This is a genomic window from Xenorhabdus littoralis (genome assembly GCF_033949345.1).
Taxonomy (GTDB): domain Bacteria; phylum Pseudomonadota; class Gammaproteobacteria; order Enterobacterales; family Enterobacteriaceae; genus Xenorhabdus; species Xenorhabdus littoralis.
Genome location: NZ_VCDP01000053.1, coordinates 1 through 57,671 on the forward strand (window position 1 = coordinate 1; position 57,671 = coordinate 57,671).

The following is a 57,671-nucleotide window of genomic DNA, read 5'->3' on the forward strand; positions in this document are numbered from 1 at the left end:
GCCAGAGCCAGAGCCAGAGCCAATAAAATCCTCTTTAAAGGAAAATACTGAGACTGTAGAAATGAAGAGTAAAGTTTGGGGGAGGCTAAAAAAGATAATCACTATCTTTAAAAAGTGATTTATGTTTTCTGTAAAAAAGCCCGTAGGTTTCAACTGCGGGCTAAATTTTCCCTTGATGCTGGTTTTATCTTTTATCTAAAAAATGCCAGTCTTCACGTTGCTTGCTCCAGCATTAAAGATGTATGTGCTGACTTTTTCGCCTTTGAAAGAAACTGTCAGAGATTTAGTTTGTGAGTCTGCGCCGCCTGCAAGCAGTCCCACAACGGGGATGAAAGAGGTTGCTTTGGACTGGCTGTTATACATAGTGTATGACCATTGCTCTTCACCATCGATCAAAGAACGGCTGTCAGGTTCACCGAACGATGCTAACACGTCCTGTTTTGTAGTTTTGCCTTTAAAAATTTTGGTTTTCACACTTTCCTGCGTCTCATTTTTCAATGACTGGTTGCCTACTGAAGAACAACCTGCCAAGGCCAGAAAAACGAATCCTACGATGATGATTTTTTTCATACAACACTTTCCTTTTTTATTTTTAAATTTTAGCGCCTTACTAACTCAATAAGATTTCTAAGTTCATTTTCAAATTTTTGGCTTCTTCTTTTCATCAAATTGATACAAATAAAACTTCCAACTCTTGAGAAAAGATATGTAAACCACATGTATTTGTGGTCGCTCCAAATGTAGCCGTCTTTAAATCCCCAGGGTAGTATGAAAAATGACATAAGTGCAGCAGCACAAAATAAAATAAAAATAACGGTGAGCATCTTTGGAACAGGCATTGCTCTGTAATACGATGCTGTGGAGGCAGTATGAAATAGCATTGTCAGAAAAGCGGGGATAATAATGGTTTTCCTTTTTAAGTTTACCTCGTGTTCACCCGTTTTCTTATTAACGATAAGCGCATCTTTATATGCATCATACGAACCATCCTCACTATATTGGCGAAGTTCGTATTTATGGATAGTATGCGAACTTCTGAAAGGGATACCATAGTCAGAAATCTGCTTCTCATCCCCTGTGTTGGTTTTTACCCAGATATGACCATTGCCTGGATCGGAGTCGATGACAGTGGCAGAGAAAGTCTCAATAAATGTGAAAGTTTCACCAAACAGCACAAAATTGGGTGTCGTGATTTCCGTTTGCCGAGGATCATCAGAAAGACCAGCTTCAGCTTCTTTCTTCCTGCTTTTCGTAGCGGAGATGCTCATACAAGTTCCTTAGTGTTCAAGATGAAGTCATATTCGGTGATGTATGAAACCGTCCAGGCTTACAGTTGAGATGGTAGTTGCCATTTCAAACCCTGCGTTTGAGCTAATGAATAAGTAAATAGACTAGTTAAATCATATCGTTAGATGATTTCATGTAAATTGACATTTTGACTTAGTTCGTAAGAAACGCAAATCACTTGTACCGATCGATCATGAATTAATGATAGGTGTTGGCTATCAACAACTGTTTATCGATCGGTATAAACGATCGATATATTGGGCTATATTTATCAAAATAGGCTTGCCAGCCTTACATTGAAAGCGATGCTCTTCTGGATTGAGGTGCTGATTCGATGAGATTTTTTTGGGGGAGAGGCATAATCTCTACCACTCTCACGCCAGTGATGGTTTTGTGTTTTCGAGGGCGTTTAAGGGTTGGGATTTTGAGGTTTTTCAACATACGATAAATTAAATCGAGGTAGGGGATGTATTCCAACCACCTGAACGCTGAAACTGCATAGCTTCGGTCGTGGGCTTCTTTTAACGCTTCATTAGCACCAGCTTCTAAGTGAAACTGCTTTACAGAAGCGTTAGTGTATTCGTCCTGACCAGCACGGTTATCATGGATAAGCGCTGCTATGGGGCTGTTAGCTTCTGTTGTTGTGATTTCAGGAGCATCTGTAGTTATGAACATACAAGGCGCTTCAATAACAGATTTTTTCAGTGAGAAAAGGAAACCATTATCTCGTTCCGGCTGGTAATCGAGTTTGCCCTGTAAAGCTGACCAAGAATATGCTTTGCCAAGCTGAGATGCCTTGAAAGAAATTCCGCTGTATTCGAATGAGAAGCCGTTCATTTTCCCTGTTGAAGCAATATTTGGGATGGCCTTGATCCTTTGAGCAAGAAGCTGTTGCACGAAGCCGATAATAGATTGCCTGCTGCCAAGCAGTCCATTAAGGGCGTTTTGGATGATTGCTTTTGGGCATAGCTCACCAGTTCTTTTTTCTATCATCATCTCATTACGGGATTTTTTGAGCTTTGGTTTAGGTGAGGGCGCTGCTGGAGATGCTTTCGGTCCTTTGGTTCTGGTTAACTGGTAGTCTTTTTCAAGTTCTTGGATGATACGTGTGCTGATAAGATTCTCATTCTTCCCAAGGTAGAGCTTTCCGGCATCAAGAGACGCTCTGCTAGCGATGATATGGATGTGCTGGCCATCTTCGTCGTCATGTAGGACGTAGCATCTGAGATGCGTTTCAGAGAACCCCATTCTTGCCATGTAGTCATCTGCGATGTAGGACCATTGCACAGGCGTTAGTGATTCACCTTTAGGTAAGCGAAGCGAGTTGTGCCAAACGGGTTTAGCCACATCAGGGCGAAGTGTTTTTGTAGCACCAAACTCATCTATTAGCTCTTTAGCGAGGCTCCCCATCATATTGCCACCTATGACAACTGGATCAACTTTGTGATGAGAAGCAGGTTGTAATGCATAAAGCACTACGCCAGCGAAGTTTTTACCTCGCTTTATCTTCTGCATTCCCTTCATTGGAGGCTCCCCACAGGTTAGCGGTAATTAAATGCAAGCGAAGCTCTGAGACCTGACGCTTCACTACGAAGAGTTCTGTCTTCGTGAGAGAGCTTCCTTGGCTTTTGCTATCCAGATGAGCGACGACCTTGTTCAGCTTCTGTGAAATCTCACCAAGGCTTTTCCAGGCTTCAATATTGATAGTTGGAACGACAGCAGGAAGTTTATTAATTAAAGATAAGCGAAGCCACTCGCCTTTACGATGACGGCCACGTCTCTCATTGAGAAGCGTTAGCTCTTCATCATTTAATCTGACACTGACGCAATGAGAACGAAGCTGGCTGTGTGAGAGCTTCGCTTCGTTAACGCTTCCATTACGGGAATGCTTACTTACAACGATCTTATTAAAAGTATTATTTTTGACCATATGTACTCCTTTTTATATATTTAAATAAAAGCATAGTCCTTATGCTTAATTTATTTATATGATAGAGGGGAATAATGTCAATGCAGTGTGTTGATTTTGCTTTTAATTTTTTTCAACCGAAGGGCGAAAAAACAAGGGAAACTCGAAGAAGCAGCGTAGCGCTTCGATGAGTTAGCCCTTGCTTATCTCTTTCTCTAATTGATGAAGTGTGTATAAATTACATATCTTATTTTCATCAGAGTAGAATGTAAACTTTGTATCTGGTGAGGCTTCTGTTTTTTTCAATAAATCAAGAGTTTTTTTAAATGGCACTGGATTTGAAAGAGGATCAAAATTGATATGAGCTTTCCTGGAAAGGAAAAACTTAATTTCCTTTTCATAAAGTAGTCTTAAGCAATTATGTGTGTTTTTGAACACTTGGAAAATTTCTATATTTGTTTTTTCGCTGGGTTTTAGGTGTGGTGAAAATATATCTGGTATCGTGTGAAACAACTCATGAGATAAAAAACAATGATTTTTGATATCAGTCAAATTTTTATTTATATCGAACTTCAACATCAACTCAACATTTTCAGGCTCATTAACATAAAACAAAAGGTTTTTCCCCTCGTTATCCACATGATTAATATTAGCCCCAAAAAGTATAAGCAATCTAAATTGAATTTTATTCTTACAATAGAAAATAGGAGTTTTACCAAAGTTATCAATGCTATTGATATTGAATCCGTTTTTTGTTAATGATTCTAAATCATTCATATTCCAAGTGTAATCTTTAAAAATAAGATTTTGTCCTTTTTCATTTTTATTACTTGGGTTGCTATATTGTCTAATCAACTCTGAGAAAACGGATTGTATTGAATCGTAATGTTCGGCCACTATTGAAATCTCCTTTTTTATAAATTAATAAAATAAAAAAAGGAGAAGTCAATAGTAATTATAAATAAAAATCATGAACCTGATTTAGGTGGTTTTATCGATTCTATTAATTCATTATCTATTTCATTTTTTTGAAATAAAAATGGGAAGTAATTAGCAAGGTCATTTTCTTCAAATTTATCAGAAAGAGCATTTTTCAAAGTCTCAACCATACTACCATTTGTATATTTTTCTTCAATCAATGTGGAAAGAAATCGCTTGTGCAAGGTATTGATATCTTCACTATTGAAGACCAGTTTAAAATTTTTTTCATTTAGTAAAGTAAGTATAGTAGAGAATAATTTATGCTTTTCAGTAAATAGGAATTCTTTTTCCTTATTTATTTCTATGTAGTGCAGAGAGGTGGTTATTCCCTCAATATATACTATTTCGTCAAGTTTTTTATTATTTCGCTTTTTAATTTCATCTGAAACTTGTGCTATCTGTCTTTTAAGTTTAAAATGTGAGCTGTTTTCATAGATTTCTTCTAAATACCTTAAATAGATATTTATCAAACCATATGCTAAATCGATATTATTGAAATAACCAAGGCAAGTATTAAATGAATCAAAAACTAAATAATGGTTATGATTTTTTTCATCTGTTTCTTCAAAAATGTTGAATGTATATTCCATTTTTTTCCTCAGCGTAATTATTAAAAAAATGATAAAGCTATGTGTTCATAATTTTAAATACACGGCATAACAAAACTTTAGATTTTTGAAAAAAAAGTGTTAGATGAGCCACCTAAATTTGTCATCTAACACACATTTAATTTCACTATAAAACAAGCAAATCTTTAGCTAGTTCTTTTGACGTCGGGTATGATTTAGCTCTGATCGATGAGTTCTTTTTATAAATTAAAGTACAACCATTTTTACTCTGAAGTTGGGGACGATTATTGATACCAAGTATATATTCGCCTTCTAATACAAATCCAACCTTTAATCTCAATCTTTTATCATGTATATCCGATACAGCCATGAGCTTTAGAAAAATCGCATCATTAATTAAATGTGAACCTTTTGGATCTAAAGCCCACACTTGGTTTTTAGCCCATAATAAAAAATCAGGAAAGAAATTAGAAGTCCCTTGACCAATTTCAGGGATAGGAATGTTATAACCTGTTTTTGATGGATTTCTGCACCAATCAACTCCTAATGAATCAATTGATTCTGCAATTTCTAACTCAAATTTATTTAGGCCATTATATTCAGAATGCAAGGCATTTTTAAAGGCATTAACTTTGTATCTGTTTCTTTTATTTAAGTCTTCATATTGATAGTCTGGTGAAACTAAATTAAATGACTTTACCGCATATATGTCATCGTATTCATATTCGAGATGGAACTCATTATTAAGCAGACGAGTAATATTTGATAGATTATTATTGATTTGCAACATTGCATCTGAGCCAAATTGCATCCGCTGCTTCATCTTAGGATCATTTTTTACAAAAGGAGTAAAACATGTTCCTGATTTCCGGGCTATACGGTTATCATAAGTTCCTAATCTTGAGACTAAATATTCCCATACAGAAATATCAGCATTGTCATCCTTAGTTTCTTCTTTATTAAGATCCAAATCTTCACAACTGTTAACTAAATCTAAAACTCGTGTATGCATTTTTCCTTTTGAACGAAGGCTCTCATCAGAAAAAAGAGGCACATTTGAAAGTAGTATTTGGTCTAATATTTCAAGGTCTTCACCGAAAGTTTCTGCGACTTTAGAAACAAAAACTTCCTTTTTAACAGGTACTTCTCTCGAAATTTGTGGTCTCGGACTGTTACTTTCGATTGAGACTATTTCATAACCTGAATCACTTAGGTCATTTTGTGTAGTTTTTACAAGTTCTGAAAAATCTTTATCTGGAACATTAAAATAAAAGTATGCTGAATTTAAGTCTCCATCATCAAAAGGAGTAGCATTAGGTTGTCTCAAAAAACGACCAATTTTTTGTGAGATATCAGTAGTAGATTTACCTAACCCATCAAGATAAGCCACATACGCCCATGGTTCATCCCAACCTTCTCTTAATGATAAATTCCAGATGATATGTGAATAACCTTCATCATGTAAATCTTCAGGGCTTTTCTTAGCTTTATGAGTATCGACTAATAAGCTCCATGGTGCATTAGGATTAACATTGGCTAAATTGGAATTTACATTTGCTAAATGAACGGCAATTCTTTTTGGATCAACTTTTAACTGACTGACTAACGATTCCCAAACTTCTAAGCCTGCTAATGTTGAATTTACGATGCAACAAATTACAGGCCAAGTATTAAAGCTACTTAGTTTAGTGCTAAGTTCTTGCCATTTAGTATTAGCTTCGGTTAATGCATCTAATCGAGAAGTGTTACAATCGACAAGATAAAGACGGGTCTTTAATAGCCCTTCTTTAACAACTAATGGTGTCGAAACTACTACTGTTTGATTTTTTAATGATAAAGATTTTTCATCCACATTGTTTCCAGGCAAAAGATCAATGAGATCGCCCGACATTTCAGAGGAAGATGCTAAAATAAATGCACGAGGATTGAGTTCTTTCAATCTTGAGAACTGAGCTTTTGTACCACCATGAGCCTCATCGTAGACTACATAAAGTTGGCGATTTCTACCTTCTGGCCCCTTTCCTGAAAGAACATCCCAATGACTAATGCCATCTCTGTCTTTATGAACATTTAAAGCATCTCCATCCCTATTAAATAAAGCAACAGTAGCAAGGATAATTGTTAAGCCTTTTTTGGCACGACAAATATCGACCCAATCAGTTTCCGTAATCTCATTTAAATTCAGGATATTTACATCGTCAGGAAGTAAATTAGAGTATTTTCCTCCAACACTAAGATTATTTTTTGTTTGTGATATGACTGCTCCTCTGTTAGTTGTCCAAAGGATAATACCATCACCGATTTTGTTACATGCGAGTGAAAGTATCGGCGTTTTACCACTCCCCGTAATAGCTTTTAGCCTGCAAAGGAAGGGAAGCGACATACCGGTTTCGGGATCAAACCTCCTTTTGTAAGGAGGGTTAGGGTAAGTTGCAATCATCTCAGCAATTTCACTTGCTGCTTTAATTTGAAATGGTTTGAGTGTGTCTATTGTTAGTTTCAAAATGATTACTCTTCTTCCAGTAAATTTAATCTCGCCAGAATTGAATCAGGAATCTGCTGGAAGCGGTAAAGCTGATCATTCAACGGAGATACATTGGCTACAGCATAAATATAAACAGGTCTGTTCACATTCGCTTTCTTAGCCTCATCCATAATTACTGAACGGATTTCTCTTGTTAAGGGCTGATGTCCATTGGCTTTGCCTGCTTCCCAAACCAACGCAATTCCAAAGCCAAGTTTTGTCTTTCCAATTAGATATTTATAGCCATCCATGCGACAATCTAAACGGTTAGAATCATCTTCAACAACCTGTAAAATAATATCAGCTAAATTTTCTCTATTAGATTCCATGATGACTGTTTTGCTGACAGTCTTTTTAGCTTCATAGAAATTGAATCCTTCATTGATTTTGGGATGCTGAGATTTGTCAGCCCAATTATCGGAAAGGACTCTTCTAATTCGTTCAGCCGTTATATTATTCACATAGTGATCGCGGTTGATTTTTTTATTTGAAGGATCACCATTTTCTACTAAAATAAATTTTCTCTGACCATTATCCTCAGAGTTCATAGTCAAAACAGCATGACCAGTAGTTCCACTTCCTGCATAAGGATCGAAAATAATTGCATTGGGATCTCTCCAGGTAACAAGGTTGAAGAGTTCTGCCAGCATTTCATGATCTTTGGGATTATCGAATGAATTTTTTCCAAGAATATTTGTTACGGTTTCTACCGCTCTTTGACCCATTCTTCTAATCACCGAAGTTGCGACTTCTGATTCCATTTCATGTAAATAGGTTTTCATTCTCGGAATACCATTATGATCGCTTTTGAAAGCAATCTTATCGGCATCAATTAAAGCTTGCATTACCTCAGGATTAGCAATCCTCCAGCCAGATGCTGGGACTTTACATGGTTTATGTGTAATTGGGTGTACTACATCATATCGAGGACCACCACCGCCTGGCCAGTTTAGATTACCGTCGTCATTATACACGCCATTTTTGTCTACTTTTCGATAACGAATTTTCTTTGCAGGATGATCTTCTGGCAGATTTTTGAAAAAATCATTCATATATTTTTGGATTTTAGGAATATCATCCAAAAATATTTTTTTAGCATCAGAGTATGCTGTCAGTATATCTTCTGCACCTTCTTTGGGCTTTCTCCATTTTCCTTTGTATCTCTCCCATTTCTTGTTTTTAGCAAGTTCTTTCATTTTTGAATCGAGAGCAGATTTGTCGCGGGCCCAAACTAATAGATACTCATGACCTTCAGAAATATAATTTGCATCATTTTTCCTTGACCTTTCCCAAATAAGTGTGGCAATACGGTTTTTTTCACCATACATTTCTTCTAGAAGCATCCACAGTCTTGGTAATTCATGTTCATCGATAGATATTATGAGTACACCAGTATGCTTTAGTAATTTTCTTGCTGCCCAAAGGCGAGGAGCAATATGATTTATCCACTTAGTATGTCGGGATGGGTCATCAAGTGAAACACCCTTTTCAACTCTTCCAATAGCATCTTTTAATTTATCTACTTCAGCCTTTGAAAATCTATAATTGTCATTATAGATAAATGCATCACTTCCTGTGTTATATGGCGGGTCCATATATACCACATCGAATCCAGTGTTCGGTCCGCCACGGAATTCATTAATTAATGAGCGCATCACAGCTAAATTATCACCATCAATAATTCGATGATTTCCACCGATTTTTTCAGGATAGCTCTTTTTCGCATCGCTCTTTATCGTGACTGGTGTTACTGTTTCAGCTAAGAATTTGTTCCGACCCTGCCACATTAGAGTTGCATCATTAGCATACAAATCTGCGTCCGTAGAGAAAATAGCATGCATTTTTTTATCTTCATGCATCTCTTTAACCAGCTTAAGAAGTTCTTCTTTTGTTAGTTTCTCAAGTAGTGATTCTTCTGGAAGATTCTTTTGCATTTTAGTTCCAAGTGTATATATTACCTAATTTTATTATATCATAAATTTTATAGATTTGGAATTATCTTCTTAATATAGGGAATGTATTGGTTAATAGTTAACAAATATTTTTATGTGGCGTTTTTGTGGCTATTCTCAATAAAACTATTATGTTGGCCGAAAAAATTATTCATCATAGTTGTTTTCAAAGTAATTGGTCGTAAATTAATATTGTACATTTTTGATTGTCATTTATAATTTCTCAATAGATGTAAAGCTAAGAATACTGGTCTAATGTTTCTACATTGATTGTTCGATTATCACCAATCGGGGCTGATGGTATCAATGATGGTATCTTGTCCAATGTGGTAAATTTTAATTTCTTAAGATCATAAGGATAATTGCGATGTTCGAGTCCGGCCTTCGCACCATTCGTTAGTTTACTAACGTCTACCCAAGTCTACAAATTCCCTAAAAACACCACCAAATCAAGATATTTCGTTATCTTGAGGTCTATTGTCGTCCATTACAATCAGCATGTAATAAAGGGCATAATTAGGGGTACCTACACTTCGATTTTAAATATGCCCCCAAAATGAAACTAAATGCCCGACAAATCGAGACCGCAAAGCCAAACCCTATAAATTAGCCGATGGCGGTGGTTTATATCTGGAGATCATTTCTTGCGGATCTAAATACTGGCGAATGAAGTATTACCGCCCAACAGATAAAAAAGAAGATCGATTGACTTTTGGTGTGTATCCGGCGGTGTCCTTAGCTGATGCGCGGGCCAAGCGAGACGAAGCTAAGAAATTACTGGTTATGTATTAAATAGTTAGATTGAGCGTCAAAAATAGTGCTCACGCTCAATAAAAGTCCCTATCACCTTATCGTGCATCTCTTCATATTTTGAATAACCGAGGGTTTTTCTGAATCAATGGCTGAAAAGCTGATGAACGAGATGGGAAATATGGCCGAAAAGGTAATAAATCAAGTGGCGAATGAACTGCCACCTGATTTTCCCAGTTATATCAGTGATGCAATTTTTACTGGTCTGACTAAACAAGCACGCAGACTCTGTGCGGGATGAACCTTATTTCTTATAATTACAGTGAAATCAATATATAAAAACAATATGCGTCAAACAAATCACTATCAAATCAAAAAAGTAGGTTTGTATTTACTGTGATTAAGACATCGGCTGATAATACAGGTAAAGCGCGTGACTGAAATACTCATGCGCTAAATGGACCTATGTTACGTGTTTTTTAATTGACTCTTTTTTATTTCTTTCATGCAATTCTGAGATTTTTTCACTTGTGACAGGTTATTAATTACATATATTTACGGATTAAAAATACTTTTTTTACTTGAATAATATATTTAATTAAGAAATAAATTAACAGAATATTTTACACTTATTATTAATTATCTATATTCTTTATAATCCATAATTCAGAGAATTATTTTATCTCTCAATAGAGTGATGCATTTTATGCATACTGCATCTCTCATTTGCATTTCATCAAAAGTTAAAAAAATGTAAATATTTGACCAAATAAAAATAAGGAAACAAAAAATAAGAGGTCGTTATGAACAGGCAAAGACTCATGCAGCAAATCATCATCGCCATTCTACTTGGAATTATTACCGGCTGGGGATTCAATCATTATCTTGATACCAGCCAGACAAAAGAAGTTGCCTCCTATATCAATATCATCACCGATGTATTCCTGCGCCTGATCAAAATGATCATCGCGCCACTGGTATTCGCCACCATTGTCTCTGGGCTTATATCAATCGGTGGATCGTCCTCGGTAGGGCGTATTACCATCAAAGCGATGGTGTGGTTCATTATCGCGGGATTAGTTTCAATTGGCATTGGTATGCTGATGGCAAACCTGTTCCAACCCGGTGTCGGGCTTAATGTCGCCATTACTCAGCAGGAAGACGTGAATACCGGCCTCAACACCAGCGGATTCTCGCTGAAAAATTTTATCAGCCATATCTTCCCAAGCAGTTTTGCCTCTGCGATGGCGAATAACGAGATTTTGCAGATCCTGATTTTCTCCATATTCTTCGGCGCAGCGCTTTCCTATATCTGCCATAACAGCCAGAAAAAAAGTCCTATCGTGACCTTGATTGACGATCTGGGACGCATCATGTTCCGTATCACAGACTACGTGATGTCATTTGCGCCGATTGCCGTGTTTGCTGCCATCGCTTCCGCCGTTACAGTACAAGGTCTGGGTCTGCTTTATGATTACGGCAAACTCATTGGTCTCTTTTACCTCGGTCTATTTTTACTCTGGGCGATTCTGTCAGCCGTCGGATTCTGTTTCCTCGGCAAGGGAATGTTCTCACTGATGAAACTGATTCGGGAACCCGTGACACTAGCTTTTGCTACCGCAAGCAGCGAGTCAGCTTATCCAAAAACCATGAATGCGCTGGATCGCTTTGGCGTACCGAAAAAAATCTCCAGCTTTGTCTTACCTCTGGGTTACTCCTTTAACCTTGATGGTTCAATGATGTACCAATCCTTTGCGGTACTTTTTATTGCACAGGCTTACAACATTGACCTGAGTGTCACCGAACAAATCATGATTATGCTGACACTGATGATCACAAGCAAAGGCATGGCTGGCGTCGCGCGTGCTTCGGTTGTGGTTGTTGCAGCGACATTGCCCATGTTCAGCCTGCCAGAAGCGGGGATTTTGCTCATTCTCGCCATCGACCAATTCCTCGATATGGGACGCACCGCAACTAACGTAGTGGTAACAGTATTTCCACAGCCGTGATTGCTAAATTAGAGGAAAAGCAGGAAAGCGCTGAACAGAAATCGCAACAAAGCGAAATAGTTCAGGAGGCTTGAGTGTACTTGCTGTAGTCAGCTCAGTGATTACAGCAAGTTATCCCCTTCGTCGTTCAAGCTACAGCTTTGTTGGCTACGTTCGCTCACCCCGGTCATATAGTTAGCTATGTGATCGGGAATTCGTTCACTTGCCGTCGCGCTGTAACTCGAAATCCGTTGGGTATATAGATTGATAGGGCAGTCTATGCTGTCCACCGATTTCGTACATACTGCCAAAAGCGCTCTGAGGAAGGATTAAGACGGGAGTGAGTCCGATAAATGAAAACACCCATTTTTATTGAAGACTGTTTTGGTTCCAGTAAACATAATTTCCGATTCTTGAGTTCCTCACGGATTGAATAATCCGGCAGCCAGCCGACTCCATGACCGTCCAGCACCATACGTTTCAGCAGCTCGCTCATGGATGAAAGACAAAAATAAGTGAAATTATCCCTGACATTTTTCTCCAATAACTGATTTACCTGACGCCCCATATAGCTTTCATCGGTATATTTCATCAACGGCAAAGGCGCATCATCCAAATGATATAATGGCTTTCCATCAGAATTACAGCCAGAAACGAGATATAACCGGGCATCCAGAACCTTATGATGAAGGAACGGTGAAGTCATCAGTTCTTCATTAAAGAAAGCCAGAATAAAATCATTCTTGCCATTTTTAAGGTTATTAACCGCTTCATCAACATTAATGGATTCAATATTAAAGACCTTATCTTTTCTCTCTGAAAAATCAGCAATTAACTCAGGAAATAGAGAAATAGAAAGTGAATGCGCGGCAGCGATATTAATGCGATGTTTAGATATTGCACCGCCTTTTATTTTTCCGATTTGGTGTTCTATATCACCAAGAAGATTTCTGGCATAGACAATAAACCCTCTTCCCTGTAACGAAAGCTTTAACGGATTCGAGTTACGGTCAAATATCTCAAAGCCGACAGCATTCTCAAGCGCCTGAATCCGACGGCTAAAAGAAGACTGGGATATATTCCTCCGTTCTGCGGCAAGCGTAAAACTACGTAACTCCTCCAACATTACAGCATCATATAACCACTTCAGCTCAATATTATTAAGCATAGATTCTACCTTTTTATTTATTGGATTGCATAAAATGGTTTATGCAAATAAAGCATGACACATAGAAATATTGCAATTAATAAACTGTAATCACTATGCCATCATAACGATTATTTACTGAGGTGGCATATGAAAAAAATAATTGGCGTTCTTGGTGGCATGGGACCCGCAGCAACAGTGGATATAATGGCAAAGATAATTAATAATACACCTGCTAATTGTGATCAGGAACATATTCCAGTGATCGCTGTTTCATTCCCTGATATTCCTGACAGAACAGCAAGCATACTCTCTGGTGGTGAATCACCGTTGAATAAGATGTTGGTTACATTGAGAATATTAGAAGAGGCAGGAGCGGGATGTATTATTATGCCGTGTAATACCGCACATTATTGGTATGATGAACTAAAAGCATCGACTAAAACTCACTTCATAAATATGATTGAAGCTACTTGCACTAAAATAGTGAGTGAAGAAATTAATAACGTTGCGATTCTTGCTACAACAGGAACGATAAAGTCAGGACTTTATCAAGAAAGGTTAAAAAAAGAGAAGGTGAATTTTATCATTCCTGATGATATTCAACAGGAAGTTATTATGGAAAGTATTTTTACTTATAAGGGTGGGGATGAAAAAAGGGCTTATCGGTTAATGGAAACTGTTATTACTCAGCTTAAAAATATTGGAGTGGAAAGGTTTATTATGGGATGTACGGAGATACCGATTATTCTTAGTGGTTGTAGTGATAAAGAGAGATATATTGATGCTACGGAGGAATTGGTTAGGAAAGTGGTGGCGTGGTATTATTTCGGCTATTGATCGTGTATTCATAAAAATAAATATTATATCTGAAGGAAAATGCATTGAATACATGGGCTTGCTATTTATATAGATATTCCTATGGTGTTATTTTTTATCAAATTTATATAGGATAATTAAATATGAAAACTACTAAAATATAGGAAGATCTTGGTCTAAGAGTGGAGAACGCTGAGGTATTTTTTTTAATAACATTAAGTATTGCTTTTGTAAATAAAGTAAAAGATTCATGTTATCTTCATTTGATAAAATTACAATTTTATATTGTATTATATCATCATGTTTAGTAATGGTACAAAGATTATGACCACCTATAATATTAAAATCATAATAGGAGAAACTAAATAATTTCATGATGGAAAATATTTTGTCATTATTAATGTTGTGGTCTTTTATTCTAAATAATAAGTTGTTTTCTGAAACATCATATTGATAAACTAAACGATTTTTTCTAATCAGGATGATTTTCAGTAGACGTATTATTTTTTCATGTTTAAGTGTATTTTCTTTTAGATGGTTTATATGTTTATTAATTCTATTATTAAGTGTTTTATATTGATAATTACGTTTTTTATTAAATATTTTTGGTTGATGTTGGATTCCTTTTTGAAGTTCTTCTGTTATTGAACCGGATTCAATGAAATAATTTATGTGTTTTAATGCTAGATCAAGAGAAGAGTAAGAAAATATTTCTGTGTATCCATCTTTTTTCTCTAATTTAATAGCATGTTTTGAAAGTAATAAGTGTAGTGATTTTTCCAATTTAGATACTACATCGGGTGTGGATAATAGTAGGTATGAAGCACCATAATCAACTTCTCCCCAGTGGCGTTTTAAGGTTTGTACTCTATTGTAAATGTTGTTGGTTTTTCCAATTTTTATTATATTTTTATTTTTATAAACAAGAATATAAAGATTGGTTCTGTTCATACGAAAAATACCAAATTTATCTGAGGTAACTTTATCATATTAGTATAATTTATTTAAAAGGAAATGCCAGCTATCCCAATTGGATAATACCAACTTTAATATACGAGATTGTAGATATCTTAGGAAAAATAAGTCACAACTGAATCTCTTACTCAAAAAGAGATGTTAGTGGCGACTTAACCAAAGTTAAGATATTGGTGGTAAGCCAAGCTCTTTTAAAAATTGGTTATGTGTTTCCGTTGCTTTAATAGCCTTTTCTTCCAATTTTCTCAACTCAGTATGCATTGAGAGTAAATCAATTTTCTCTTCTGGTTTGGCAGTACTTACATAACTTCATCGCTTAAGAAGTGGTATCCATGTAGTAAAAAGGCAAAATCTGCGGCGGATTTAGGTGCCAATCCCATATTGGGATAACGCTGACATCTAAGCTGATGTAGCTGTATTCGCCGCGTCGGATATTGATTGCGATACTCTCCAGCGGATAAGGCCCGGGGCTCGCGAGTGCATTTGCATAGATCCCTTTGGTGATGCGCACCAACAAATCGGCCTTGATAAGGCGATCAATGGACTTTTTCAATGTTCGTGGAGCTTCATCAGCAAAGATGATCGCCAAATCCTGCAAGAGGAAAATGTTTTTTCCCATCTTGCCGAATACAGCCTAATTTAACCATCGACAGATAGTTTTGTACTGTTTTTTCGTCACGTGTTGCAATACGCCGATTGCCTTGCCCTTGTCTGCCATAACCACCGTGCGAGTGAGCCAGCGCATGATCGTCTGCGATATTGCTAGCTCTGAATGGATGGAGGTACAATCTCACTTCCCAATCCCAACCGGATAAGACTCAAACAAATACCCATCAAAGTCAGGATCATCGACATCCGATAACTCCAGCAATCGCTGTTTCACGTTTTCCAGATGCTGCCACATGGCTTGTTTCGCGGCCACAGGGTCTTTTTTGACCATAGCAGCTAAAATCGTCTGATGGTCATTCAGCCATTCCCGGCGGTAATCGGTATGCGTGATCCGGCTGTGCAATTTCATCCACATCGGGTTATTTTCGCGCCATGTCCAAGATTGTTTTAGCAGTTCAACCAGCATGCTGTTATGCGTTGCTTGCGCGATGGCCAGATGAAATTCTCTGTCGCCAGACTCATCTTCACCCGATTCCAGATCGTTTTTTTCTTTTTCTAATGCCTGACGCATATTTGTAATATCGATTGGTGTCACTTGGGTTGCCGCGAATTCAGCAATATTGCTTTCCAGTAATTGGCGAGCTTGCAATAGTTCGAAAGGCCCTGCCGCATTTTCCGCATAAGTCTCAGCGGTTTTTGGCAGGTTGATGATGTAAATTCCCGAATTCCGGCCATAACCTTTGCGGACTTCAATCAGGTTCTCTAATTCCAGCATGATGATCGCTTCACGAATCAGGGCGCGGGAGACACCAAGCATATCTGCGATTTCACGCTCAGGAGGGAGGCGATCACCGATCTTATAGTGCTCAGTAGCAATGATTTGGCGTAATGAGTGGCCCACTTCCTGATAGGGCCGTTTGAGGTCTTCAATGTTCATCATTAATGTCGCTGTAGGTTAGTGTGCGTAAGGTGAACGACTAAAAATGATCTCATTTTAAGGTATTGCCGCCAGAAATATAACTACCCATTGTTTAGATAAATGGAGGTATTTATTCAATTGTACGGATGCGATCTACCATTTTAGATAGTTCAGGGTTGGTTTTAGCAATGTCGTCATACATAGGTTTAACCGCCTCTTGGAAAGTCACTTTGTCCACGGCAATAAACTTAACATTCTGTTTTTCTGCTTTGGCGCGTTCTTCATTCTCTGATGTTTCCCAAAGTTGAGTCATATATTTTGAGGAATTCAGCGCGGCTTTTTTCACTATCGCTTGTTGTTCATTCGTCAGTTTATTTAATGATTTTGTCGAGATTAGCAGCACGTCGGGGATCATCGTGTGTTCATCAAGCGAGAAGAATTTCGCGACTTCACTATGACGGCTTAAGGTAAAAGAGGGGATATTATTTTCCGCTGCATCAATAACACCCTGTTGTAATGCGGTATAAAGTTCACCATAAGCCAAGGGGGTCGGGTTGCCTCCCAGCGCTTTTACCATTGAAATTGCTGACGGGCTGGGTTGTACACGAATTTTCAGATCTTTTAGATCGTCAGGTGTACGGATCGGTTTTTTTGCATAGAAACCGCGTGACCCGGCATCATAGTAGGTCAGGCCGATAAAGCCGCTATTCTGGCTTGAACTGAGGATTTCTTTACCGATCTCGTGGCTGAGAATTTTTTGGTAGTGGGCTTTATCGCGGAACAAATAGGGCAGGTTAAAGGCGGAGTAGGCCGGAGAAAACGCTTCTAATTCTGCGGCATTGGATTTAACGATATCCAAAGCTCCGTTTTGCATCAATTCCATTGATTCACGCTGATTGCCCAGTTGCGCATCCGGATAGATACGGATGCGTATTTCGCCATCGGTTTTTTCTTTCACTTCATCAGCGAATTGGATCATGGCCTTATGAACTGCATGGTCGCGGTTTTGATTATGACTGAGTTTAAGTGTTGTTGCGGCAAAAGCCTGTGATGCGCTCAGCGCAAACAGCGCACCAATCACTGTATACAAAACGTGTTTGCTGTTTTTCATTTTATTCCCCAGAGGTAAGGATCAGGTTTTTGTTATTTTCTGCGTGTAAACAGTAGCCATCACCAATGGGTTAAGCAAAACATAAAAACCAATTGGTTGACCATGATCGCAAATTAAGCCAATTATTGGTTCACCAATTTAAACTGTGATCTGATTCGCTTCTTTTCATTTATCAGTTCTTCTATGCTTTAAAGACCGATATGGAGATTGGTTTTACCTTAGTTTTATTGGTTAACCAAAAATGTAAAGGCAAGGCGTATGAAAAATTTTGTAGTGATTGTTAATAAAAGTTTGGCCTTTTTTACTATCTGCCTGTCGGTCTTTCTGGTTTTCTGCGTGTTATGGCAAGTGATTTCTCGTTATGTCTTAAGCGTACCCAGCACGGTGACAGATGAACTGGCGCGTTATCTCTTTATGTGGGTTGCCATGATTGGCGCTGCTTATACGACGGGTCAGCATCGTCATCTTGCTATCGATCTGCTGATGCTGAAATTAACCGGAATAAAGAAGAGTGTTGTCGGCCTGATTATTCAGGTGGCCATCATTGCATTTGCGGCCATTGTGCTCATTTACGGTGGTTGTGTTCTTGCCTCATCAACGCTGGCAAGCGGTCAAATCACGCCTTCATTAGGATGGCAGATGGGTTACATCTATTTATGTCTGCCCGTCAGTGGTGCATTCATGATTTTCTATGCGCTGGTTGATGTTATCTCAATTATTCAACATTTTTCAGGTCAACCATAATGGGTTGCCGGTAAATAATAAGTTGTGGCGATGTGAGGTTATAAGATGGATTGGTATGTGATTTCCGCGCTTTTTGGCATATTTGCGGTGCTGTTGGCGCTCAGTGTGCCCGTTTCATTTGCGATAGGTTTGTCCTCGTTAGTTGCAATTATGCTCACGTTACCGTTGGAATCTGCTATTGCTGTTGTTTCACAGCGTATGGTGGCAGGCGTTGATAACTTTTCTCTATTGGCGATCCCATTTTTTATTCTTGCAGGAAATATCATGAACCAAGGCGGGATTGCTGCCCGTTTGATCAATCTGGCAAAAGTCATTGGCGGCCGTTTACCCGGCTCATTAATGCACGTCAACATTATGGCCAATATGCTGTTTGGAGCTATTTCCGGTTCGGCAGTGGCATCAGCGGCTGCGGTAGGCGGCACAATGGCGCCGATGGAGAAAAAAGAGGGTTATGATCCTGCGTTATCTGCTGCGGTGAATATTGCTTCTTGCCCTTCCGGACTGCTGATCCCTCCCAGCAATACGTTGATTGTCTATTCGTTGGTTTCTGGTGGAACATCTATTGCAGCCCTGTTTTTGGCGGGATATATCCCCGGCATTATCATGGGAATTTCACTTATGATCGTATCCGCCATCATCGCAAAGCGACGATCTTATCCTGTTGCTTCCCGAGCAACTTGGAACGAATTTTTTAATGTTGCGTGGAAAGCCACACCGTCATTAATGCTGATTGCGGTCATTATGGGCGGAATTATTGGTGGAATTTTTACGGCGACGGAAGCGTCTGCGATTGCGGTTCTCTATAGTTTTGTGCTGGCGGTGATCATCTATCGCGAAGTGAGTTTCAGGCAATTACCTAAAATCATCCTTGATTCAGCGGTCACTACCTCGATTGTTCTGCTGTTAATTGGCGCTTCAATGGGCATGTCCTGGGCGATGGCAAACGCGGATCTGCCGTACCTGATAGCGGATATGTTAATGGCCGTTTCTGATAATCCGCTGACGATCTTGCTGGTGATTAATATCATCCTCCTGATTGTCGGGATATTTATGGACATGACGCCCGCAGTCCTGATCTTCACGCCGATCTTTTTACCCGTTGCGCTGGATATGGGAATCGATCCGGTTCATTTCGGCATCATCATGACATTTAACTTGGCGATTGGGATTTGTACGCCACCCGTCGGCAGTGCGTTGTTTGTCGGTTGTTCAGTGGGTGATGTCAGTATTGATAAAGTCTTAAAGCCGCTGATCCCGATGTATATTGCGCTGATCGCGGCGCTGGCTCTGGTCACTTATCTGCCTCAGTTGAGTTTATGGCTACCCGAATTGATTCTGAACTATACCCCTGCTTAACGTATCTTCCTTTTTATTGGTCAACCGAATGAAAAAGGCGAAGGGTGTAGAAGCGAAAACTGTTTATAACGGAATGTTTGTAAAGGAATGTTTATAAGGGAATGTTTATGAAGGAAAGAAGAGGTCAATCATGAAACAAACTTGGCGTTGGTATGGCCCGATAGATCCCGTTTCGTTGGCTGATATCCGTCAGGCGGGAGCAACAGGGGTAGTGACGGCGTTGCATCATATTCCCAATGGCGAAGTCTGGCCTGTCGAGGAGATAGAAAAGCGTAAGACTCTGATTGAATCTAATCAGCTTGAGTGGTCGGTGGTGGAAAGTGTGCCCATCCATGAAGATATCAAAACGCATACGGGAGCATATGATCAATGGATAACAAATTATCAGCAGACTTTGCGTAATCTCGCTGCCTGTGGGATCAAAACGGTGTGTTATAACTTCATGCCTGTTCTGGATTGGACACGTACTGATTTGGAATATCAATTGCCTGATGGTTCAAAAGCACTTCGTTTTGATCAAATAGAGTTCGCCGTTTTTGACATTCATATTCTACAACGTGAAGGAGCAGAAAAAGATTATACAGATGAAGAAATTGCGCAGGCGAAGATACGTTTTGCAGCAATGACAGAAGAAGAAAAACAAAAACTTATAAATACGATCATAGCGGGTCTTCCCGGAGCGGAAGAAGGCTATACCTTAGAAGAATTTCGCCAACATCTGGGACGTTATTCAGGTATTGATAAGGCTAAATTGCGTGGTCACTTTGCCTATTTCCTGAGAAAAGTTATTCCGGTTGCAGAAAAAACCGGTATCAAAATGGCAGTTCATCCTGATGATCCGCCTCGCGAGATATTAGGTCTGCCACGCATTGTTTCGACGTTGGATGATATGCGCTGGATAGCCGAAACTGTAGACAGCCATGCCAACGGTTACACGATGTGTACCGGATCTTACGGGGTGCGCGCAGATAATGATTTGGTGAAGATGATCAAATTATTTGGTTCACGGATCTATTTCCTGCATTTGCGTTCGACCCTGCGTGAAGAAAATCCACGAACATTCCATGAAGCCGCTCATCTTGCGGGTGATGTGGATATGTATGAAGTCATCAAGGCGGTAGCAGAAGAAGAGTATCGTCGGCGGGAAGCGGGTGAAGAGCATCTTATTCCGATGCGTCCTGACCACGGGCATCAAATACTGGATGACCTGAACAAGAAAGTAAATCCGGGTTATTCAGCGATTGGTCGCCTCAAAGGGCTGGCTGAGATCCGTGGTCTTGAACTGGGCATTCACCGTGCGTTTTATCGGGATAATCCCTGAACCTAATAAGGTGAAACATGATGGAAAAAAATCTTGTTAACGCCATGATATCCGTTCCGCTGCCTGATTGGACAACCGAGCGGCTTACTGCGCGTATCGTTCATTTAGGTTGTGGGGCGTTTCACCGCGCCCATCAGGTTGTTTATACCCATCATCTGTTGGAGCAAACGGACAGCGATTGGGGATACTGCGAAGTTAATCTGATGTCGCAACAAAGTGCCTTACTGATTGAAAATCTAAAAAAACAATCAATGCGCTATACCGTCGCAGAGCAAAGTCAGGATGTAACGACATTAAAAATCATCGGTTCGATAAAAGAGGCGATGCACCCATTAATTGATGGTGCTCAGGCCATCATCGAAAAAATGGCAAGTCCTGAAGTTGCTATCATTTCTTTGACTGTGACGGAAAAAGGCTATTGCATCAATGCTGCAACAGGGCATCTGGATCTGAATAATCCATTGATTATTCATGATCTAGCCACGCCATCCTCCCCACGTTCTGCCATTGGTTATATTACCGCTGCATTAAAATTGCGTTTTGAACGTCAGCGATCGCCGGTAACCATTTTGTCGTGCGATAACGTTCGGGAAAACGGTCATGTTGCCCGTCAGGCTGTATTGGATTTGGCGCGTTTGCAAGATGAGACGCTGGCACACTGGATAGAACAGCGAGTGACATTTCCTTCTACGATGGTTGACCGCATTGTGCCGGCAGTGACACCGGAAACTTTAACTGAAATTGCCCGGTTGTCAGGGTGGAAAGACCCTTGTGCCATTGCCTGTGAATCTTTCCGTCAGTGGGTGATTGAAGACAATTTTGCAAACGGGCGCCCGGATTGGGATCGGGTTGGCGCGCAATTTGTGGAAGATGTTACACCATTTGAAATGATGAAACTGCGCATGTTAAACGGTGCCCATTCATTTCTTGCTTACTTGGGTTATTTGGGCGGCTATGTGCATATCTCCGATACCATGACAAACGCGGACTATCGCCGCGCAGTCCACACCCTGATGCTGAATGAACAAGCACCAACGCTGTTGATGCCGGAGAATACCGATTTAGCCACTTATGTGGAGAATTTGCTCGAACGGTTTGCTAATCCCTCCTTAAAACATCAAACATGGCAAATTGCGATGGATGGGAGTCAAAAACTGCCGCAACGTTTGCTCGACTCCACCCGTTGGCATATTGAAAAAGGAAGTGATTATCGATACCTGGCATTAGGCATTGCAGGATGGATGCGTTATGTCAGTGGCGTAGATGAGCAAGGCCAGCCCATTGATGTGCGTGATCCATTAAAAGAGGTTTTTGCTGCTATTTACGCCAAGCATGGGCTTTCTGTTGCCGTGGTTGAAGAGTTATTGGCAATTGAATCAATCTTTGGCGAAAAGCTGATTAAAAACCGTGATGTTGTCGACAATGTAGTCAGAGCATACCAACGATTACTGGATGTTGGTGCACGTCAAACTGTCGCAATCCTGTGCTCCCAAGGTGAAAAACAATGAAAGCCTTTATGCCTGAAGATTTTTTGTTGAGTAATGATATTGCCTGCCGTCTTTATCACGATTACGCCGCCATGATGCCGATTTATGATTATCACTGTCATTTAAAGCCAAAAGAGATTGCGCAAAACCGTCGTTTTGACAATCTTGGCCAAATTTGGCTGGAAGGCGACCATTACAAGTGGCGTGCCATGCGCTCGGCAGGGATCGAGGAGGCATTGATCACCGGCTCTGAAACCAGTGATTATGAAAAATACCTCGCATGGGCAAAGACAGTACCTATGACGATTGGCAATCCGCTTTATCATTGGACGCATCTGGAATTGCGTCGCCCGTTCGGTATTACCGGAAAATTATTCGGCCCTGACACCGCAGAAGTTATTTGGCATGAAGTGAATGAAAAACTTGCTCAGCCTGAATTTTCTGCCCGTGGAATTATGCAGCAAATGCAGGTGTATATGGTGGGAACAACCGATGACCCCATCGATTCTCTGGAATATCACCAACAAATCGCAGCAGATAAAGACTTTACCATCAAAGTATTGCCAAGCTGGCGTCCGGATAAGGTCTTTAAAATTGAATCAGAGGGTTTTTGCCATTACCTCAAACGGCTGGAAGAGGCTGCTGATGTGGCTATTGTGCGCTTTGTCGATTTATTGGCGGCATTGGAGCGTCGTCTGGATCATTTTGAATATCACGGTTGTGTGGCATCGGATCATGGGATTGAAAATCTGCGTTACGCGGCGATCCCCAGCCCACAATCTTTGGATAATATTTTGCAAAAACGTCGGCAAGGGCAACTGCTCAATGAATTAGAAATTGCACAATTCACGACTGCCGTACTGGTTTGGTTAGGCAAGCAATATGCGAAGCGAGGTTGGGTGATGCAGCTGCATATCGGTGCATTACGCAATAACAATACGCGCATGTTTAATCTGTTAGGGCCGGACAGCGGTTTTGATTCCATTGGCGATAATCCTATTGCTTATCCATTATCACGTCTGCTGGATGAAATGGATATAACAGATGAATTACCCAAAACGATCCTTTATTGCTTAAATCCTCGCGATAACGAAGTGATGGGTACGATGATTGGCAACTTTCAGGGAGGGGGAATCGCCGGAAAAATCCAATTTGGTTCGGGCTGGTGGTTTAACGATCAAAAAAACGGCATGCAACGTCAGTTGAAACAGCTTTCCCAATTAGGGTTATTAAGTCAGTTTGTCGGAATGCTGACCGATTCACGTAGTTTCTTATCGTATACCCGTCATGAATATTTTCGTCGTATCCTCTGCAATATGCTGGGGACTTGGGTCAAAAAGGGTGAAATCCCACACGATGAAAAAATGTTGGGGCAGATGATTCAGAATATTTGCTTCAATAATGCTGAACGCTATTTCTGGTTAAATAAGGCGGTTAAATAAGTCAGTTGAATAAGTCAGTCAGGTAAGGATTAAAGAATGCGTGCCAAAAAAATAGCTTTGTTCGGTGAATGTATGATCGAGTTGAATGGCGAGCCATTTAGTTCAATGACGCAAAGTTACGGCGGTGATGTACTGAACAGTGCGGTATATCTTGCCAGAGCGGGGAAGGATACGCTGGATATCTATTTCGTCACGGCGATGGGCGTTGATCCATTGAGCCAAGGCATGATCTCACGCTGGCAGCAAGAGGGAATTGACACTTCTCTGGTATTGACTGATAGCGAACATCAACCCGGTTTATATCTGATACAGCTTGATGAACAGGGCGAACGAACCTTTCTTTATTGGCGTGATAATTCGGCCGCCCGTTATCTGTTACGACATTCTGACTATCCTGAACTTTGTCAACAATTGGAGGGAATGGATGCGATTTACCTCAGCGGGATCAGTCTGGCGATTTTACCTGAAAGAGATCGTCAATTACTGCTCAATAACTTGAGAAAGTTGTCGTCTGAAGGCAAAACCATTTTATTTGACAGCAATTATCGTCCGGCACTATGGGAGAACGAAGAGCAAACCCGTGAGAGCTATCAACAAATATATGCCATTACCGATATCGCCTTAGTCACTGACGATGATGAAGTGCGGCTCTGGGGAGATACTTCGGTTGACGAAAGTTTTAATCGCCTACAAAAGATGGGAGTCAAACAAGCCATTATCAAAGCGGGAGCGCAGGGCTGTTTTTATCGTGATTTACGCTATCAGGCTGAAATTCAGCATATCGTGGCACAGCCTGTTGTGCCTGTGATTGATACCACTGCGGCAGGTGATGCTTTTAATGCCGGTTTTATTGCAGGGCTGTTGAATGGAGAATCCATTCATGATTCAGCGTTAATGGGGCATCAGTTGGCAGGGGTTGTGATCCAGCATAAAGGGGCGATTATTCCCAAAATAGCAACCCAACATGTTACTGAGCGTTTTTTGATTCGGGCGGAATCCCACAAATTATAGCTTGTGGTGGGTCGTGGATGGTCAGTTCACAGATGATCCGTGATAAGGACTGGAAAAAAATAGGGAAATTGGCCCGGGAAAAAGTTGAATTAGTTAATATATACTTGTAATAGTTCGCTATTATATTAAAGCTAATTTAACTATAAATGCCATAAAAAACGACAAAGTCCCTCGGTAATCACACTTGCAAACGGAATGCGTTCATATAGAGCATAAAATTGTGGGGGCACTTTATTCAGTTATGCGTGTATGTAAGGAGAGTTGAATGAGTTACCCAACTGCCAACCTTTTCAGAAAACTGGCTTGTTGGACTACCTCATCCGGCTCTTATCCTATTTTCCCCACGAATTTTTATGCTTTCAAAATGTGATGCCGGTATTTTGACCCGTTTTTTCCTTTACCCAACGCACCCTCAATGCGACAAAACCTTATGTCCCATAAAATAAAAAAATAAACTAATAAAAATAGCTATAATAAGTGTAATAAATAAGACTATTGGAGTTGCATAACTAAGGATAAACCCAGCCATTATAGGAGAAAAAGCCCCACCAAGATATCGAAGGTTTTGTACTCCATAGTAACCTCCCCTTAAATTTTCAGGTGCAATTCGATCAATAATCATATATTCAGTTGGTATAACCATAATCTCCCCAAGTGTAAAGAACACCATTGAAATAATCCATATTAATATAGATTTATCTGCAACCCAAAAGCCAATTATGCCGATGATAAACATCAACGCACCTAAAAATAAATTTCGCAACGTGTTTTTTTTATGAAAATCTTTACTTATTACATATTGTAATAAAATAACTAATGAGGCATTTACAGGAGTAATAACCCCAAGAATTTTATAAGCAAAATCTTCGTTGTAAACATTTAATAAATACTGAGATATGTAACTAGTGTATTGGCTAAAAACAAGAGAAATGAAAACACTTCCAATAGTGAAATAAATTAAAGAACAATCCTTTGCTAGAATGTTTAATGCTTCAAAAAACTTTAGAGGGGGAGGCGGGGGATAATTTAAATTTATATTTTTTTTAAAGTATCTCTTGCTATGAAAGAAAAAAATTAAAACTACCAACATCGAAAATGATATTCCTCCTGAAATATAAAATGGGACGGTTAAATTTAACTTTGCAGCCATTACTCCGATAGGAGTCCCTATAGCCCAACCAGCATTTGATAGGGTATAGTTAAGCGAAAAAATTTGCGATCTCTGGTCGCTAGAGACCCAATCAGAAATACATGCTTTAGCTGTAATATTTAACATTCCGTTAGAAATATAAATTAAACTTAATATAAATATAATTATCCAAACTGTGGAAATCATTGGGAGCAAAAATAAACTTAAAGAAAAAAGTAGCATACATGAAAATATAACGAAAATTTTATTATATTTATCAGCCAAATATCCACTAAAGAAGTTAAAAAATATACTAATAAGCAAGCTTGCAGTAAGGATAGTTCCAACTATTCCTAATGGGAATTTTAGATTTACAGATATGTATATAGACATAAATGGAAGACTTATTCCTCGTGCAACTGTAGTTGCAAATGTATTCCCAAGAAATATTAATATGGTCGATTTTTGTACTTTCATTATTTACCTCATTATTATTTCTTAAAACTAATAATCATCTATTAAGTTAGGTGACTTCTTAGTTGAAAATTTAACTTTACTACAACTTCTTAAACAAACAAATTTCACGAATCTGGCAGCCAAGCAAACTAACAATTTTATATTTTTTATAAGGTAAAAAACCAATTTTTTTATAAAACCTTAAAGCTCTTACATTATCTTCGACTACCCATAATATTATTAATTTAAAACCTGAAAGTTGCAGGTTTTTAAGCGCTGTATATATCAGCTTCTCAGAGTATCCCATTCCCCAATATTTTGGGTAAAAATAAATGGCTAAAATTGATCCAATATTGGATTCGTCAGGATCTGCACCAAAAGAGCAAAACCCGATTATTTCACCATCATATTCAACAATAAGTGTTTTAGGAAGGTTAATCTCAGAGTAATTTAGCCTTTTCTTCCAAGAGGTTATTTTCTCAGAGAGAGATAATGTATCCAGTTTTTTACTGGGCAGAATATTTTTATATGCCGCCTGCCAAGACTTAACATGTAACAAAGCAATTTCCCTTGCGTCTGATAAATGTGCTTCTCTGATTTTATATCTCATAATAATATTTCACTCTAGAAATAATAAAAATTAAAATGCACTACTGAAATTTAAATGCGTTGGATACGAAGAAATAATTCGATTAAAGTAAGATTGGAATTCGGTGTAAATAAATTCACCATCCATGTATTTTAAATAACGTTTGCGAAGGTTATTTGCCAACACCAATAAACATTCTTGTCCGTTTTCTGCATGAGAACTATTGCTTTCTGATTTATAAATTTCATCAAGAGTATTTAAAATAACATTGTAAATGTTATTTTTATTTATATTTATAGTAACCTCATTAAGTTCTATAATGTTATTTTGAAAAAGACAACTAAACCAGAAAAGGCCATTTTCAGCATCTGAGTTAGTTAAAATACCTCCCGATGAAGAATTTACCCAGTATCCACCACGAAAAGAACGAAGTAATCGTTCAGCTAAAATCAATTCCTGAGTAATAGGTACTAATTCACCGAATAAATCCTTACATAACTCAAGTAAGATCCAGACTGACATATCAACACGAAATTCCTCAATCCCTGCATATTCTAAACCTAAAGGAATTTTTTTTACTGAAGCACCGAATAAAGGAATAGGTCCTGCACCGTGTATTAATTCATGAAGTGTTAACCACAAAGCAAAGGATTGGTCCAATTGCTCTTCAGATATATTTTCTAAAATACTAGGTGCTCCGCTAATTGTAAAATGCATTTTTAGTAACGGGGAAGTTAGATTTTTAAAACGAATTTTAATAATGTTATGGAACAAAATTGAGCGACGATAATTCTTTTGACGGGAAATATCATTCCAACCAGAAAAATAAAATGGGCTAAATAAAGAAATATATTGACCAAGACAATGTCTAAATGGCCCTTCAATTAATCCAATATCATAAAACTCAATATGGCGTCCATGAAAATCAAGTGATGTGCCAAAAAGACGACTCCCAAGTAAACCAAGATTATTTTCTATAATATCAACTAAGTATTTTACATTAGGTGTACGACATGCAGCTAATAAACCTAAAGATGCAGGCTTTCTTTCCATCGCTCTCATAGGTCCTACAAACATAAATTGTTTAACATCTGGACGTTGTCCAAATTCGGCAACTGCATCATCCCAAGAATCATCACCTAATCCTTTTAAAATACCCAGATTAAGCGCCATTTGATCTTGTAGTATTGGAGAAGGTAAAACATCATAAAAACACTTTGTTATCTTAGTTAACTCTCCTTCCCGAACTGCGAGACAGAGTTCATGCCAAGGGAGAGAAGTATCTAAGTCTAATTCTGAAGGTAATGCAATATGTACATTAGTTAAATTTTTCACCTTTTGTCTCCAACGATAAATGCCAAACAGTTGCCGTTTCGTCAACTAAGACATTAGGGTCTTGAACATCCATCATATTATCAATCGATAAATTTAATCCCAATCTTTCTGCAACAAAACGAGCTTGTTCATTAAGATGACCCAAATCGAAAAAAAGGTCTTTCCAAGCCCATGAATGTCGATAGCGCCATTGAAATTGTTCGAAATTCCATTTAACACGAATAAATGCGAAGAATTTTTTAGTATTTTTTTTCACTGAAGAAACTAAATTCAATGAATGATAGCGCATATTATATTCATAATTACTGTTATTAATAGTTACAAATATTGTGAAAGGATGCCGACTTCCTTTTGATGGTACAGCTTTAAGAATCACATCCAAAATATCAAGAAAATTAGCTAACCGAAGTTTCCCAACTGTCCAAAAAAGTAAAAAACCGAGTTTTTCAAATTGTGTTTTCGGTTGATAATCTGATGGATAAAATGCAGGATGCGGAAGGCGACCCACTTTAATAAAAGAGTTGTCTGAATAAATAGATGGAGGAGGCGATATATTTAAAAATTCCTCCATTTGATGTCGATCTTGATTGTAGATATCTGGATCTGAGTAATCTGCATGGAATAGAATGGATTTACCACAAAGATAAGCAGCAACATCGGTTTCGGGCAATGGGAAGTAGTTTTTATCTGTCCAAAATGATTCTCTATCTGACAGGTCAAATAACCCAAGTCGTTTTAATTGTTCAATAATATGATTCCACAATACATCATCCAAATCAAAATAATTTTTAATTGAGCTTAAGTCTATTAAACCATCATCTTCATACAATTTAATTATGATCCTAAAAGCCTCATTAGAAGGTTCCGAGATCTTTGCTTTACTCAATTGTGCTAAATTACAGGTATACCAATCACCAGATGCAATAATCATAGTGAAAAACTTGCTGACTCTAATATATCTATTCATGAGAAAGGATGAAGGTTTTTAATACCTTCACTCCAACAAAAAGGCAAATTAGTGGGAATAATACACTGTACTGAATGAAAACCCAATAATTCAGATAAAGGTGTTGAGCGGTTTATAATCAAACAGTCGTCTGTAACTTTATTAGTTTCATTATAATGGTTGTATGAATAAATGTTTTTCTTACAGGAATCATAAAACTTAAGTTGAATAAGTGTTTTATCAGCAACGTTTTTCATCATATTAGCTTTAAATCCTGAATCTAATTTTGGTTTTTCATCGGGAATAAAAGTTGGCCATATTTCAAAGGCATGTATAAGTTGTCCATACAATTCACTAACAGCATGGTTCTTTGCTTGCTGATTTGAGCTATTAACACCGTTGCCTGTAATTAAAGCAGGGCTATCGATACCATCACCCAAAAATAATGCCAAATAGAAATGGTAATTATCTTCTAGATTGATGTGAGAAAACCAGATAGAAGCACCTAGCTGTTCGATATATAAAGAGAGATCATTATCTATTATATCAGTGTTCGCTATATGCACGGAAGGTAAGCCGTTTTGCCATATGTCTTTCAAAATAGCTCGTTCCAAAGCTTCATAGAACCCGTTTTGGATCGCTTTTTCATATACAGAATGTACAGCCATTCCAGTTGAATCGGCGAAAACTAGTGGATTTTTGACAGTAGCCAGAGATTCAATTTGTACAAATTCGAGAGGTAAAAAGCTTGGGCTACCATCTATCCTGTTGTGACAAGATATCCACCAACGAGGATTATTGGTTTCATGATGAAGGTCTAGAAGATTAAGTATTGCAGAATGAATATGTCCTTTTAATTCTTTCGGTAAAGCAAAATGAATTTCTTCAGCGGGGCGGCAAAAAGCACTTACTCGTTCTACCGCTTCCGCACGAGCTTTTAATAGAGCATAATCAGGATCAGGATCTATGCCTCTACCAACGAGTAAACGTGTGCTACCATCGAAGCATAATACATTTAATATAGCAATGGCTATATATGGTAATGTTGTATTTGAAATATTTTGTTTTATCCACATTCTTGCATAATTATCGGGTAATATTCTATCAGGCCAAGAATATCCATATTCGCGATAAACAGGGGGAAGTTTACATAGTGGATTGTCAAACCATTCTGATAAATAGCTATGGGGTATATTATTTTTAGACATAAATTACCTCTCTATTTTCTTACCCAAAACCATAGCGTAAATCACACACTCCCATGGGAAATTAAGATGAAATGTCGAAGCACATAATTCATCGTCGAAACCACCAATAACAACGTGTGGAATATCTAACTTAGTCGCAGCCAAACAAGCATTTTGAGCTATATGTCCCGTTTCTAATAGCATGTAACGGTAGCCACGGTCCCCATATTTGGGGCAAATTTTCAATATTTCTCCAATCCACATGATAATTGCTGAGACAGATGAGTAATCGATGTGTTGTGTATGAAAAAGCACTGAAAGATCAGATGGTAGGGTTATTTCTTTTTTTTCAAAAAGTTGAGTGGTTGATGGGTCATAAATAAAAGCAGCTAATGGTAAATTCCCTACTTCCCGGCAAAGGATCAACGATGAAATGGGAAACAGTCCACCGGCTGAAGGAGCCGTGCGGCATATACCCATTGGACTGTCGTGAATGACACCATTCGCACACCATAAAATATCTAATAATTCATGAAATGTAAGTGGTATTTCTCCAAAGGTACGCGTAGATTGCCGTGTACGCAATATTTCAGAGAAGTCAGATAATCGAGCATCATGAGGTAAATAATTCGTTTGTAAATTGCTTGGTCTTGACTCAAAAATTAAATCTTTAAATGGGGAAGATGGTTCAAAGAAATGCCCGAAACTTGACATAAAGTGAAAAGCTAAGCTGGATTCTGAATGCTTTGGAAAGCGATCAGCATCAGCAATATCTTCCTTATCAACCGATTGCGACGACATATAAAGGTGCCTCCTCATAACCATTCATGCCCATGATACAATTTGCGTAATCATCCTCGAAAGCCGGAGTTAAAAATGTACTGAAATGAAGAGCTGTACCAAGCAGTATATATTTTTGAGCCAATTCAGCTGTATTTATCATTAGGGTTCGATACGCCCTTGAGTGTCGATATCTATACATATAACGTAACCAGACTGCTGATATTACAAAGGCGCAGGCACATCCTCGTATACGCTCTTGCCCAATACACATTTTAATCAAGTCTTCACATAAGTCCCCATTGCGAATAAGAGCCACACGATGATCCAATGGGTCATAGTGATAGATACCAGTTTCTAAGTCAGATATATTGAACGCAAAAAAGTAACTTTCTAATGCTGAAAATGATGAGTTAAGTAATCTTTCTGGCTGACTGTCGAGATATTGCTCTGCTTCTTTTCTTAATCGACGTGTTTCAATATTGGCAAAATGTAGAATTGTGCTTAACTCATTTTGATCAATTCGTTTCTTCTTCCAAGGACGGTTGGATCTCCGCCGTAGAAGTAATTGATCCATAGGTTCTTCAGGAAGAGACCTTGGAGTAGGAAGGGTAAGATATTTTTTATCGCTATAAATCTTCCAGAAATCGGGCAAAGGTTCTTTTTTTATTAAATTAGACAGCGAATTTCTCTGCTCTTGCATCGAATTACTAGCATTTCTATCTGAGTACGGTAAGTTTCGTGTGCGTAGGTGCATTACGAGGGCTTCCATCCAACCACGATCAATCCAATGTGAAACAGCGTCTTCTCGTGGATCAGTTACCGATGCATCTTGAATGATATTAGATTCATAAAGATTCGATATGACTTCCAATGCGGTGTTTATATCAACTTCAAGAACCTCCGCAAACTTTTCACTGATGACAAAAGTAGGCTGAGAACCGGAAATGCACGCTAGTGCACTCAATACTTTCACATTATATATGACATAAGTTTCTTCTTGTAAAAGAAGATCTATGTGTATAGTCTTACCGAATCGAATGCGGAAAAATGGATTTAGCTTAAGTTCGTTCGGCATATCTACTATAGACACCATATCTTTCTCCCTAACCAATAAATGCAAATGATGATGCGGATTCATTCAGTCCATCAATCCCAAGAAAGGCCTCAATATCTTTCTCTGGAAGAGAATACCCACGAAAAGAACACCGTCCCATTGATGAAGCCAAATATGCTAATGTTTGCATAACATGGCCAAGATCATGCTGAATGACACGATATGAACGACCTTCTCGATAGCGGAACATACTTCGTTCAAATATTGTCCCAAAGAGAAAGACTAGGGTAGGTTTGAAGCTAAGTCGTGATCGATGACCAAGCACTTGTTCGAATAATAGTCCGCTATGATCCCCTGGAGTGAGCAAAGATAATCCATGCCTCTTGACGCAATAATGGTAGAGACCTTTGGCTATGCCTAGGCAGTCTAAGATAACTATATAAGCCTCAGTAGGGTGTCGGCTTCCTCCTGAGGGGGAAGTTTTTGCTACATGGGTGCCAGTGATAGGTAGATGTCTTGTTGAAGTTTGCCCAAAACTTAGCTTTAGTAAATAACTCAATTCATCAATGGTGAATTGTCCTATTTTATTACCTTCTGAAACATTTTTTGAAAACACTTCGTTCAATCTAAGCGTTCTTTTTACCTTTACTTCAGAAAGGCCGGGTAATTTAATAAAAGGTGATTTTTTATAAATTTTATAATTAGAGGGGGACAGCTCTTTTTTCAAATATTCACGCATATAAATTTTATCTTCAAGCCCTCTTGGATCATGAAGGTAGTTCATCCTGATTAATCTAGTTGTATAAAAATGATATTGTAGTGCGTCTTCCCAACCATGCTCCTGCCAGACCATCTTAAAATCATCTATATATTTATAGTTCTGTAAATCTTGTGAAATTATCATTTTTATATCTATTAGTTGATTAAGAGAATCCTTAACATCTTCCTCTGATAAATCAAATTCCATACTTATATGATTAATTGCTTCATCCATGTCAGTCCAATCAGATAGAATAGATTGAACTGCTAAGAACAATTTTTGAGTAAGAAGATCACCAAAGTAGCTATCTAAAGTTAATGTGTTTCTAATAAATAATCCTCTAGGAGTTCCCATTCCATTAACACCAAAAGCCATTTTAATTTTCATTATTTAATTCCTGTATTAATCGATTTGATTCTCTCGTTAACCAGCGATTAAAATGAGTTTCAGGGTTATTATTGAAATATGAGAAAATAGGATCTCTTACATCATACCTTTGCACCCTAAACTCACCATCGCTTGACTCAAAAATACGATGTAACGTCGAATAAACTCTTGAATTAAAATATAAAACAAAATAAGGAATTTCACCTGCTTCACAGGCTAACAAAGCTGAGGCACAAACCCTGATATGCAACGAAGCATATGGAAGCGATTTTTGTGAATGCTTTTCTAAAGTTATACTCGACTGAGAAAAATTTATAATATATTCTTTGGATTTTTTTGAAGGAAGAATAATTCCTATTCTATATTTAACCTGTTGCTTACATAATCTAAAAATAGAGCTATCAATACTTTTTTTCTGTATTTCCAACCATGGTAAAAGTTTGTTTATTAGCCAAGAAAAAACAAATTTGTCTAGATTGTTAGCACCAATACATTTTGAATCATCATCTATAAGTAGGGGTAAATTCTTTATCGGATCAACTCTTGGTCGGTCAAAATACCCTATGCTTTTTGCTATTGGAGAGACCTGTATCTCTAAATTTGCTATCCCATTAATCACAGAAATCACATCACCAGGTAATAATGAAACCATTTCTATGTCATGTAGATAAGATTTGATATTTTCTATAAAATCTTTGGGGTGCATAGGAAAACTATAATAATTTGCCCAATCATACTTCTCTATATATTTCATTCCAGAGCAGTTAGGAATGAATATTAATGGTGCTAGCATTTTTATGCTGGTTAATCTCTTTTCAATGTCTGTGATAGGAAAATCAAAGTCCCAATATGTTAAAAATCGGTGTTGGACATCAGGATAACCACCTATTAACACTGGAACTTTTTGGCAAAATGTTTTTATACGTCGTACTTCACGAATATCTAAGTGAGAATCACCAGTAAATGAAACCACATTCTTTTCATCTTCTATTATAGTGAAACCGAACTCGAAATTCGCATACTCTTTTTCACCGGTAAACAAAATTATCAATGAAGATATTTCTATATTATCACCAGTTTCTGCAATTTGAGTATTACTAAACCCCAATATATTTAAACATAATCCTATGCTTGGCAATGGAGGGTAAATAACCATTGCGTCGCGATTTAGCATGGACAAGCTTTCTGGTTCAAAATGGCCGGGATGTTGATGTGTTATAATTATTACATCTATTTTTGGTATTTCTTCAAAATTTATTGAACGTTCAGGGCATATTTGTGCAGTTCCTGCTTGAAATAAAGATGTTAGTAACGGGTCTATTAATATAGTTAGATCTGACGTTTCTATAAAATAACAAGAATGCCCCAAATATGTCCATTTCATAGTAATAACCTATTTAGTAATGGAGAATTTAATAAAAAACTACCACCTTTCGTAGTAATTCCCCTTTCCTTTATTAATTTAAGAAAACATATCCTTTGATACCAACTCTTTCTAAGGAGGATATCTTCATCAATAATTTATGATAAGAAGAACTATATATCAGTAAATTATGCAAATATTAAACATAAATACCTAGTATCTAGTTAAAGAAAGAGCATGAAAGACTAAATTTCATTCAGATAGAATTGTAAACAAATAGTGTCGATAAAAGACTCATTAAATTGTTCAATTTATCAGTTTGTTATAGATGGTTTTTAATCTCACTTTATTCATAAGACAGCTAGATTAAACGATGTATAATAAGTAAGCTTTCATGCCCTTGCCCTGAGTATCTAGTATCTGAAATATATATTTCAGCGAATGCAGCACTGTTCCAGTAGTTTCTCTTCTAAAGGATCAGCTTTTGACTTGATAATAAAAAGACCTTTAGATTTATCTGTTTTACTAGGCTCGATCATCTGAGCTGCTCTACTTAGGCTTGCCGAAATTTTTTCAAGATCCTTATTCGCGGTATTGCCAAATACTTTGGAGTTTCTCATTTTTCATTCCTCATGTTTTTGAATAAAAAATAAATTTCATCACACGATTATAGCCAAAAAATCACATACAAAAATATTTTCATAACAATAAATTAACAAGCAAGCTCAGTTTAATGTTTTAATAAAATCAATCTGTGACTCATATCACAAAATAATATTAAAATATCATAAATTAAGCATATTATTTTGATATTTTGTTATTTATCCTTATTTTAAACGTAATTTTGCATCTCATTATGATTTAAAAACAATATTCTATTGCATTAACAGTGTGTTGGGCAAAGCTGCACTGTTTTTGCGGGTGAAATGGCTGGACGATAGAGCCGGATGAATTGAGAAATTCATGTCCGGTTGCGTGAGGGCCTGAAGGTGAAATCCCCTTGGGCTACGATGGAAAACGGGTTTGGGCTGAAAAGAATTTAGCTCAAATTTAGACTAACAGTGACACCCCACCCAAAAATAGGTAACTGGAGCAGCAATTCTCACTGAAAAATTTTTCCCTGCGTTTATGCGGTGTTGCGGGAACAACTAAAAATAGTTTTTGCGCTATTTAGCACCGTTACAAGCAGCATAAATTATCTTTTTTATTTCAGTTTCATACTGTTATGTATTTTAATTTGCTTCTGTTCATTGAGAATTGCTGGTTTTTGGCACAGGGCCTGCTCTAGCAGCCCTGTCTAGCTCATACCTCAATTGACTCAGATATCTCCAGCGCGTCATCAACTTCTATACCCAAATAGCGAACTGTGCTCTCCAGTTTTTTATGACCTGGCAGGAGTTGAATCACCCTTTGGTTAACTCGAACTAGACAGGACTACCTGTCTTCTGTTGCAACACAGTTGCCCTGCTCAAAATAGAGCTGCCAGATGTTAAGTTTGATACTTTCAGCTTAACCAAATCGCATCCTCGAAGCTTACTATCCAGCGCCAGATTGAAAAGAGCCAGATCGCGTGTTCTACCTTCCAGCTCCAGTCTGATTCAGATATCCCATATCTGGGATATCTGAAGAGGTCTTTTTTGACCGATAATACGATTCTTGTTCCACGGTGACGAATTCATAATCAATCATCCTATGATGAGGGAGATTTAATTATGGTGGTCTTGCATGAGCGAGAAGCGGACATCGTTGAACACATAAGGCAAGGCACCTGATGCGAAATAACAATTTAAGTACTGGAGAAAAATCCAAAGTGAAGCTCCTGATTGAGGACAAGTGACTTCATATCATCAACTTTCTATTTGTTAATTTCTTTCTGTAATCTTTCCCATAGAGGCTTTAATTGTTTTCTTATTGAATTCGAATGCATTATGCGAGACGCTCTATATCCGTAGGTTAAAAAATTCCGTTTACCTACGTGAGCATAACGGGCATAGATTTTTTCTTTGAATAGTTCCTTTTTAAGCAATCCTTTAAGTTTTCTGATTTTATTTTTGCGTTTCATAGTTGCTTTCGCAAGGCGTACGCCACGTTTCATCCTGTCAGAGTAACGTGAAAGAGATGATGACCTCAGAAAGATATTATCACCATCAAATATAAAACCTAAGTATTGCAGAGGCTTGTCACATTTTATTTTAGATGGCGTAGCTACAAACTCTCTAATTTCTGTTTTCTTGATATTAAGAGAAACTTTGAGTTTGAATAATCTTTTTTCGGCTTCGCCAGAAACATTATTTTTTTCATGTGAAGGAACGATAAAAAGCATATCATCACAATATCTAAAATATACACCACCTAATGGTGAAACATATTCATTCATTTCAATGTCAAAGTTAAGCATATATATATTCGATAAAAGAGCGCTAATTGGCGAACCTTGCGGGATTCCAAAATTAGCTTTGTTAGGTGTTATTAAATTAGCTTTTCTGATTTTATTCCTGAAATCTTCAAAAGAACAGATTTGTTTCCTGGTTTTCTTAGTATGTCTGGCATTATTTTTAGGAATCCCGATTAAATCATATACTTCATTTTTATTGACTTTCGAAAATTTTGTGATGGCTTTAAAAACAGCATAATGATCTTCAGGCAATTTGTCAGTGGCAAGTAATCTGCACCACGCATCTTTCAAAAACGAATGATCAAGAGTATCGAAAAATTTCGATAGATCTAAAGCAACTGCACTACAATCACCTCTTTTTTTTATTTCCTGAAAAGCTTCATATGCAAACTCAATGTTACTTTTATTTAATGCTCTGAAGGCCAAAACATTTTTTGAAATACCATGCATCTGTAACTCTTTTTCATATAGCTCATCAAGGATTGCAGCATAATAAGAATATATATGACTATCAACGTGAGAGGAATACGCTATTGGTCTTTCTTTGAGGGTTTTATTTATAGCGTTTGTGCCTTTATCTTTTTGTACTTTATAAGTAGTTGAAGTAAAAGTAATGAAAGGTAAGAAAGAATGAGTCGCAACGGTGTAAGGATTGGTTACGATATCCAAGGCGTGTTCCACTGAAATAGGTTTATCGAAATGAAGATAACCACGCTTCCTAAACCAAGGATGTTCACGGAATTCCATATTATGAGTTCTCAAGGATTGTGAAACCGGGGTGATTTTGAACTGCGGTCGTTCAGAAAAACATCGCCCCGGCTTAACAAAGTGGTCTTTATCCAACCTTCTCATACACAAAGAACTACAAAAGAGTCCAATAGTGCATTTCACCGCAAATGTTAGAAACACTGTATACTGTAATCAGTATTATGGAGACCGTTATGAGCATCATCCACTTATTAGTCAGCCTCTGGTCGGAGTGCAACGAAGGTCGCTGTCCGGGAGTTGACAAACTGTACATCACCCCTACGCCTATACATAGGGCGTACAATTTATAACATTTCTGATGACTTAAGTGCAATCCTAAAATTTATAGAAATGCCCGTTTCTGGCACAGGACTGTTGTAGCAGCCCTAACAGGCTCAGACCTCAATTGACTCAGATATCTCCAACGCATCATCGACTTCAATGCCCAAGTAACGAACTGTACTTTCCAGTTTCTTATGGCCCAGCAATAGCTGAGTCACACGGAGATTCTTAGTTTTCTTGTATATCAGGTAAAGTTTAGTTCTTCTCATACTGAGGTTAAGTTCTATCAAGTCGTAAAAATGATAGCTTCAACAAAAACTGTATCTTAGCAAATAGTGGAGCTGTTGACCTGCGCCTATTGATTAGTACGCTATGTTGTGAGCAAGGTTCTCTCTGGCTCTTAGCAGTCAGGCCGAAGAAACGTCTGGTCTACTAGAAGTAAGAAGCAGAAGTTGGCAGCTATTATTAATTATCACGATAGCTGATTAAACGATGACTACCGAAGCTATGTCGTTCAGAATTCATTAGCATTTTCACATACGAAGAGGTATATCGAAGCTGAAATTATCTTAATTGTGCGTTATGGTTTATTTAGATTGGGGTAAAGCGTCAATGGATTATATGGAAATAAATATATAAATTTCATCTCAAAAAAGAGGACAGATAGGAAATGTTCATAAAAGATAAAAGTGACACGAGAATCTTCATTTCCTACGCGTGGGGGCAGGAGCAGATAAAAAAGAATGGATAAGATCTCACATCATTAGCAGTCTAGAGTGGAAATATAGTTTGTTTTGGGATCGTGACAGTATAGCATTTGGCGACTCAATCGATTTAACTATACAGAAAGCGCTGGCAAGCCGTCCGTTGAAAGTCTTTTGCTTATGTGATGAAGATTACATATATTCCGCAAAAAAAATAGGCTCAGGCCTGCATCAGGAGTTACAAATGCTGTCAATACTCGCTTCCGATCCTGATGTCAAAATCATACCAATCGTTCTTGAGCGAAGCTGTCTGGCAGAGCTACCGGTGCCGCTGGTAGGTAGGGTATACCTGGATCTCACTGAGTTTCGAGAGCGGGGATTATTTCTCGGTAATGCAATGCAGCATCTAGCGGGAGACACGACGCAGTCGGAAATGCTTGCATGGATCAACTATACCATCCAAAAAGATGATTTAGATAAATCGGCGAGAGAATACTTTCATCGCACACCAGTGCGTTTTATCGGAAATGCCCGAACTCATCAGGTAAGCATTAATTTCATGCAGCCGCTGCTTGCACCTCAATGGATGTGGGACAGCCCAGAATGGAGTTATATGCTGAGCGATGAGAATGATACATATTGCCCGACGAGAGGGCGCTGGCACTGGGATTATTTCTCTCCTGGACGCTCCATGCAATCGCTGGGTACAGGGATAGTCGCACATTTTTTCCCTCATGATGCAAAAGAAGAAATACAGTGGGCCATAGAGGAGGCTGGAAGAATTCTTGCTGTGAGTTTCATATCCATGATCCGCCAAGAGGAAGCCTTCATTCTTGACGTTGATGAAATCATTATGCACCTGATGCTTAAAGACGATGGCTGTCGCGCACTTTATCATCTTCTCAAACAATGTGCGTGAACGTCCGCTTTTGGCACAAAGCAGACTGTCAGATTAAGTTTCGCTCAGATCAGCAACAGTGTCAGATCGAGTGATGGCTAATACAATTTATTCATTTCCATTTAGGGCTTTCGGCTGGTTTTAACACCATAAAAACAAGCCTATTAGTTCGTATTTTGGTAAATCCTATATATTCATAAGAACCTTCGCTTTCATCAATTGGGGTAAGTTGAACTACACCTTCCTTAATTGATAAGATAAATTTACTGCACACTCGATGAGTGAAATACCACATCCCCTAATACCGGGGTGTGTCGAAATGTTTGTGATTAGAGGAATGTCAGGTAGAAGTTTTGGTGCATTGAGTAACTTTATGAACTTTAATATTTCATATACTTTTGATAAAGAAACGTTCTCGGAAACTAATGATGCTTTAGCATTAAGAGAAAGAGAAGTTAGATTAGGACTAGATTTAGCTCTATTCAACGAATTGAAGTCATCCGATCTCTTAAAACTTAAAGATTTTGATCTGAATAACATAAATCATCCCCATTAGTAATGAATATCTTACTCATTACCTAATTGCCTGGAATCATATGACGAAAATTATAGAATGGTAGAATATAAAAGAAGGTTTTATTATTACTGTGTCTTAAATTGTACTAGTCGCGACTTGATCTGACAGTTACCCACTTTGTTATCGGCGACTGTCAGATTATATTTGGGTCAAATTTTTTTCTGCCCAAATGGATTTCCCATCCTGAAGGGTTTCTATTGGTGTCCGGCCGCAACACATTTTTCCTTGATGAGTGCGGTGATTGTTGTAATTGTCCATCCATTTGTCCAGATCTTTTTGTAACTCATCCAATGAGCCATACAATTTCTTTCTGAACGTCACTTGGTAAAATTCATTCAGGATGGTTTTGTGAAACCGTTCACAGATGCCATTGGTTTGCGGTGACATCGCCTTTGTCTTGGTATGGTCGATATCATTGACAGCCAGATACAGTTGGTAATCATGGTGCTCAACACGCCCGCAATATTCGGTGCCTCTGTCTGTCAGAATACGTAACATCGGCAATCTATGAGCGCTGAAGAACGGCAGCACCCGGTCATTCAGTAAATCCGCCGCTGTAATGGGCGTTTTGCTCGTATAGAGTTTAGCGAAAGCCACTTTACTGTAAGTATCGACGAAAGTTTGTTGGTACAAGCGTCCTACGCCTTTAAGATTACCGACATAAAAGGTATCTTGCGACCCTAAATAGCCAGGATGAGCGGTTTCAATTTCGCCACACGCTTCGTCATCATGCTGCTTACGTTCGAGGGCGGCAACTTGCTCGTCAGTCAGGATAATGCCTTCGTCAGCCACTTTCTTTTCAAGGGCTGCCAGACGCTTTTTGAAGTTCTCAAGATGATGTCTGAGCCAGATAGAACGGACACCACTGGCGGACACAAAGATGCCTGCTTTTCTGAGCTCATTACTTGTTCTGGCTTGCCCATATGCCGGGAATTCGATGGCCGAGTTGATAACGGCGCGTTCGATCTCCGCATCCACACGGTTCTTCAAATTAGGGTTTTTTCTGCTTTGGTTGATTAACGCATCAATCCCGCCTGTTTCAACGAGCTCCTGATAACGATAAAACGTATCTCTGGATACACCCATCACTTTACAGGCCCTTGAAACATTACTGAGCTCTTCTGCGAGATTAAGCAGACCCGCCTTGTGTTTGATGATTGGATTGCTAGTATAAAGCATGAGAGTTACCTCTTGGTCTTTGATTATGGATTCATCACCTTTAATCAAAGTCGGTAACTCTCTTCTTTTCAAACCGAAGTGTCAGATCTAGTCTGAACTAATACACTTAAATCGCATTAATACAAATTAAGCCACCCAACCGATGGCCTAATCCACAAACTCAGTACTATTGCTCTTTACACAATCTTAACCGCTGTCCCCGATACGGCGACCATCAGCATACCGCCATTTTTGCCGACGGTTTCATAGTCAATATCAATGCCGACAACCGCATTGGCACCTAAAGCTTGGGCTTGTGCATTCATTTCTGCAAAGGCAATTTCCCGTGCATTTTTCAATTCTTTCTCATAAGCGCCAGAACGTCCACCAACGATATCTCTGACCCCAGCAAAAAAATCCTTCACAATATTTACCCCAAGAATCGTTTCCCCTGTGACGACACCCAGATAATCTGTGATGGTATGGCCTTCTAGTGTGGGTGTTGTTGCATTTTTCATAATCGATCTCCGTTTGATATTACATCACTTTTTTCTTGGCACTCAGGTGACCTTATTTGCCACCTGAGATGGCTATATTACCTCGGGATCATCTTAAATACTTTCTCATTTTGTCCGATATATTGAGTGGCAAGGCGTTGAATGTCTGAACGCGTTATTGTTTCAATCAGGGTGATCACTGGCAATTTGGGCAAGGGCTTCAGCCCAATAAGTTGCGCTTTGGCGCTGGGCTTGATGCTCGATGTAGCAGATATTTTTCGTCTCTGCCAATTTCGTAGGCGTAATATCAACTTTGTTGAATATGTGTCAGGGTCTGGTGGGTGAGGATGCTCATTTCATTAGTGCATTCGGGACAGATCAGTGAAGAGTTTTCCTTCCGGTAGGTCTGTTGTTTGGTATTCAATATATGGATATTTCAACTAATTAATCGGGTATAGAAGATGTTAGAAATTAACTTTGTTTAATTTAGACTACATAAAGTCCACTTTCAATGTCAGCTTTTTGTTCTTACCGTAGCGGGTTTGGAGCGATTTGAAATCTATTGAATATATGCCGAACTGGTGTTTTTGGAGTTGTGTATAACCACAACTCCTCTCACACAACTCCTCTCACACAACTCCTCTCACACAATAAACCTCACACAATAAACCTCAACCAATTACTTCAGCATCTTTTCTCTTCACCACCCCATAAAGCCCAGCCGTCAACACTGTACCAACCAGAATAGTTCCCAAATAAGTCAACACAGGTGTAATTGCTCCCGGTATCAATAATACAAACAGCCCGCCATGCGGAGCCATCAGTTGCGCGCCAAAGTACATAGAAAGCGCTCCTGTCACTGCGCCGCCCAGAATGCAACTCGGTAGCACTCTGACCGGATCTTTCGCCGCAAATGGGATCGCTCCTTCGGAGATAAAACACAGTCCCAGCACCAGTGCCGCTTTTCCGCCTTCACGCTCGCTCTGGTCAAACTTATTCCGTGCAATCACCGTTGCCAGCCACATTGCCAATGGCGGAACCATCCCCGCCGCCATAATCGCGGCCATCGGGCTGTAGGTTTGGGCACTTAATAATCCAACGCCAAACGCATAAGCGGCTTTGTTTACTGGCCCGCCCATATCGGTACACATCATGCCGCCGAGGATTGCACCGAGGATCACCGCGTTAGTTGTTCCCATTGATTTCAGCCAGTGGGTCAGCCATTCCATTATTGCGGCAACGGGTTTGCCCACTACGTAAATCATGATTAATCCGGTTGCTAATGTTGCTACCAGCGGAATGATTAAAATCGGTTTCAATGCCTCCATGCTTTGTGGCAGGTGCAATCTGGTTGTCAGGAGTTTGGCAATGTATCCTGCGAGGAAGCCTGCGATTATGCCTCCGAGGAATCCGGCACCAGTGCTGACGGCAAGCATTCCTCCGACAAGTCCGGGAGCCAGTCCGGTGCGTCCGGCGATGGAGTAGGCAATGTAACCCGCGAGCACGGGCACCATCAGGGCAAGGGCGGAGCCACCGCCGATTTGCATCAGTGCTGCCGCCAGTGTGCCGGATTCTTTGAATGCTTCGATGCCGAATACAAATGACAATGCAATGCACAGGCCACCCGCAACGACCATCGGCAGCATGTAGGAAACGCCGGTCATCAGATGTTGGTAAGCGCCAGTGCTTTCTTGTTTTTTGTTGTTGGCGTTATTGGAATAGCTGGATGCGGAAGTGTTGTCTTTGACGGTGTATATCTCGGCTTCGATCAGTGCTTTATCCAACTCTTGGGCAGTTTTTTTCAAAGCTGCGCCTGTGGAGGTGCGGTAGAGGCGTTTACCGGAGAATGATGTAAGGTCGACGTCGATATCCGCCGCCACAATCACCAAATCCGCTGCTGTGATTTCTGGCTCTGTGATGGTGTTGGCTGTTCCTACGGAGCCTCGGGTTTCTACTTTGATTTGCCAGCCGCGTTTTTGTGCTTCTATCTCCAGTGCCTTAGCTGCCATAAAAGTATGGGCAACACCTGTCGGGCAGGCGGTGATGGCGACGATGTTGATGGTTTTTGGCTGAGTTGCATCGGCGGTGTTTTGCTGTTGATCAACACTGGCCTCTGTTTTGGCTCGGTGTATAAATGCCTCTGGTTCGCGGATCGCTTGTTCTGCCCGGCCTATAAAGATTTTTTTACCGTGCAGGTTGAGTGAAGTTGGTGCAGTTTCACCGATGATAATCACCAGTTCAGCATCGTTCAGGTCAGTGGTAAAGGTAAAACCCTGTTGGGTGGCAGCGTTCTCCAGTGTGTGTTTGGCGAGGTAAGCGCGTGCCTGTCCCTGTTTATCGTTACTGATAATGAGCATTTTCATGCAATATCCTTTTTCTTGTTGTTATTTTTTGAAGCCTGTTGTTTTAATGAGGTGAGTTCTACTTTTGCCATCAGTCGGGCGAGTTGCTGGCGGTCGATGTTACCAACGTTGCTTTGACCGACGGTCATGGCGGAGATGGCAGTGGCGAAGCGCAGGGTATGCTCGCAGGGTTGTCTCATCATCAGGCCGTAAATCAGTCCGCCGACCATTGCATCCCCCGCGCCGACGGTGCTGACGATTTCACAGTGCGGTGGTTTGGCAAGCCATGTTCCCGCCGAGTTGACCAAAATCGCACCTTCTTCGCCCAGTGAGACGACGACGTGCGAGATCCCAGCGGTATGTAGTTTATGGGCGGCGATGATGATATCTTCCTGTGTCGGCAAAGGTCTGCCTGCCCAGATTTCCAGTTCGTGGCGGTTCGGTTTGACCATCCACGGCAGGGCTTTGAGGCCGGCGGTTAAAGCCTCCCGACTGCTGTCGAACACAACACAGATGCAGGCTTCACGCAGTCGTTGCATCCAGTCGGTGAAGTCATCCAGTTCGATACCTGCTGGCAGGCTGCCGCTCACGCATACTATGTTGAAATCGCTCAGCCATTTGAGGGACTCTTCAGCAAAGCGCTGCCACTCTTCTTTGCTGATGCTGAATCCTGAAAAGTTGAAGTCGGTGACGAGTCCGCTCTGTTCGGTGAGTTTGACGTTAATGCGGGTTCGTCCTTCGACTATCTGGAATCGGTTGGTGATGCCCAGTTCTGTGAAGGTTTTTTGAAAGCTGCTCTGGTTATCTTTGCCCAGAAAGCCGCCCACGGTGACGTCAATATCGAGGGCTCTGAGGATTTTTCCAACGTTGATGCCTTTGCCTGCCGGATATAATCCGAAGGTCTGGATGCGATTGACTTCGCCGGTTTTGATATCTCCGGTTAATCCGACCAAATCATAAGCGGGGTTCAGGGTGATGGTCGCCACTCGTTTATTCATTTCATGTTTGCTCATCCCAATTTCTCACCCAGATTTTTGTTAATGAGGTCTTCGATAGCGGTGAGCGCGTCGTTGGCATCGGAGCCGATGGCGGTAAAGCGAATACGCTCGCCTTGTTTGACCCCCAATCCCGCGACTTGCATCAGTTTGCGGCCATCAATGGGAATGCCGCTTCCATCAAGTTGGGTGATGGTGATTTGGCTGCTGAATTGTTTGATGGTATTGACCAGCAACGCGCTGGGGCGGGTGTGCAGGCCATGTTCATTAGGCAGAATGAAATCTGCGGTCAGTACATCTGTTTCTTGTGATATATCCGTTGTCAGCAATGCAATGACGGCGGCGCTATCTGGAGCGTGTAACAGCCGTTCTCCCTTGCCGTGTTGTAGCAGCGTACCGAGCTGGTTTAGCAGTTTATCCAGTTGATTGTCTGTGCAAGCGATGGTTAACAGCAGACTCATCGGTTGTTCATCAACGATGAAAGGAATTTTGGGTCTGGCGATAGCGACAACATTGCGCAAGTTGCCTTGTGAGCTGTCACTTAACCAGATCCCTTGCCCGAGATGTATTGGTGGTCTGGTGAGGATATCGGCAATAAATTCTGCATTCACTGCGTTGGCCTGTTGCAGACGGCCGATATTCATCGCCTGCAAGGTTGTCAGATCATGCACATCAATATCCAGTGTGATTGTGGATGTATCCAGCAAGTAGGGCGGTTGTGAGTGCATCAATAAACGGTATAGTTCATCAACTGAGGCTGCTTTGGCCATTTGGCTGGCGCGATTTTCATCACTGATGATGGGGATCAGCTGATGTAGCAGGTTAAGGTGCTCGTCTGATTTTGCGGCGATGCCGATAACGATATAGGCGGTTTGATTATCATCCCATGCTATCCCGTTAGGGAATTGCATCACCGTTACGCCCGTGGTTACCACGAAATCACGGGTTGCGTGAGTCCCATGTGGAATGGCAATGCCATTGCCCAGATAGGTTGAAGACTGGGTTTCACGCTCCAGTATCCCTTTGATGTACCCTTCGCTGGTATATCCCGCTGTGGTCAGAGCATCGGCAACTTGGCGGATGGCGTTTTCTTTATTATCAGCCTGTGCTGCCAGATGAATATCTTGGAATGATAGATTAAACATCTAATTGTACCTCGCTATTCCTTTTCAATGAATTGAAACGATTCAGCTAGTTGGATAAAAAAAATGACGCTGAATGAGTTGTCGTTATTTTTATTATCGAATGAGCCAAATAATTTTATTTTTATATTGATATCGCATTAATACTTAAATAAGCCAATATTCGTGGTGCAACTTAAAATCTATTGGCGTTAGTTTATTAGTGATTTTCTTAGTTATTTTATTCGTAATGTAGACAGGCAGCGCTGGTTATCTGTGTTGGGAAAGTATCGCCAAAGAGTTAGAGTGTAAAGTAAGCTCTGTGATTATTTTCCTAAATAGTGATAGCGATCTTAATTATTTTGATTTCAGTAAAAACAAGGAATTATAAATTTAGTTATTAAAACAATAAAAAATAATACTAATGAATTAATGGGATTCAATATTAAAAAAGCAATTTATCATCAGAATGAGAGTTATCAGGAAAGAAGGAGTCATAACGTCATAACAAAAGAAAAGAATATCGGAGTTACCCGGAAAGATTGGTGTATAGAACATGGATAGCGATGGAACTGATTTTTGGGGATTTCTGGAGTTTATTGAAAAACAAGGAGTTTAATTTGATTGAAAAATAATCATCAGGAAATTATTTCCAACAGGGAAAACTAGGTTCAAAATGGTGCCTCAATGTTACCATTTATGAAATGATAATAAAAAATGACATATTGTCAGTGTTTCAGCTTTCAATTTGGGCTTACTGCGTTTATTATGCGCGCTTCATAATTTCAACCGTCGCCACTGGCTTTGAGCTTCAGCGGAGAAATGATGCCTCCTGCTAGCTGACACAGTCTTTTCCCGTGGCGGTTCTATCTGCATTATTCCAAGGGATAGATGATAGCATAAATGACTGAGAACACCTCTCTGACTCCATTCGTGGAATTGAAAGCCTTGAGCAAGGGCTTCGACGGCAAACAAGTTATTTCACAGCTCGATCTGACAATCAATGATGGCGAGTTCCTGACCATTCTTGGGCCATCCGGTTGTGGCAAAACCACAGTACTCCGTCTGATTGCCGGGCTGGAAGATGCGGACAGCGGCAAGATTTTACTGGAAGGGCAGGATATTACTGATATTCCCGCCGAGCACCGTCACGTTAATACGGTCTTCCAGAGTTATGCCCTGTTCCCTCATATGACCGTATTTGAAAATGTCGCTTTCGGGCTTCGAATGCAGAAAACACCGGAAAAAGAGATCACTCCGCGTGTTGAGGAAGCATTGCGCATGGTGCAGCTTGAAGAGTTTGCCCAGCGTAAACCCGCACAGCTCTCTGGTGGTCAGCAGCAACGTGTGGCGATTGCCCGCGCGGTTGTGAATAAACCTAAAGTTTTGTTGCTGGACGAATCGTTGTCCGCGCTCGATTACAAATTGCGCAAACAGATGCAAAATGAGCTGAAAGCGCTTCAGCGCAAGCTTGGCATCACCTTTATCTTCGTTACCCATGATCAGGAAGAAGCTCTGGTCATGTCGGATCGGATCGTGGTTATGCGTGACGGACACATTGAGCAGGACGGTTCTCCGCGTGAGATTTATGAAGAGCCGAAGAATCTGTTTGTTGCCCGCTTTATCGGCGAAATCAATATCTTTGACGCCAACGTATTGCAGCGCATTGATGAGCAGCGGATACGCGCCAATGTTGAAGGCCATGAATGCGATATTTTCACTGCGCTGCCAGTGACTGTCGGGCAAACGCTGAAAGTATTGTTGCGCCCGGAAGACCTGCGCGTGGAAGAGATCAATAACGGTGAGCAGGTATCCGGCCTGATTGGTTATGTTCGTGAACGTAACTATAAGGGGATGACGCTGGATTCTGTGGTCGAAATGGAAAATGGCAAAATGGTCATGGTCAGCGAATTCTTCAACGAAGATGATCCTGATGTTGATCATTCCCTGAACCAGAAGATCGCCGTGACTTGGGTAGAAAGCTGGGAGGTTGTGCTGGTCGATGAAGAAGACGCGTAAACTATTCCAGAATATCGTCATTACCGGCATGGTATCGTGGTTGATACTGTTTGTTTTTCTGCCGAATCTGATGATTATCGGAACCAGCTTCCTGACCCGTGATGATGCCAATCTGGTACAGATGGTATTTTCACTGGATAACTACACCCGATTGTTCGATCCGCTGTATGCCGAAGTGTTGCTGCATTCGCTGAATATGGCGATTGTGGCGACGTTGTGCTGTCTGGTGATTGGCTATCCGTTCGCTTTTTTCCTGGCGCGTATGCCGAATAAACTGCGTCCGCTGATGCTGTTCCTGCTGATCGTACCGTTTTGGACGAACTCGCTAATCCGTATTTATGGTCTGAAGATGTTCCTCAGTACACGCGGCTATATGAATGATTTTTTGCTGTGGGTGGGGATCATCGATAAACCGCTGCGCATTATGTATACCTCCGAAGCTGTTGTTCTGGGGCTGGTTTATATCCTGTTGCCATTTATGGTGATGCCGCTCTATTCCAGTATCGAAAAGCTGGATAAACCTTGTCTGGAAGCAGCACGGGATCTAGGCGCCGGCAAATTGCAGACCTTTATCCGCATTATCATTCCCCTGACTATGCCGGGCATTATTGCCGGTTGCCTGTTGGTATTGCTGCCAGCGATGGGGCTGTTCTATGTGGCTGATCTGATGGGTGGCGCGAAAAATCTGCTGATTGGGAATGTGATCAAGAGTCAGTTCCTTAACATCCGTGACTGGCCGTTTGGCGCGGCGACCAGCATCTGTCTGACGCTGGTGATGGGGCTGATGTTATTCGTTTATTATCGTGCGGCTAAGCTACTGAACAAAAAGGTGGAACTGGAATGATCGGACGCCTGTTGCGCGGTGGCTTCATGACCATCGTTTATGCTTATCTGTATATCCCGATTATTATTCTGCTGGTCAGTTCGTTTAACCAGTCACGCTTTGGTATTCGCTGGCAGGGTTTTACCACTGAGTGGTACAGTCTGCTGTTATCCAATGACAGCTTGCTGCAAGCGGCGGGTCATTCTCTGACGATGGCGGTGGCATCCGCCACGTTTGCTACGCTGATAGGTTCACTGACCGCCGTTGCCCTGTACCGTTACTCGTTCCGTGGCAAAAAGTTCGTTGGCGGAATGCTGTTTGTCGTGATGATGTCGCCGGATATCGTGATGGCGATTTCATTGCTGGTACTGTTTATGCTGCTCGGCGTTTCGCTTGGATTCTGGTCACTGCTGTTCTCGCATATCACCTTCTGTCTGCCTTTTGTGGTTGTGACGGTTTACTCCCGCCTGAAAGATTTTGATGTCAAAATGCTGGAAGCAGCGCGTGATTTGGGTGCCAGCGAGTTAACTATTCTGCGCAAAATCATCTTACCGCTGGCGATGCCGGCAGTAATGGCGGGTTGGTTACTGAGCTTTACCCTATCGATGGACGATGTGGTTGTTTCTTCATTTGTGACGGGGCCGAGCTATGAAATCCTGCCACTGAAGATCTATTCAATGGTAAAAGTCGGGGTTTCGCCGGAAGTAAACGCATTGGCAACGATTTTGCTGCTTATGTCGCTGATTTTGGTCCTGATTAGCCAATTTGTGATGCGCGATCGCACGGGTAAGTCTTAATATTTTTTTAAGCGTAGCCAGTTTGTGGTTACGCTTTTATTATTTGTAGCAACTTTCTTCATAGGTAAACTATTTCAATAATCACGCCATTGGTGGAAATGAGCTTCATTATTTATCTGCCAGCTTCCTGTTTGATATATCGAGTAGGGCGATAATCTCAGAAAATTCAGTATCTAGCTTCTCTTTCTGTAATGTTTCAGATTTTTCTTCACTGGTAATAGCTACAGTGGGTTTTTTAAGGTTGTGTGTGATAGTGAATTCATTCATGAAATTACTTTCCTCTGTTTGTGCGTTTTATGTAATTTTGTAATCAAAATAAATTAATCGTACAACTCGTCAACCTACACCATAACAAGTGGCTTTACCCTACAAAATACGGCTCTTATAATAGCCGCTTTTCGGGGATAGGTTCACGCGAACCTATATGATACTAACGCACCAACTGCGAGGGGAAACACTACATGAAAAACAACATGAAAAAGTGGTTCTGTCTGTTAGCCGCTGGGATGATGGCATTAAGTATTGGTTCGGTGAATGCTGCTGCCGCAGATGACGGCAAGACGCTGTATTTCTACAACTGGACTGAATATGTTCCGCCTGGTCTGCTTAACCAGTTCACTAAAGAAACTGGGATTAAGGTGATTTATTCCACCTATGAATCCAATGAGAGCATGTACACTAAGCTGAAAACTTATAAAGACGGCGCATACGATTTAGTTGTTCCATCCACTTACTTTGTCTCAAAGATGAGTAAAGAAGGGATGCTGCAAAAAATTGACAAGAGCAAACTGAGCAATTTCCATAATCTTGACCCCAATCTGCTCCATAAGTCATTTGACCCGAATAACGATTACTCCATCCCTTATATCTGGGGTGCCACGGCGATTGGCGTTAACAGTGATAATGTTGATCCGAAATCCATTACTTCGTGGGCTGATTTTTGGAAGCCTGAGTATAAAAGCAGTTTAGTGCTGACGGATGATGCGCGTGAAGTCTTCCAGATGGCGTTACTGAAACTGGGACATTCCGGCAACACCACTGATCCGAAAGAGATTGAAGCCTCTTATCAGGAATTACAAAAGTTGATGCCGAATGTACTGGCATTTAACTCTGATAATCCTGCCAATCCCTTTATGGAAGGCGAAGTGGATGTGGGCATGATGTGGCCGGGTTCTGCCTATGTTGCCCGTCAGTCAGGCACACCGGTTGAGATTATCTGGCCGAAAGAAGGTGGAATTTTCTGGATGGATAGTCTGGCAATTCCTGCTAATGCCAAGAATGTCGAAGGTGCGTTGAAACTGATTAACTTCCTGCTGCGCCCTGAGATTGCAGCACAAGTGGCTGAGAAAGTCGGCTATCCGACGCCGAATCTGGCAGCGAAAAAACTCCTGCCCAAAGCAATGACGGAAGATAAATCTCTGTATCCGGATAATTCGATTATCGATAAAGGAGAATGGCAGAATGATGTTGGCAATGCCAATATCCTGTATGAAGAGTATTTCCAGAAGCTGAAAGCGGGTCAGTGAACCGGCATTGAGTTTGAAGGAAAGGGCGCAATTATGCTTTTTTTATCGGATAACATCAGTTGAGCCTTGGAAACAATACGCCATAAAAGCTCTTGTCGGTAAAGAGACACAGCCATTATTAATTGCAAAGTAACAGGCTCTAAGAGCGGGATCTTAGAGCCGTTATAACGCACTGGTAGGAATGTTCAAAAGCCATATTAATGACTTCATTTATTATATTTCTTATTATTTTTTAGACTATATTGTCTAACGCTATCATCTCTGATTATAATATCGCCGTTATTTCTCTGACAAACCTAACCAAGAAGGCATTTCCCTACGATGAACTAAGCACTGCCAGAAAATGTATACAGATACCCAATAGTATTCTTTTTTCTGTTCCTGGCAGGCAATAGTTATCATCCGTTTCTCTCCTGAAAAGAGATCCCTGCGTTGTCTGCCACCTGCACTCAGGAGGTACGCATGGCGATAGCCTGTCATTTTTCGCAACTTAGTATCGAATTTAATCAAAAGAACCTTTTTCCGCCCCTGAGCGGTACACTGTTTTGCCAACAAACCGCACTGATCGGCAGTAACGGAAAAGGTAAATCAGTACTGTTACGGCTGCTGGCACAGAGACTATTACCTACCTCAGGACATTTAGTCTGGAATATGCCCTTTACCTATGTTGACCAACTGACCCGACTGGCGGGAGAAACCATTGCTGATGCCTTGAGTGTCACAGCTCTCTATCACTCTTTTCAACGGGTAGAAGCGGGGACAGCGACAATGGATGACTTCGAAAGACTTGATGGCAAGTGGCAGCAACCGGCTATGTGGCAGAACCTGCTGGGCTCCGCCCGTTTACCTGTATCGATGGAGACTCTGGTACAAAACCTCAGTGGAGGGCAACAAACCCGACTTGCCCTATGTCGTGCTTTTCTGCATAGCGACCACTTTCTCCTGTTGGATGAACCGGATAACCATCTTGACCATGAGGGGCGACAGTGGTTTACCGACAGGCTGGAACAACACAAAGCAGGTTCACTGGTGGTCACTCATAACCGCACTCTACTTGCTCATATGCAGACGATCTTTGAGTTAACCGACAAGGGCCTCTGCGAATATGGCGGCAACTATACACTTTATGAAGAGCAGAAGGCTTCCTCCATAGCATCACTTGAAGCGGCCTCTGAGCGTCTGGACACCCGTATCGGTAACGAAAAGCGTCAACAACAGACCAGCCTTAAAAAAGCAGCTCAACGGCGCAGACAAGGAGAAGCTATCCGCCGCAGTGGTTCTCAGTCACTCCTGTTACTGGATATGCAGAAAAATCGTGCGGAACAACGGCAGTCTAATATTGCCCAACGTCATCAACGGGTACTGGGAAACCTGCAAACACAATTGCAGGATCTCAATGAGAAAAAGACACATACCCGACAACAAAAAATGATTCTGAACTACCAGCCGGACGGACAGAAGATAACCCTGTTTGTCTCAGAGCTCAGATTGCCCTACGGCTATCCTGAGCCACTCTCATTCACGGTTTATAGCGGGGAACACTGGCATATCAAAGGCAGTAACGGCAGCGGCAAATCGACCCTCTTGAAAGTTCTGAGTGGAGAAATTCTGCCTGTATCAGGAGAATATCGGATAAATGATATTTTTTGTTACCTCGACCAGCACCTGAACCTACTGGATAAGACCCTGCCGGTTGCTGAAGCATTACATCACTACCAACCTGCATTTTCTGTCGAACAATGGCGGACTCAGCTTGGTATGTTACGGATAAGAGGGAATAAATCGCTACAGCCTTTAAATCAGCTCAGCGGGGGTGAACAATTGAAAGCCACGCTGCTTGCCCTGACACACAGCCCCTCACCTCCGGCTGTGCTCTTGCTGGATGAGCCGGATAACCACCTTGATCTGGATTCAAAGCAGTTGTTAGAGAACTTACTTTGTGAATATCAGGGGACATTACTGCTGGTTTCCCATGATGAGGCATTCGTTGAAAACTGTGGTATCACACATGAACTGAATCTTTCCGACTGATACAAAATAGGCTGCTTTGTGGGTAATGCCGATCAGTTAAGCAAAAAATGATCGGTTGAACGTTCCTGCTAATGCCTTATAAAGGCTCTAAAATCCATCTTTTAGAGCCGGTTACTTCGCAATTAACAATAACCTTCACCCTTCACCCTTACAAATGGCTATGTGCTTAAACAAATTCATCTGATATACCGTTTTTGGTTAGAAGCAGCAGAGACGCTTGTGAATTATTGCTTAAACACTTGATCACGATGCCAGGTAATAAAACCTTCCAAAGGGTAATAGTCTCTGTTTTGGGGAAGTAATATTTGTTTTTTCGCGAAATTCCAAAAAAGATGCTTAACCATCGGGCCGCCATTAATACTTTCTGAAATCAGTAAATTCATATTATTGTCAATGCCGATTGATCCCATATCGAATGCAGAATGATGCAGTGAACACAGGGCGAGTCCGTTGTTTACGGTACAGGGGCCACCGTATTGTTTCCATTTGATGTGTGCTGCTTCCAGACCAACGGGAGTATCGTCATGTCGAAGATTGTAGCCACAAATTGCACATTCGTAGTTATAGGCCCGCAATATTTGTTGGCGAAAACGCGGATCACGTATTTTGCGGTTATTACTTAAAGAAAAGTCCAGTTGATTGGCAAGCAGCTCCTGTACGCTGTCAGGGAAATGCTCACTGAGGATCTGCTGCGCCAGTTTATCGATCACAGCGGGATTTTTGCGTAATAACTGATAACTTTGTTGGTCGAAACCCGCTTTAACACTAAATTCAATCAATTCACGCTTTGGCGGTTGTCTGCTGCCTTTTTGTGGTGTGCATAGCTCAGCATTCTGCAACGCCCAAAAACCGTCGCCACGTAAGCGCCAGAACGGTAAAGAAGGATCGTGATTTTTGCGTTTTGGGCCAAAATGGTTGAGTAGATTCAGCAACGGCTGGTGGATCTCTTTCCCATAATCAAACAGTTGTTCATGGCCTTTCTGATATTGAGATAGCACATACAGTAGCAATAATGGCTTGTGTGGCGCACGTTGATCCTGCTTGCGCCATATCGAAAGGTTTGAAATTGCGGTTTGTAGTTGTTTGATTGTGGTCATGTAACTTGTTTGATTTATGGGTAAAGGTATTGCGATCATGCTCGCAAAAATGAGGAAGAGCAAGGTGTTAATATATAAATAAAAGCAGTTGAGAAGCACTATTTATTAAATAATATTCTGTACTGAAAGGGGAATTATATTAATATCAGTGATACGAGTTGTTGCAATTTATTAAAAATAAAATTTTAATTTTTATATATTAATAAACGATAACCCTTTCCTAAAACCAGCCGGAAATTATTTTGTTAAAATGAAAATATTTTTTGATACTATAGAATTTACTGACGGGCTTTTAAATATATCCCTATCGTCTTTCAAATTAGATCATGGCGGCAATGGCCTGAATACTAACATAGCTATCTGTCATTGGGCTTAAACGTTAACTCTAATTATTTTAATCTGAAAAACTTGAATATGTTTTATTTTAACGATTATTCAAAGGCGTGTTTTTATAAGTGGCAATAAAATTAAAAAATCAAACTAAATTTTATGGAAATTAAACAGTAATTAAATTGAGAACTTACCCTGAATTTTCACCAGTCTAAAATAATAATGTTGAGGTGGTGTTTAAAGATGGGAGTGATAATATGCAATATGACTTTTATTTAAATAACCCTGACGGTGAAATAGAGGGAGTCCCAGTATTCGCAACGTTATTGTATTCGTTAACTTAAAATAAAAAAATTGATATTCAATCCAATGAATTTACGGGTGAACATGATGAAAGATACATTGTAGGTATTACCATCACAAATGAACATGGTTGACAACGCTACAAGTTATTTGTCTGTCAGGCTTGATGCGGGTAAACTGCGCGTTTTGTTTTATTTTGGAGTCATAGGAACATGAACGAAGTCGCGAATTGGCAGCCAAGTGCCCCTATCGCCAATTTATTGAAAAGGGCGGAGATTCTTGCAGAAATACGGCGCTTTTTCGCAGATCGCGGAGTGTTGGAAATTGAAACACCTGCGATGAGTCAGGCAACTGTCACCGATGTCCATCTGGTACCTTTCCAGACACAGTTCATCGGGCCGGGAGCGGCAGATGGCTTAACTCTGTACCTGATGACCAGTCCTGAATACCATATGAAGCGTCTGCTGGCGGCAGGAAGTGGTTCCATTTATCAGATGGGGAAAAGTTTCCGCAATGAAGAGGCGGGACGCCACCATAATCCTGAGTTTACTATGCTGGAGTGGTATCGCCCCCATTACGATATGTATCGCTTGATGAATGAAGTTGATGATCTGTTACAGCAGATCCTGGACTGTGAAAGTGCTGAATCACTTTCTTACCAGCAGGCATTCATTCGCTATCTGGATATCGATCCCCTTACGGCAAGCAAAGAAAAATTGCGTGAAGTGGCGGCGAAACTCGATCTCAGTAATATCGCTGATCAGGAAGAGGATCGGGATATTCTGCTGCAATTGCTTTTTGTCATGGGGGTAGAACCTCAGATAGGCATTGAAAAACCAACGTTCATCTACCACTTCCCTGCATCTCAGGCGGCACTGGCAGAAATCAGTAAGGAAGATCACCGCGTTGCCCAGCGTTTTGAGGTTTATTTTAAGGGCATGGAACTGGCGAATGGTTTTCGTGAACTGACTGACAGCAATGAACAACGGCAGCGTTTTGAACTGGATAACCGTAAGCGAGAAGCAATGGGTTTGCCTGTCCAGCCGATTGATGAATACTTGCTTGCCGCTCTCGCGCATGGAATGCCCGAATGTGCGGGTGTTGCATTAGGCGTGGATCGTCTGATTATGCTGGCACTGGGTGCTGAGCGGATCAGTGAAGTTATTGCTTTTCCGGTGGGAATTTCGTAATAACTCGTTAGCGAATTTTTTCGGCTAACTTTTCAGTGGATTAAAGGGGCAACCGGAGCTGCCCCTTTATTATTTGCTTATCTACCTTTCCAAATCCGTTGGGTATAGATTATTTATGCTCGTTGTGTTTTTCCAGAAACTTCACGGCCAAATCAGGGAAATCGGTGAATGCCCCATCGACATTGGCTTTGTCGAAAACGATATCAAACAATTGATTTCCGTTAGTGGCATATTTTGGCAATTGATCGATGCGAATAGTATACGGATGTACCGCCAGATGGCTGGCATGAGCCTCTTTTACCATGCCGGTCAACTTAATATGATTCGGGGTAGAGTCACTGGCGATAAGCATGTGATAGTCAGGGCCAATGCCATCAGCATATTTTGCCACTTCTTTCATCGCACCCGGCTTAAACATCCACTCATAGCTGTAGTTCTGCCATGTACCATCCGGTTTTTGTTCGTAGGTTTCGTTCCAGTCGGTATAAGCGATAAGCTGGACAAGTTTCAGATCCATTCCCAGCTTTGGCTCAAGTTCATTTTTGATGCGTTTCAGTTCATTGGCATCAAAGCATTGCAGATACACTTTATCGCTCTTTTTGGTGTAGCCATATTGTTTCAGGACTTCCAATACCTTAGTGGTGATATCCTTGCCTTCCTGACGATGGAACCACGGTGCTTTGATTTCAGGATAGATACCAATGTTTTTGCCAGTGGATTTGTTCAGGCCCTGAATAAACTCAAGCTCTTCCTGAAAGGTATGAATGTGGAAATCTGATTTTCCCATTGGAAAACGGTTAGGATAACTTTGGACTTTTTTACCCTCTTTGATATCAAAACCTTCGGTGAATTTCAGAGATCTGATTTCGGGTAAAGTAAAGTCGATCGCATAATAGCGGCCATCAGCACGGGCGCGGTTTGGAAAACGCTCTGCGACATCGGTTACGCG

At 40.3% G+C, this 57,671-nt stretch carries 51 protein-coding genes and 6 pseudogenes (1 of these 57 running past the window's edge); 20 read left to right on the forward strand and 37 right to left on the reverse strand.

Going from position 1 to position 57,671, the window contains the following annotated elements:
- Nucleotides 1–118: pseudogene (locus FE394_RS13325) on the forward strand (hypothetical protein); the annotation flags it as partial.
- A 77-nt stretch (nt 119–195) separates the two neighbouring features.
- Here FE394_RS13325 and bamE read toward each other — a convergent pair.
- From bamE to FE394_RS13365, 8 genes are all read right to left on the reverse strand, one after another.
- Nucleotides 196–498 (reverse strand): outer membrane protein assembly factor BamE domain-containing protein, encoded by a 303-nt coding sequence (gene bamE, locus FE394_RS13330; protein WP_319926923.1) that lies wholly within the window; start codon nt 496–498, stop codon nt 196–198.
- A 101-nt stretch (nt 499–599) separates the two neighbouring features.
- Nucleotides 600–1,268: a hypothetical protein gene (locus FE394_RS13335; RefSeq protein ID WP_319926863.1), complete on the reverse strand. Its 669-nt coding sequence runs from the start codon at nt 1,266–1,268 to the stop codon at nt 600–602.
- Between the two features lie 310 nt (nt 1,269–1,578).
- Nucleotides 1,579–2,811: a relaxase/mobilization nuclease domain-containing protein gene (locus FE394_RS13340; protein ID WP_319926864.1), complete on the reverse strand. Its 1,233-nt coding sequence runs from the start codon at nt 2,809–2,811 to the stop codon at nt 1,579–1,581.
- The gene (locus tag FE394_RS13345) at nt 2,780–3,217 is read right to left on the reverse strand and encodes a hypothetical protein (protein WP_319926865.1); all 438 of its coding nucleotides are present in this window, start codon (nt 3,215–3,217) and stop codon (nt 2,780–2,782) included. Before FE394_RS13345 ends, FE394_RS13340 begins: the two co-directional genes overlap by 32 nt.
- Before the next feature lie 171 nt (nt 3,218–3,388).
- The gene (locus tag FE394_RS13350) at nt 3,389–4,093 is read right to left on the reverse strand and encodes a hypothetical protein (protein ID WP_319926866.1); all 705 of its coding nucleotides are present in this window, start codon (nt 4,091–4,093) and stop codon (nt 3,389–3,391) included.
- Nucleotides 4,094–4,164: 71 nt separating this feature from the next.
- Nucleotides 4,165–4,767 (reverse strand): hypothetical protein, encoded by a 603-nt coding sequence (locus FE394_RS13355; protein ID WP_319926867.1) that lies wholly within the window; start codon nt 4,765–4,767, stop codon nt 4,165–4,167.
- A gap of 145 nt (nt 4,768–4,912) precedes the next feature.
- Nucleotides 4,913–7,249, reverse strand: coding sequence for a DEAD/DEAH box helicase family protein (locus FE394_RS13360; protein ID WP_319926868.1), 2,337 nt, complete (start codon nt 7,247–7,249; stop codon nt 4,913–4,915).
- A gap of 5 nt (nt 7,250–7,254) precedes the next feature.
- Entirely contained in the window at nt 7,255–9,204 is a 1,950-nt protein-coding gene (locus FE394_RS13365; protein WP_319926869.1) for a site-specific DNA-methyltransferase, read from the reverse strand.
- 574 nt (nt 9,205–9,778) lie between these two features.
- Here FE394_RS13365 and FE394_RS13370 point away from each other — a divergent pair.
- Nucleotides 9,779–10,002: pseudogene (locus FE394_RS13370) on the forward strand (integrase arm-type DNA-binding domain-containing protein); the annotation flags it as partial.
- A 28-nt stretch (nt 10,003–10,030) separates the two neighbouring features.
- Here the strand turns inward: FE394_RS13370 and FE394_RS13375 are convergent.
- Nucleotides 10,031–10,114 (reverse strand): annotated as a pseudogene (locus FE394_RS13375) (IS1 family transposase); the annotation flags it as partial.
- Between the two features lie 6 nt (nt 10,115–10,120).
- Here FE394_RS13375 and FE394_RS13380 point away from each other — a divergent pair.
- Entirely contained in the window at nt 10,121–10,273 is a 153-nt protein-coding gene (locus tag FE394_RS13380) for a hypothetical protein (protein WP_319926870.1), read from the forward strand.
- Nucleotides 10,274–10,775: 502 nt separating this feature from the next.
- Nucleotides 10,776–12,055 (forward strand): annotated as a pseudogene (locus tag FE394_RS13385) (dicarboxylate/amino acid:cation symporter).
- Nucleotides 12,056–12,082: 27 nt separating this feature from the next.
- Here FE394_RS13385 and FE394_RS13390 read toward each other — a convergent pair.
- Nucleotides 12,083–12,250, reverse strand: coding sequence for a hypothetical protein (locus tag FE394_RS13390; protein ID WP_319926871.1), 168 nt, complete (start codon nt 12,248–12,250; stop codon nt 12,083–12,085).
- Nucleotides 12,238–13,128 (reverse strand): LysR substrate-binding domain-containing protein, encoded by an 891-nt coding sequence (locus FE394_RS13395; protein WP_319926872.1) that lies wholly within the window; start codon nt 13,126–13,128, stop codon nt 12,238–12,240. Before FE394_RS13395 ends, FE394_RS13390 begins: the two co-directional genes overlap by 13 nt.
- A 129-nt stretch (nt 13,129–13,257) precedes the next feature.
- Between FE394_RS13395 and cuyB the strand changes: the two genes are divergently transcribed.
- A complete protein-coding gene (gene cuyB / locus FE394_RS13400; protein WP_319926873.1) occupies nt 13,258–13,947 on the forward strand; it encodes a cysteate racemase in 690 nt (229 codons plus the stop codon).
- A 132-nt stretch (nt 13,948–14,079) separates the two neighbouring features.
- On the opposite strand, the gene FE394_RS13405 is transcribed toward cuyB, so the two are convergent.
- The 5 genes from FE394_RS13405 to FE394_RS13425 all read right to left on the reverse strand — a co-directional run bounded on the left by FE394_RS13405 (nt 14,080) and on the right by FE394_RS13425 (nt 17,540).
- Nucleotides 14,080–14,877 (reverse strand): GIY-YIG nuclease family protein, encoded by a 798-nt coding sequence (locus FE394_RS13405; RefSeq protein ID WP_319926874.1) that lies wholly within the window; start codon nt 14,875–14,877, stop codon nt 14,080–14,082.
- A gap of 340 nt (nt 14,878–15,217) precedes the next feature.
- A complete protein-coding gene (locus FE394_RS13410) occupies nt 15,218–15,520 on the reverse strand; it encodes a hypothetical protein (RefSeq protein WP_319926875.1) in 303 nt (100 codons plus the stop codon).
- Entirely contained in the window at nt 15,471–15,695 is a 225-nt protein-coding gene (locus tag FE394_RS13415) for a hypothetical protein (protein WP_319926927.1), read from the reverse strand. Before FE394_RS13415 ends, FE394_RS13410 begins: the two co-directional genes overlap by 50 nt.
- Complete coding sequence (locus FE394_RS13420; RefSeq protein WP_319926876.1) at nt 15,692–16,450, reverse strand: FCD domain-containing protein; 759 nt, start codon at nt 16,448–16,450, stop codon at nt 15,692–15,694. The genes FE394_RS13415 and FE394_RS13420 overlap by 4 nt, the downstream gene beginning before the upstream one ends.
- A 109-nt stretch (nt 16,451–16,559) precedes the next feature.
- Nucleotides 16,560–17,540: a TRAP transporter substrate-binding protein gene (locus FE394_RS13425; protein WP_319926877.1), complete on the reverse strand. Its 981-nt coding sequence runs from the start codon at nt 17,538–17,540 to the stop codon at nt 16,560–16,562.
- A 258-nt stretch (nt 17,541–17,798) separates the two neighbouring features.
- Between FE394_RS13425 and FE394_RS13430 the strand changes: the two genes are divergently transcribed.
- From FE394_RS13430 to FE394_RS13455, 6 genes are all read left to right on the forward strand, one after another.
- Nucleotides 17,799–18,284, forward strand: coding sequence for a TRAP transporter small permease (locus FE394_RS13430; RefSeq protein WP_319926878.1), 486 nt, complete (start codon nt 17,799–17,801; stop codon nt 18,282–18,284).
- 45 nt (nt 18,285–18,329) lie between these two features.
- Nucleotides 18,330–19,640 carry a TRAP transporter large permease gene (locus FE394_RS13435; RefSeq protein WP_319926879.1) on the forward strand — a complete coding sequence of 437 codons (1,311 nt, stop codon included), beginning with the start codon at nt 18,330–18,332 and terminating at the stop codon, nt 19,638–19,640.
- Nucleotides 19,641–19,770: 130 nt separating this feature from the next.
- Complete coding sequence (gene uxuA / locus FE394_RS13440) at nt 19,771–20,961, forward strand: mannonate dehydratase (protein ID WP_319926880.1); 1,191 nt, start codon at nt 19,771–19,773, stop codon at nt 20,959–20,961.
- Between the two features lie 20 nt (nt 20,962–20,981).
- Nucleotides 20,982–22,469 carry a fructuronate reductase gene (locus FE394_RS13445; RefSeq protein ID WP_319926924.1) on the forward strand — a complete coding sequence of 496 codons (1,488 nt, stop codon included), beginning with the start codon at nt 20,982–20,984 and terminating at the stop codon, nt 22,467–22,469.
- Nucleotides 22,466–23,890, forward strand: a complete 1,425-nt coding sequence (gene uxaC, locus FE394_RS13450) for a glucuronate isomerase (RefSeq protein ID WP_319926881.1) — start codon at nt 22,466–22,468, stop codon at nt 23,888–23,890. The genes FE394_RS13445 and uxaC overlap by 4 nt, the downstream gene beginning before the upstream one ends.
- A 36-nt stretch (nt 23,891–23,926) precedes the next feature.
- Nucleotides 23,927–24,901, forward strand: coding sequence for a sugar kinase (locus FE394_RS13455; protein ID WP_319926882.1), 975 nt, complete (start codon nt 23,927–23,929; stop codon nt 24,899–24,901).
- Nucleotides 24,902–25,313: 412 nt separating this feature from the next.
- Here the strand turns inward: FE394_RS13455 and FE394_RS13460 are convergent, their stop codons facing one another.
- From FE394_RS13460 to FE394_RS13520, 13 genes and pseudogenes are all read right to left on the reverse strand, one after another.
- Nucleotides 25,314–26,507, reverse strand: a complete 1,194-nt coding sequence (locus FE394_RS13460) for an MFS transporter (RefSeq protein ID WP_319926883.1) — start codon at nt 26,505–26,507, stop codon at nt 25,314–25,316.
- A gap of 79 nt (nt 26,508–26,586) precedes the next feature.
- Nucleotides 26,587–27,096 carry a GNAT family N-acetyltransferase gene (locus FE394_RS13465; protein ID WP_319926884.1) on the reverse strand — a complete coding sequence of 170 codons (510 nt, stop codon included), beginning with the start codon at nt 27,094–27,096 and terminating at the stop codon, nt 26,587–26,589.
- A 30-nt stretch (nt 27,097–27,126) separates the two neighbouring features.
- Entirely contained in the window at nt 27,127–28,410 is a 1,284-nt protein-coding gene (locus FE394_RS13470) for a hypothetical protein (RefSeq protein WP_319926885.1), read from the reverse strand.
- On the reverse strand, nt 28,394–29,341 hold the full coding sequence (locus FE394_RS13475) for a nitroreductase family protein (protein WP_319926886.1): 948 nt from the start codon (nt 29,339–29,341) through the stop codon (nt 28,394–28,396). Before FE394_RS13475 ends, FE394_RS13470 begins: the two co-directional genes overlap by 17 nt.
- 32 nt (nt 29,342–29,373) lie before the next feature.
- Nucleotides 29,374–30,564 carry a YcaO-like family protein gene (locus tag FE394_RS13480; protein WP_319926887.1) on the reverse strand — a complete coding sequence of 397 codons (1,191 nt, stop codon included), beginning with the start codon at nt 30,562–30,564 and terminating at the stop codon, nt 29,374–29,376.
- A gap of 3 nt (nt 30,565–30,567) precedes the next feature.
- Nucleotides 30,568–31,344, reverse strand: coding sequence for a SagB/ThcOx family dehydrogenase (locus FE394_RS13485; RefSeq protein WP_319926888.1), 777 nt, complete (start codon nt 31,342–31,344; stop codon nt 30,568–30,570).
- Nucleotides 31,325–32,095: a SagB/ThcOx family dehydrogenase gene (locus tag FE394_RS13490; protein WP_419836342.1), complete on the reverse strand. Its 771-nt coding sequence runs from the start codon at nt 32,093–32,095 to the stop codon at nt 31,325–31,327. The genes FE394_RS13485 and FE394_RS13490 overlap by 20 nt, the downstream gene beginning before the upstream one ends.
- Nucleotides 32,096–32,429: 334 nt before the next feature.
- Nucleotides 32,430–33,527 (reverse strand): SagB/ThcOx family dehydrogenase, encoded by a 1,098-nt coding sequence (locus FE394_RS13495; protein ID WP_319926890.1) that lies wholly within the window; start codon nt 33,525–33,527, stop codon nt 32,430–32,432.
- Complete coding sequence (locus tag FE394_RS13500; RefSeq protein WP_319926891.1) at nt 33,517–34,911, reverse strand: MBL fold metallo-hydrolase; 1,395 nt, start codon at nt 34,909–34,911, stop codon at nt 33,517–33,519. Before FE394_RS13500 ends, FE394_RS13495 begins: the two co-directional genes overlap by 11 nt.
- Before the next feature lie 413 nt (nt 34,912–35,324).
- Entirely contained in the window at nt 35,325–35,510 is a 186-nt protein-coding gene (locus FE394_RS13505) for a hypothetical protein (protein ID WP_319926892.1), read from the reverse strand.
- Between the two features lie 682 nt (nt 35,511–36,192).
- Nucleotides 36,193–36,569: pseudogene (locus FE394_RS13510) on the reverse strand (site-specific integrase).
- 176 nt (nt 36,570–36,745) lie between these two features.
- Complete coding sequence (gene drt2, locus FE394_RS13515; protein ID WP_319926893.1) at nt 36,746–38,032, reverse strand: antiviral reverse transcriptase Drt2; 1,287 nt, start codon at nt 38,030–38,032, stop codon at nt 36,746–36,748.
- 395 nt (nt 38,033–38,427) lie between these two features.
- A pseudogene (locus tag FE394_RS13520) lies at nt 38,428–38,586 on the reverse strand (integrase); the annotation flags it as partial.
- Between the two features lie 517 nt (nt 38,587–39,103).
- Here FE394_RS13520 and FE394_RS13525 point away from each other — a divergent pair.
- Together FE394_RS13525 and FE394_RS13530 are read left to right on the forward strand one after the other, a co-directional pair.
- Nucleotides 39,104–39,937: a hypothetical protein gene (locus tag FE394_RS13525; protein WP_319926894.1), complete on the forward strand. Its 834-nt coding sequence runs from the start codon at nt 39,104–39,106 to the stop codon at nt 39,935–39,937.
- Nucleotides 39,938–40,193: 256 nt separating this feature from the next.
- Nucleotides 40,194–40,472, forward strand: coding sequence for a hypothetical protein (locus FE394_RS13530; protein ID WP_319926895.1), 279 nt, complete (start codon nt 40,194–40,196; stop codon nt 40,470–40,472).
- Between the two features lie 159 nt (nt 40,473–40,631).
- On the opposite strand, the gene FE394_RS13535 is transcribed toward FE394_RS13530, so the two are convergent.
- Entirely contained in the window at nt 40,632–41,672 is a 1,041-nt protein-coding gene (locus FE394_RS13535) for an IS481 family transposase (RefSeq protein ID WP_319926896.1), read from the reverse strand.
- Between the two features lie 176 nt (nt 41,673–41,848).
- Entirely contained in the window at nt 41,849–42,169 is a 321-nt protein-coding gene (locus FE394_RS13540; protein ID WP_045968636.1) for a heavy metal-binding domain-containing protein, read from the reverse strand.
- A 141-nt stretch (nt 42,170–42,310) separates the two neighbouring features.
- On the opposite strand from FE394_RS13540, the gene FE394_RS13545 reads away from it, so the two are divergent.
- Nucleotides 42,311–42,493 (forward strand): hypothetical protein, encoded by a 183-nt coding sequence (locus FE394_RS13545; protein ID WP_319926897.1) that lies wholly within the window; start codon nt 42,311–42,313, stop codon nt 42,491–42,493.
- Nucleotides 42,494–42,819: 326 nt separating this feature from the next.
- Here FE394_RS13545 and fruA read toward each other — a convergent pair whose 3' ends face one another.
- The 3 genes from fruA to fruB are packed head-to-tail and all read right to left on the reverse strand — an operon-like array spanning nt 42,820 to nt 46,630.
- Nucleotides 42,820–44,511, reverse strand: coding sequence for a PTS fructose transporter subunit IIBC (fruA, locus tag FE394_RS13550; RefSeq protein ID WP_319926898.1), 1,692 nt, complete (start codon nt 44,509–44,511; stop codon nt 42,820–42,822).
- Nucleotides 44,508–45,488, reverse strand: a complete 981-nt coding sequence (gene fruK, locus FE394_RS13555) for a 1-phosphofructokinase (RefSeq protein WP_319926925.1) — start codon at nt 45,486–45,488, stop codon at nt 44,508–44,510. Before fruK ends, fruA begins: the two co-directional genes overlap by 4 nt.
- A gap of 11 nt (nt 45,489–45,499) precedes the next feature.
- A complete protein-coding gene (fruB, locus tag FE394_RS13560) occupies nt 45,500–46,630 on the reverse strand; it encodes a fused PTS fructose transporter subunit IIA/HPr protein (RefSeq protein WP_319926899.1) in 1,131 nt (376 codons plus the stop codon).
- 879 nt (nt 46,631–47,509) lie between these two features.
- On the opposite strand from fruB, the gene potA reads away from it, so the two are divergent.
- From potA to potC, 3 genes are read left to right on the forward strand one after another with little or no spacing between them, the layout of a single operon-like run.
- Nucleotides 47,510–48,625, forward strand: a complete 1,116-nt coding sequence (potA, locus tag FE394_RS13565) for a spermidine/putrescine ABC transporter ATP-binding protein PotA (protein ID WP_319926900.1) — start codon at nt 47,510–47,512, stop codon at nt 48,623–48,625.
- Nucleotides 48,609–49,469, forward strand: a complete 861-nt coding sequence (potB, locus tag FE394_RS13570; RefSeq protein WP_319926901.1) for a spermidine/putrescine ABC transporter permease PotB — start codon at nt 48,609–48,611, stop codon at nt 49,467–49,469. The genes potA and potB overlap by 17 nt, the downstream gene beginning before the upstream one ends.
- Complete coding sequence (gene potC, locus FE394_RS13575) at nt 49,466–50,245, forward strand: spermidine/putrescine ABC transporter permease PotC (protein WP_319926902.1); 780 nt, start codon at nt 49,466–49,468, stop codon at nt 50,243–50,245. The genes potB and potC overlap by 4 nt, the downstream gene beginning before the upstream one ends.
- Nucleotides 50,246–50,353: 108 nt before the next feature.
- Here the strand turns inward: potC and FE394_RS13580 are convergent, their stop codons facing one another.
- Nucleotides 50,354–50,512: a hypothetical protein gene (locus FE394_RS13580; RefSeq protein WP_319926903.1), complete on the reverse strand. Its 159-nt coding sequence runs from the start codon at nt 50,510–50,512 to the stop codon at nt 50,354–50,356.
- 206 nt (nt 50,513–50,718) lie between these two features.
- On the opposite strand from FE394_RS13580, the gene potD reads away from it, so the two are divergent.
- On the forward strand, nt 50,719–51,771 hold the full coding sequence (gene potD, locus FE394_RS13585; protein WP_319926926.1) for a spermidine/putrescine ABC transporter substrate-binding protein PotD: 1,053 nt from the start codon (nt 50,719–50,721) through the stop codon (nt 51,769–51,771).
- Nucleotides 51,772–52,233: 462 nt separating this feature from the next.
- On the forward strand, nt 52,234–53,802 hold the full coding sequence (locus FE394_RS13590; RefSeq protein WP_319926904.1) for an ATP-binding cassette domain-containing protein: 1,569 nt from the start codon (nt 52,234–52,236) through the stop codon (nt 53,800–53,802).
- A gap of 224 nt (nt 53,803–54,026) precedes the next feature.
- Here the strand turns inward: FE394_RS13590 and FE394_RS13595 are convergent, their stop codons facing one another.
- Nucleotides 54,027–54,899: a phosphorothioated DNA-binding restriction endonuclease gene (locus FE394_RS13595; RefSeq protein WP_319926905.1), complete on the reverse strand. Its 873-nt coding sequence runs from the start codon at nt 54,897–54,899 to the stop codon at nt 54,027–54,029.
- 845 nt (nt 54,900–55,744) lie between these two features.
- Here FE394_RS13595 and epmA point away from each other — a divergent pair.
- Complete coding sequence (epmA, locus tag FE394_RS13600; protein WP_319926906.1) at nt 55,745–56,722, forward strand: elongation factor P--(R)-beta-lysine ligase; 978 nt, start codon at nt 55,745–55,747, stop codon at nt 56,720–56,722.
- A gap of 109 nt (nt 56,723–56,831) precedes the next feature.
- Here the strand turns inward: epmA and glpQ are convergent, their stop codons facing one another.
- Nucleotides 56,832–57,671: the 3' portion of a glycerophosphodiester phosphodiesterase gene (gene glpQ / locus FE394_RS13605; RefSeq protein ID WP_319926907.1), read on the reverse strand. 237 nt of this gene lie beyond the right edge of the window; only the last 840 of its 1,077 coding nucleotides appear in the window; its start codon lies beyond the right edge, outside the window; the stop codon is at nt 56,832–56,834.

Excerpts from the sequence above, each read along its gene's own strand:
- cuyB (WP_319926873.1), top strand. The coding sequence starts at position 13,258 with ATGAAAAAAATAATTGGCGTTCTTGGTGGCATGGGACCCGCAGCAACA.
- FE394_RS13445 (WP_319926924.1), top strand. The coding sequence starts at position 20,982 with ATGGAAAAAAATCTTGTTAACGCCATGATATCCGTTCCGCTGCCTGAT.
- FE394_RS13465 (WP_319926884.1), bottom strand. The coding sequence starts at position 27,096 with ATGAGATATAAAATCAGAGAAGCACATTTATCAGACGCAAGGGAAATT.
- potB (WP_319926901.1), top strand. The coding sequence starts at position 48,609 with ATGAAGAAGACGCGTAAACTATTCCAGAATATCGTCATTACCGGCATG.
- uxuA (WP_319926880.1), top strand. The coding sequence starts at position 19,771 with ATGAAACAAACTTGGCGTTGGTATGGCCCGATAGATCCCGTTTCGTTG.
- FE394_RS13595 (WP_319926905.1), bottom strand. The coding sequence starts at position 54,899 with ATGACCACAATCAAACAACTACAAACCGCAATTTCAAACCTTTCGATA.
- fruK (WP_319926925.1), bottom strand. The coding sequence starts at position 45,488 with ATGAATAAACGAGTGGCGACCATCACCCTGAACCCCGCTTATGATTTG.
- FE394_RS13590 (WP_319926904.1), top strand. The coding sequence starts at position 52,234 with ATGGCGATAGCCTGTCATTTTTCGCAACTTAGTATCGAATTTAATCAA.
- potC (WP_319926902.1), top strand. The coding sequence starts at position 49,466 with ATGATCGGACGCCTGTTGCGCGGTGGCTTCATGACCATCGTTTATGCT.
- drt2 (WP_319926893.1), bottom strand. The coding sequence starts at position 38,032 with ATGGAATTCCGTGAACATCCTTGGTTTAGGAAGCGTGGTTATCTTCAT.
- fruA (WP_319926898.1), bottom strand. The coding sequence starts at position 44,511 with ATGAAAATGCTCATTATCAGTAACGATAAACAGGGACAGGCACGCGCT.
- FE394_RS13505 (WP_319926892.1), bottom strand. The coding sequence starts at position 35,510 with ATGAGAAACTCCAAAGTATTTGGCAATACCGCGAATAAGGATCTTGAA.
- FE394_RS13410 (WP_319926875.1), bottom strand. The coding sequence starts at position 15,520 with ATGGGAAAAAACATTTTCCTCTTGCAGGATTTGGCGATCATCTTTGCT.
- potA (WP_319926900.1), top strand. The coding sequence starts at position 47,510 with ATGACTGAGAACACCTCTCTGACTCCATTCGTGGAATTGAAAGCCTTG.
- FE394_RS13405 (WP_319926874.1), bottom strand. The coding sequence starts at position 14,877 with ATGAACAGAACCAATCTTTATATTCTTGTTTATAAAAATAAAAATATA.
- FE394_RS13480 (WP_319926887.1), bottom strand. The coding sequence starts at position 30,564 with ATGTCTAAAAATAATATACCCCATAGCTATTTATCAGAATGGTTTGAC.
- FE394_RS13365 (WP_319926869.1), bottom strand. The coding sequence starts at position 9,204 with ATGCAAAAGAATCTTCCAGAAGAATCACTACTTGAGAAACTAACAAAA.
- FE394_RS13540 (WP_045968636.1), bottom strand. The coding sequence starts at position 42,169 with ATGAAAAATGCAACAACACCCACACTAGAAGGCCATACCATCACAGAT.
- FE394_RS13430 (WP_319926878.1), top strand. The coding sequence starts at position 17,799 with ATGAAAAATTTTGTAGTGATTGTTAATAAAAGTTTGGCCTTTTTTACT.
- epmA (WP_319926906.1), top strand. The coding sequence starts at position 55,745 with ATGAACGAAGTCGCGAATTGGCAGCCAAGTGCCCCTATCGCCAATTTA.
- FE394_RS13395 (WP_319926872.1), bottom strand. The coding sequence starts at position 13,128 with ATGCTTAATAATATTGAGCTGAAGTGGTTATATGATGCTGTAATGTTG.
- FE394_RS13475 (WP_319926886.1), bottom strand. The coding sequence starts at position 29,341 with ATGATTATTGCATCTGGTGATTGGTATACCTGTAATTTAGCACAATTG.
- FE394_RS13425 (WP_319926877.1), bottom strand. The coding sequence starts at position 17,540 with ATGAAAAACAGCAAACACGTTTTGTATACAGTGATTGGTGCGCTGTTT.
- FE394_RS13545 (WP_319926897.1), top strand. The coding sequence starts at position 42,311 with ATGTCTGAACGCGTTATTGTTTCAATCAGGGTGATCACTGGCAATTTG.
- uxaC (WP_319926881.1), top strand. The coding sequence starts at position 22,466 with ATGAAAGCCTTTATGCCTGAAGATTTTTTGTTGAGTAATGATATTGCC.
- FE394_RS13355 (WP_319926867.1), bottom strand. The coding sequence starts at position 4,767 with ATGGAATATACATTCAACATTTTTGAAGAAACAGATGAAAAAAATCAT.
- FE394_RS13380 (WP_319926870.1), top strand. The coding sequence starts at position 10,121 with ATGGCTGAAAAGCTGATGAACGAGATGGGAAATATGGCCGAAAAGGTA.
- FE394_RS13535 (WP_319926896.1), bottom strand. The coding sequence starts at position 41,672 with ATGCTTTATACTAGCAATCCAATCATCAAACACAAGGCGGGTCTGCTT.
- FE394_RS13490 (WP_419836342.1), bottom strand. The coding sequence starts at position 32,095 with ATGGAAGCCCTCGTAATGCACCTACGCACACGAAACTTACCGTACTCA.
- FE394_RS13460 (WP_319926883.1), bottom strand. The coding sequence starts at position 26,507 with ATGAAAGTACAAAAATCGACCATATTAATATTTCTTGGGAATACATTT.
- FE394_RS13580 (WP_319926903.1), bottom strand. The coding sequence starts at position 50,512 with ATGAATGAATTCACTATCACACACAACCTTAAAAAACCCACTGTAGCT.
- FE394_RS13455 (WP_319926882.1), top strand. The coding sequence starts at position 23,927 with ATGCGTGCCAAAAAAATAGCTTTGTTCGGTGAATGTATGATCGAGTTG.
- FE394_RS13495 (WP_319926890.1), bottom strand. The coding sequence starts at position 33,527 with ATGAAAATTAAAATGGCTTTTGGTGTTAATGGAATGGGAACTCCTAGA.
- FE394_RS13530 (WP_319926895.1), top strand. The coding sequence starts at position 40,194 with ATGAGTGAAATACCACATCCCCTAATACCGGGGTGTGTCGAAATGTTT.
- FE394_RS13340 (WP_319926864.1), bottom strand. The coding sequence starts at position 2,811 with ATGAAGGGAATGCAGAAGATAAAGCGAGGTAAAAACTTCGCTGGCGTA.
- potD (WP_319926926.1), top strand. The coding sequence starts at position 50,719 with ATGAAAAAGTGGTTCTGTCTGTTAGCCGCTGGGATGATGGCATTAAGT.
- FE394_RS13500 (WP_319926891.1), bottom strand. The coding sequence starts at position 34,911 with ATGAAATGGACATATTTGGGGCATTCTTGTTATTTTATAGAAACGTCA.
- FE394_RS13335 (WP_319926863.1), bottom strand. The coding sequence starts at position 1,268 with ATGAGCATCTCCGCTACGAAAAGCAGGAAGAAAGAAGCTGAAGCTGGT.
- FE394_RS13345 (WP_319926865.1), bottom strand. The coding sequence starts at position 3,217 with ATGGTCAAAAATAATACTTTTAATAAGATCGTTGTAAGTAAGCATTCC.
- FE394_RS13485 (WP_319926888.1), bottom strand. The coding sequence starts at position 31,344 with ATGTCGTCGCAATCGGTTGATAAGGAAGATATTGCTGATGCTGATCGC.
- FE394_RS13435 (WP_319926879.1), top strand. The coding sequence starts at position 18,330 with ATGGATTGGTATGTGATTTCCGCGCTTTTTGGCATATTTGCGGTGCTG.
- FE394_RS13420 (WP_319926876.1), bottom strand. The coding sequence starts at position 16,450 with ATGATGAACATTGAAGACCTCAAACGGCCCTATCAGGAAGTGGGCCAC.
- fruB (WP_319926899.1), bottom strand. The coding sequence starts at position 46,630 with ATGTTTAATCTATCATTCCAAGATATTCATCTGGCAGCACAGGCTGAT.